44 protein-coding genes and 1 pseudogene are annotated in these 48,177 nt (G+C 66.3%); 26 read left to right on the top strand and 19 right to left on the bottom strand.

All coding sequences use genetic code 11. The features are described from left to right. From MBTS_RS14125 to MBTS_RS14115, 3 genes are all read right to left on the bottom strand, one after another. On the bottom strand, window positions 1-1,978 hold a 1,978-nt coding region (locus MBTS_RS14125; protein WP_192215897.1), incomplete at its 3' end, for a xanthine dehydrogenase family protein molybdopterin-binding subunit. After that, on the bottom strand, window positions 1,975-2,841 hold the full coding sequence (locus MBTS_RS14120; RefSeq protein WP_192215896.1) for an alpha/beta hydrolase: 867 nt from the start codon (window positions 2,839-2,841) through the stop codon (window positions 1,975-1,977). The genes MBTS_RS14125 and MBTS_RS14120, both read right to left, overlap by 4 nt. Window positions 2,842-2,867: 26 nt before the next feature. Further along, complete coding sequence (locus MBTS_RS14115; RefSeq protein ID WP_192215895.1) at window positions 2,868-4,142, bottom strand: amidohydrolase/deacetylase family metallohydrolase; 1,275 nt, start codon at window positions 4,140-4,142, stop codon at window positions 2,868-2,870. Between the two features lie 151 nt (window positions 4,143-4,293). Between MBTS_RS14115 and MBTS_RS14110 the strand changes: the two genes are divergently transcribed. Continuing rightward, window positions 4,294-4,815 carry a MarR family winged helix-turn-helix transcriptional regulator gene (locus MBTS_RS14110; RefSeq protein ID WP_056141927.1) on the top strand — a complete coding sequence of 174 codons (522 nt, stop codon included), beginning with the start codon at window positions 4,294-4,296 and terminating at the stop codon, window positions 4,813-4,815. Between the two features lie 730 nt (window positions 4,816-5,545). Here the strand turns inward: MBTS_RS14110 and MBTS_RS14105 are convergent. From MBTS_RS14105 to MBTS_RS14080, 6 genes are all read right to left on the bottom strand, one after another. After that, window positions 5,546-6,298 carry an amino acid ABC transporter ATP-binding protein gene (locus tag MBTS_RS14105; RefSeq protein WP_147831820.1) on the bottom strand — a complete coding sequence of 251 codons (753 nt, stop codon included), beginning with the start codon at window positions 6,296-6,298 and terminating at the stop codon, window positions 5,546-5,548. A 28-nt stretch (window positions 6,299-6,326) separates the two neighbouring features. After that, window positions 6,327-7,178, bottom strand: coding sequence for an amino acid ABC transporter permease (locus MBTS_RS14100; RefSeq protein WP_238254158.1), 852 nt, complete (start codon window positions 7,176-7,178; stop codon window positions 6,327-6,329). Beyond that, a complete protein-coding gene (locus tag MBTS_RS14095) occupies window positions 7,175-7,921 on the bottom strand; it encodes an amino acid ABC transporter permease (protein ID WP_056141920.1) in 747 nt (248 codons plus the stop codon). The genes MBTS_RS14100 and MBTS_RS14095 overlap by 4 nt, the downstream gene beginning before the upstream one ends. Before the next feature lie 117 nt (window positions 7,922-8,038). Continuing rightward, entirely contained in the window at window positions 8,039-8,869 is an 831-nt protein-coding gene (locus MBTS_RS14090) for a transporter substrate-binding domain-containing protein (RefSeq protein WP_147831822.1), read from the bottom strand. Between the two features lie 119 nt (window positions 8,870-8,988). Next, window positions 8,989-10,170 carry an N-methyl-L-tryptophan oxidase gene (solA, locus tag MBTS_RS14085; RefSeq protein ID WP_147831824.1) on the bottom strand — a complete coding sequence of 394 codons (1,182 nt, stop codon included), beginning with the start codon at window positions 10,168-10,170 and terminating at the stop codon, window positions 8,989-8,991. A 78-nt stretch (window positions 10,171-10,248) separates the two neighbouring features. Continuing rightward, a complete protein-coding gene (locus tag MBTS_RS14080) occupies window positions 10,249-10,794 on the bottom strand; it encodes a helix-turn-helix domain-containing protein (protein WP_238254157.1) in 546 nt (181 codons plus the stop codon). A gap of 328 nt (window positions 10,795-11,122) precedes the next feature. Between MBTS_RS14080 and MBTS_RS14075 the strand changes: the two genes are divergently transcribed. The 6 genes from MBTS_RS14075 (at window position 11,123) to MBTS_RS14050 (ending at window position 15,567) form a co-directional block, all read left to right on the top strand. After that, complete coding sequence (locus MBTS_RS14075; RefSeq protein WP_192215899.1) at window positions 11,123-12,430, top strand: MFS transporter; 1,308 nt, start codon at window positions 11,123-11,125, stop codon at window positions 12,428-12,430. Between the two features lie 125 nt (window positions 12,431-12,555). Beyond that, window positions 12,556-12,954, top strand: coding sequence for a Rid family detoxifying hydrolase (locus MBTS_RS14070; protein WP_056141905.1), 399 nt, complete (start codon window positions 12,556-12,558; stop codon window positions 12,952-12,954). Next, on the top strand, window positions 12,951-13,520 hold the full coding sequence (locus tag MBTS_RS14065) for an MOSC domain-containing protein (protein WP_082473062.1): 570 nt from the start codon (window positions 12,951-12,953) through the stop codon (window positions 13,518-13,520). The genes MBTS_RS14070 and MBTS_RS14065 overlap by 4 nt, the downstream gene beginning before the upstream one ends. Window positions 13,521-13,523: 3 nt before the next feature. Next, complete coding sequence (locus MBTS_RS14060) at window positions 13,524-14,471, top strand: PDR/VanB family oxidoreductase (RefSeq protein WP_147831826.1); 948 nt, start codon at window positions 13,524-13,526, stop codon at window positions 14,469-14,471. A gap of 502 nt (window positions 14,472-14,973) precedes the next feature. Next, window positions 14,974-15,249, top strand: coding sequence for a hypothetical protein (locus MBTS_RS14055; protein WP_147831828.1), 276 nt, complete (start codon window positions 14,974-14,976; stop codon window positions 15,247-15,249). Window positions 15,250-15,339: 90 nt separating this feature from the next. Further along, the gene (locus MBTS_RS14050; protein WP_056141900.1) at window positions 15,340-15,567 is read left to right on the top strand and encodes a hypothetical protein; all 228 of its coding nucleotides are present in this window, start codon (window positions 15,340-15,342) and stop codon (window positions 15,565-15,567) included. 182 nt (window positions 15,568-15,749) lie between these two features. Here MBTS_RS14050 and moaA read toward each other — a convergent pair whose 3' ends face one another. From moaA to MBTS_RS14030, 4 genes are read right to left on the bottom strand one after another with little or no spacing between them, the layout of a single operon-like run. Further along, a complete protein-coding gene (gene moaA, locus MBTS_RS14045) occupies window positions 15,750-16,769 on the bottom strand; it encodes a GTP 3',8-cyclase MoaA (RefSeq protein ID WP_147831830.1) in 1,020 nt (339 codons plus the stop codon). A 1-nt stretch (window position 16,770) separates the two neighbouring features. Beyond that, window positions 16,771-18,090, bottom strand: coding sequence for an FAD-dependent oxidoreductase (locus MBTS_RS14040; RefSeq protein ID WP_056141894.1), 1,320 nt, complete (start codon window positions 18,088-18,090; stop codon window positions 16,771-16,773). After that, the gene (locus MBTS_RS14035; RefSeq protein WP_056141891.1) at window positions 18,087-18,392 is read right to left on the bottom strand and encodes a ferredoxin family protein; all 306 of its coding nucleotides are present in this window, start codon (window positions 18,390-18,392) and stop codon (window positions 18,087-18,089) included. Before MBTS_RS14035 ends, MBTS_RS14040 begins: the two co-directional genes overlap by 4 nt. Window positions 18,393-18,437: 45 nt before the next feature. Next, the gene (locus MBTS_RS14030) at window positions 18,438-20,564 is read right to left on the bottom strand and encodes a molybdopterin-containing oxidoreductase family protein (RefSeq protein WP_192215894.1); all 2,127 of its coding nucleotides are present in this window, start codon (window positions 20,562-20,564) and stop codon (window positions 18,438-18,440) included. Between the two features lie 208 nt (window positions 20,565-20,772). Between MBTS_RS14030 and MBTS_RS14025 the strand changes: the two genes are divergently transcribed. Both MBTS_RS14025 and MBTS_RS14020 read left to right on the top strand, forming a co-directional pair. After that, window positions 20,773-21,657, top strand: coding sequence for a helix-turn-helix domain-containing protein (locus MBTS_RS14025; protein WP_192215893.1), 885 nt, complete (start codon window positions 20,773-20,775; stop codon window positions 21,655-21,657). Window positions 21,658-21,983: 326 nt separating this feature from the next. Then, window positions 21,984-22,871, top strand: a complete 888-nt coding sequence (locus tag MBTS_RS14020; protein ID WP_147831837.1) for a transporter — start codon at window positions 21,984-21,986, stop codon at window positions 22,869-22,871. Window positions 22,872-23,119: 248 nt separating this feature from the next. Here MBTS_RS14020 and MBTS_RS14015 read toward each other — a convergent pair whose 3' ends face one another. The 3 genes from MBTS_RS14015 to MBTS_RS14005 all read right to left on the bottom strand — a co-directional run bounded on the left by MBTS_RS14015 (window position 23,120) and on the right by MBTS_RS14005 (window position 26,313). Next, a complete protein-coding gene (locus MBTS_RS14015; RefSeq protein WP_238254156.1) occupies window positions 23,120-23,551 on the bottom strand; it encodes a transposase in 432 nt (143 codons plus the stop codon). Window positions 23,552-23,693: 142 nt separating this feature from the next. Then, window positions 23,694-23,996 (bottom strand): ATPase, T2SS/T4P/T4SS family, encoded by a 303-nt coding sequence (locus MBTS_RS14010; RefSeq protein ID WP_147831839.1) that lies wholly within the window; start codon window positions 23,994-23,996, stop codon window positions 23,694-23,696. Window positions 23,997-24,168: 172 nt separating this feature from the next. Beyond that, the gene (locus MBTS_RS14005) at window positions 24,169-26,313 is read right to left on the bottom strand and encodes an alpha/beta hydrolase (RefSeq protein ID WP_192215892.1); all 2,145 of its coding nucleotides are present in this window, start codon (window positions 26,311-26,313) and stop codon (window positions 24,169-24,171) included. A gap of 1,064 nt (window positions 26,314-27,377) precedes the next feature. Between MBTS_RS14005 and MBTS_RS14000 the strand changes: the two genes are divergently transcribed. The 3 genes from MBTS_RS14000 to MBTS_RS13990 all read left to right on the top strand — a co-directional run bounded on the left by MBTS_RS14000 (window position 27,378) and on the right by MBTS_RS13990 (window position 30,953). Next, a complete protein-coding gene (locus MBTS_RS14000) occupies window positions 27,378-29,546 on the top strand; it encodes a marine proteobacterial sortase target protein (protein WP_192215891.1) in 2,169 nt (722 codons plus the stop codon). Beyond that, complete coding sequence (locus MBTS_RS13995; protein WP_192215890.1) at window positions 29,534-30,109, top strand: class GN sortase; 576 nt, start codon at window positions 29,534-29,536, stop codon at window positions 30,107-30,109. Before MBTS_RS14000 ends, MBTS_RS13995 begins: the two co-directional genes overlap by 13 nt. A gap of 85 nt (window positions 30,110-30,194) precedes the next feature. Further along, complete coding sequence (locus MBTS_RS13990) at window positions 30,195-30,953, top strand: helix-turn-helix domain-containing protein (protein WP_192215889.1); 759 nt, start codon at window positions 30,195-30,197, stop codon at window positions 30,951-30,953. Between the two features lie 157 nt (window positions 30,954-31,110). Here the strand turns inward: MBTS_RS13990 and MBTS_RS13985 are convergent, their stop codons facing one another. After that, a complete protein-coding gene (locus MBTS_RS13985) occupies window positions 31,111-32,112 on the bottom strand; it encodes a helix-turn-helix domain-containing protein (RefSeq protein ID WP_018043821.1) in 1,002 nt (333 codons plus the stop codon). Window positions 32,113-32,681: 569 nt separating this feature from the next. Between MBTS_RS13985 and MBTS_RS13980 the strand changes: the two genes are divergently transcribed. Both MBTS_RS13980 and MBTS_RS13975 read left to right on the top strand, forming a co-directional pair. Next, window positions 32,682-36,653: a flagellin N-terminal helical domain-containing protein gene (locus MBTS_RS13980; RefSeq protein ID WP_192215888.1), complete on the top strand. Its 3,972-nt coding sequence runs from the start codon at window positions 32,682-32,684 to the stop codon at window positions 36,651-36,653. 93 nt (window positions 36,654-36,746) lie between these two features. After that, window positions 36,747-37,130: a flagellar biosynthesis repressor FlbT gene (locus MBTS_RS13975; RefSeq protein WP_056141859.1), complete on the top strand. Its 384-nt coding sequence runs from the start codon at window positions 36,747-36,749 to the stop codon at window positions 37,128-37,130. Window positions 37,131-37,151: 21 nt separating this feature from the next. Here the strand turns inward: MBTS_RS13975 and MBTS_RS13970 are convergent, their stop codons facing one another. Beyond that, complete coding sequence (locus tag MBTS_RS13970) at window positions 37,152-37,436, bottom strand: hypothetical protein (RefSeq protein WP_147833113.1); 285 nt, start codon at window positions 37,434-37,436, stop codon at window positions 37,152-37,154. Window positions 37,437-37,896: 460 nt separating this feature from the next. On the opposite strand from MBTS_RS13970, the gene MBTS_RS13965 reads away from it, so the two are divergent. The 3 genes from MBTS_RS13965 (at window position 37,897) to MBTS_RS13955 (ending at window position 39,748) form a co-directional block, all read left to right on the top strand. After that, window positions 37,897-38,349 carry a tellurite resistance TerB family protein gene (locus MBTS_RS13965; RefSeq protein WP_026175937.1) on the top strand — a complete coding sequence of 151 codons (453 nt, stop codon included), beginning with the start codon at window positions 37,897-37,899 and terminating at the stop codon, window positions 38,347-38,349. A gap of 517 nt (window positions 38,350-38,866) precedes the next feature. Further along, window positions 38,867-39,187, top strand: a complete 321-nt coding sequence (locus tag MBTS_RS13960; protein ID WP_018043815.1) for a hypothetical protein — start codon at window positions 38,867-38,869, stop codon at window positions 39,185-39,187. 96 nt (window positions 39,188-39,283) lie between these two features. Then, the gene (locus MBTS_RS13955; protein WP_187273481.1) at window positions 39,284-39,748 is read left to right on the top strand and encodes a hypothetical protein; all 465 of its coding nucleotides are present in this window, start codon (window positions 39,284-39,286) and stop codon (window positions 39,746-39,748) included. Window positions 39,749-39,911: 163 nt separating this feature from the next. Here MBTS_RS13955 and MBTS_RS13950 read toward each other — a convergent pair whose 3' ends face one another. After that, window positions 39,912-40,316, bottom strand: coding sequence for a hypothetical protein (locus tag MBTS_RS13950; protein WP_056141852.1), 405 nt, complete (start codon window positions 40,314-40,316; stop codon window positions 39,912-39,914). Between the two features lie 155 nt (window positions 40,317-40,471). On the opposite strand from MBTS_RS13950, the gene MBTS_RS13945 reads away from it, so the two are divergent. From MBTS_RS13945 to MBTS_RS23805, 9 genes and pseudogenes are all read left to right on the top strand, one after another. Continuing rightward, complete coding sequence (locus MBTS_RS13945) at window positions 40,472-40,759, top strand: MTH1187 family thiamine-binding protein (protein WP_018043812.1); 288 nt, start codon at window positions 40,472-40,474, stop codon at window positions 40,757-40,759. Window positions 40,760-40,825: 66 nt separating this feature from the next. Beyond that, window positions 40,826-41,755, top strand: a complete 930-nt coding sequence (locus MBTS_RS13940; protein WP_147833112.1) for an aldo/keto reductase — start codon at window positions 40,826-40,828, stop codon at window positions 41,753-41,755. After that, window positions 41,739-42,488, top strand: a complete 750-nt coding sequence (locus MBTS_RS13935) for an NADPH-dependent F420 reductase (RefSeq protein ID WP_192215887.1) — start codon at window positions 41,739-41,741, stop codon at window positions 42,486-42,488. Before MBTS_RS13940 ends, MBTS_RS13935 begins: the two co-directional genes overlap by 17 nt. After that, entirely contained in the window at window positions 42,485-43,870 is a 1,386-nt protein-coding gene (locus MBTS_RS13930; protein ID WP_373321322.1) for an NTP/NDP exchange transporter, read from the top strand. The genes MBTS_RS13935 and MBTS_RS13930 overlap by 4 nt, the downstream gene beginning before the upstream one ends. A gap of 22 nt (window positions 43,871-43,892) precedes the next feature. Beyond that, window positions 43,893-44,360, top strand: coding sequence for a low molecular weight protein-tyrosine-phosphatase (locus tag MBTS_RS13925; RefSeq protein WP_147833109.1), 468 nt, complete (start codon window positions 43,893-43,895; stop codon window positions 44,358-44,360). Beyond that, on the top strand, window positions 44,357-45,157 hold the full coding sequence (locus MBTS_RS13920; RefSeq protein ID WP_147833108.1) for a fructosamine kinase family protein: 801 nt from the start codon (window positions 44,357-44,359) through the stop codon (window positions 45,155-45,157). The genes MBTS_RS13925 and MBTS_RS13920 overlap by 4 nt, the downstream gene beginning before the upstream one ends. A gap of 192 nt (window positions 45,158-45,349) precedes the next feature. Further along, window positions 45,350-46,012 (top strand): protein-L-isoaspartate O-methyltransferase family protein, encoded by a 663-nt coding sequence (locus MBTS_RS13915; protein WP_147833107.1) that lies wholly within the window; start codon window positions 45,350-45,352, stop codon window positions 46,010-46,012. Window positions 46,013-46,303: 291 nt separating this feature from the next. Next, a complete protein-coding gene (locus tag MBTS_RS13910; protein ID WP_056141841.1) occupies window positions 46,304-47,698 on the top strand; it encodes a TolC family outer membrane protein in 1,395 nt (464 codons plus the stop codon). Window positions 47,699-47,833: 135 nt separating this feature from the next. Next, window positions 47,834-48,177: pseudogene (locus MBTS_RS23805) on the top strand (DUF2497 domain-containing protein); the annotation flags it as partial.

Here is a 48,177-nt window from a genome sequence, read left to right as displayed (position 1 = left end):
CGCCATCCTCGACGATGACGTAGTCGAGGATTTCCACCGCCCCTAAATCGGGGTCCACGGCGACGAGGGCCGCATGGGCGGCGTAGGAGAAGGTGCCGGAATCGCGTTGCGGCTTGTAACCGGCGGTGACTTCGAGGCCGCCCGGATCGACATCGAGGGCCAGATCCTGCGGGCGCCGGTACCAGGTGTGGGCGATCTGGGCGAGGCCGACATCGCCCGAGGGGCCGACGACGCGACCCGCCTCGAAGCGGCAGTCCGCCGGGTCGGCCTGGAGCAGGTGCGCCCCGATGCGGAGCGCCCGCAAGCTGAGCTCGCGGCAGGCCGACGCCACGGCGCCGCCCGCCATCACCATGACGCGCGATCCCCAGGAACCGGTGGAATACGGCGTCATCGCGGTGTCGCCATGGACGAGGCGCGTGCGAGCCACCGGCACGCCGAGGATTTCGTGCGCCACCTGCGCCAGGGTCGTCTCCAATCCCTGCCCGTGGGAATGGGCGCCGATCCGGAGTTCGAGGCCGCCATCGGGGGTGAGCCGCGCGCCGGCCTGCTCGTGGCCCGGCACCATGGGGATGCCCCAGCCGGAATAGACCGAGGTGCCGTGCGCCGCCTGCTCGCAATAGATCGAGAGTCCGAGGCCGATGCGGCGCCCGTCGGCCTCGGGTGTCCGCTGGCGCGCCCGAACGGCGTCGACGTCGATGGCGGCGAGGGCGCGTCTCAACGCCTGCGGGTAGTCGCCGCTGTCGAAATGCTTGGCGGTGATGTTGTCGAAGGGCATCTGCTCGGCCCGCACGAGGTTCTTCTCGCGCACCGTCCAGGATTCGATGCCCGCCTCGGCCGCCACCGCGTCGAGGATCAGTTCCAGGGCAAAGCACACGCCGGTCCGGGCGACCCCGCGATAGGGCAGGATCGGGCATTTGTTGGTGGCCACCGACCAGGTCCGGCAGCGATAGGCCGGGAAGTCGTAGGGGCCGGGCAGGATGCTGGCCACCTGCGCGGCCTCCAGGCAGGCGGAGAACGGGTAGGCCGAGTAGGCACCGGAATCGACCGTGGCCTCGCAATCGATGCCCCGGAGGGTGCCGTCCCGTTCCGCATAGGCGGTGATGCGGTAATGGTGCTCGCGGCAATTGGCGTTGGCGGTGAGGTGCTCGCGCCGGTCTTCCAGCCAGCGCACGGGGTGGCCGACGCGGAGCGCCAGCCAGGCGAGGCAGACATCCTCGGCGAGCAGGATCGCCTTGTAGCCGAAGCCGCCGCCCACATCGGGCGAGACGATGCGCAGGCGCCCCTGCTCGATCCCGAGACATTCGGAGAGGCCGTTGCGCACGATGTGCGGCATCTGGCTCGCCGTGTGGACCACGAGCTGGTCCATGCGGTGGTCGAGATGCACCACCGTGCCCCGCCCCTCGATGGGCGCCATGCACTGGCGTCCGGTGGAGATGGTGCGCGAGACCTTGATCGGAGCGTCGAGCGCCGAAGTGAAGTTCACGTCGACCAGGGTCTCAAGAAAAACGTTGTCGCCCCAATGCTCGTGGACCAGGGCGGAGCCGGGCTCGCGGGCGGCGAGCATGTCGTGCACGGCCGGAAGCTCCTCGAGGTCGAGGACGATGGCGGCAGCGATGTCTTCGGCTTGCGCCCGCGTCGGCGCGAGGCAGATCGCCAGCAATTCCCCGACCTGCCGGACCTTGTCCTTGGCCAGGACCGGCTGCTCGGAGACCTTGAAGCCGGCGAGCCCCGAGACGGCCCGGATCGGCTGCACGTCCGCGAGGTCGGCCGCCGTGAACACCTGCCCGCGAAACGCGTCAGGTACGTGGATCGCCCGGATGCGGGCATGCGCCAGGGGGCTGCGGACGAAGGCGACATCCTGCAGGCCGGGCAGGCGCAGATCGCCGACATAGTGTCCGCGCCCGCGCATCAGGCGGTCGTCTTCCTTGCGGGGCAGGCGGGCGCCGACGCCCTCGGTGAGGCCGTTCGCGTCGCTCATGCGTGTCTCCCCTCGATGAGGTCGATCGCGGCGCGCACCAGCACGCCGCCGGGACGACGCAGTTCGTTCAAGATCGAGAAGTGTTCGGCCCCCGCCACGGGGACGAGCGGCCCCGGCGCGTGGTGGGCGCTGCGCAGGGCATGGAAGTCACGGGCGTCGTGGACGAGGGCCGGGCGCTCGGCGCTGCCATAAGCAATGGCCAAGGGTTTCCCCATCACCGGCAGGCGCAGGGGTGAGAAGGCCGCGACCTCAGCGTCGGTGAGTGAGAGGGCATCGTTCAGGCCGGTGTCACGGATGGGCCCGAGTTCGTAGACGCCCGAAATCGCGAGCCCTGCCACAACGGCCGGATGATGGAGCTGCATCGCCGCGAGATGCGCCCCCGCCGACCAGCCGGCGATCACCAACGGACCGGCAACGCCGTGAGCCGGCCCGTGCTCTGCCAGCCAGTCGAGGCACAAGCCGATCTCCTCGACGATTTGCGTCAGGCTCGCTTCGGGGGCGAGGGTGTGGCCGGGCATCGCCACGGACCAGCCGGCAGCGGCGGGACCTTCGGCGAAGCAGGCGAACAGGTCAGGGGAATTGCGCTGCCAATAGCCGCCATGAATGAAGACGAGGCAGGGCGCCGCCGGGTTTGTCGCCGGATAGAGGTCGAGGGCCGTGCGCGGCTCGGGCGCATAGGGGATGTCGAGGGCGCCCGGATGCGCGGCGCGGTAGATTGCGGAGGCCGCGTTCCGCGCAGCGGCCTGGGCGGCGGCATCGGGCACCGCAGCGTTGTTGTCGTAGGCAGCGTCCCGCGCCGCCCGGTCGAGGCGGGACCAATCGCGCCGGGGGTCGGGCGGCAGCGGGGACGGATCGGCCCTCATGCGGTCGTCTCCTTCGAGTGCCAGGGTCAGGCCGCGATGGCGCTGGGCAGGATCGGCGAGTCGGCGTCGAAGCGGCGGCCGGCGCGCAGGCAGAAGGCCGGCTGCAGCAGGCGCTGGGCGATGACCTGCGTGTCCTCGTTGTCGCGCAACAGGAAGCGACCGCGATGGTCGTGCAGCACCGAGACGTCGGCGGCGAAGCCCGGCGTCAGGGCGCCGATCCGGTCGGACAGGCCCAGCATCTCGGCCGGATGCTTCGTCACCATGGGCACCACCTCTTCGAGGCTGAGGCCCAACGCCATCATCGAACTCATGGCCTGGGTCAGGCTGAAGCGGGCCTGGCCGAGGAAGGGGTGGTTCTCGTCGTCGTGGTGCTCCTCGGGCGTGCCCGCCGGTCGCGGCACCTCGGTGTTGTAGCCGTGCATGTCGGCGCCCAACGTGTAGGGCACGACGCCCGCCGGCAGGGAGGCGCGGGCCACCCGATATGAGAAGTGGCTGCCATGCCCGACATCGACCCGGAGGCCCGCATCCATTGCCGCCCGGATGATCGGGTGGACGACGCCCTCCTCGTTGATGAAGCCGCCCGGATGACGCGTGAACGGGTGGGCGAGGAAATCCCCGGGGCGCAGCAGCGGGATCACCCGCTCCATGATGGTGTTGGCGTCCTCGCCGTTGGCGCCGCTCTCGGGCAGGCCCCAGAGCTGGCCGAAATGCACGTAGAGGGGCAGGTCGGCCCGGCGGCTGATCTCGGCCGCCATCTCCATCACCTTGATGCCCCAGCGGGCGAAGCCCCCGATCTCGGCGTGCCCCTTGATGCCGCGCACGAGGTCGCGGTTCTCCACCGCCGACTTCACCGTGGCGTCGATGTCGACTCCGTCCGGGCTGTAGAGGTTCGGATAGAAGTGCCCTTCGAGGCCGCCGACCAGATAGGCGGAGAGGAACGCGTAGATCCGGGTCTCGGCCTTCTCGGAGACGAAGTGGCGAAAGCCCGGCAGGGTCATGCAGGAGGCGCCGCCCTGGTCGATGACCGTGGTCACCCCTGAGCGCACGCCGACCATGTCGGGCGGCAGTCCGAACCGGCCTGTGACGTATTGGTAGACGTGGCCGTGGGTGTCGATCATCCCCGGCAGGACCAGCTTGCCCTGGACGTTCACCACCTCGGTCGACGAGGAGGGGACGATGTGGTCCTCGACGGCGGCGATCCGCCCGTCACGGATGGCGACGTCCTTGATGCCGTCGATGCCGGAAACCGGGCAGATGACCCGTCCGCCGCGCAGCAGCATGTCGTAGCGACCAGCGTCCATTCCGTCTCCTCCATCGTCGCGTGTCGGCCTTCGCCTTGCCTCGCACGGACGTGACCAAGGAAATGCGAAGCATGCTTCGTATATCTGCCAATGCATGTTACGTGCCAGGAACGGTCCGGGCTTCGGATCGGGAGCGGGAGACGAGACGCGGATGAACGAAAGCGGGCTGGCTGAAGCGAATGCGGCGCCATCACCGGAGGCTCTTCAGCCCATCGGAACACCTTGGCTTTTGCCGGAGCGGCCGGGATTTCTCATCCGGCGCCTTCATCAGATTCACGTCAGCCTCTTTTCAGAGCGTTGTGGCGCTTTCCGTATCACTCCGCTGCAGTACAGCCTGCTCTCTTTACTGGCAGAATGCGGCGAAGCCGATCAGACAACCTTAGCCAATGCTGTGGCTCTCGACCGTACGACGACGACCGGCGCCATCAAACGTCTGGAAGCACGCGGATTCGTCGAACGCTCTGCTTCACCGACCGACCGGCGCTCTCAACGCTGCCGGTTGACTCAGGCCGGCCGCGTCTTGCTGAGCCGGATGGAGGCGGCCGCACGACAGGCGCACGACGCGACGCTCGAATCCCTCTCGGAAGACGAGCAAGCGACCCTGATCCGCCTGATGAAGAAGATCACTGCAGCCAACCAACAGCGTCGGGGCAAAGATGAGTTGCTGGGGTGATTGCCGTGCAACGTCCGCCGCATCCGTGTCTCGATGAAGCTCGCGACTGTGAACGCGCAGGCATCGTCGCGGGGCCGGGCAATCCCGTTCCCACGAGTGATCGACCCATTGTGGAGCCTTCAATCGGTCCGGTCGCGCTTCAGATGCCTATCGATGCCTTGAAGCGCCCAAGATATTGATTATCCACTCCTGTCTATTTATTCAGGCAGATCAAACCATAACACTGATTATTACCGATTGGTCGCCCTGCAGATCAGCGCAATGTTATTTTTTACTTGTCTCGGAAGGCAGTTATGTAGGGCGGTGATGTAGCGCGCGGGGTGGTCCGCGATGATCGTCTTTGCGGCCGAGCGGCTGACGGCGTGGGAGGGCTGCGCAAGGGGTGTGCCTTCCCGGCCTCCTGAAGCCGCAGCGCACGGCCGACCCCTCCGACAAGCTCAGGATGAGGAACACTGACGGCGGTGATCCAGAAGGCCTACATCCTGGGCATCTCGACCCGCTCCGCGGAGGATCTCGTGCAAGCTATGGGCTGGGTCAGGAACCTGATGAGTTGCTCGGGAGATAGACGAGGGATCGCGTCTGAGGCCGACCTTGTCGTCCGTGCCCAATATTGACGGGCTCCGCGCCGCGCCGGCTTCGTGCAACGCTCGGCAATGAAACGTTAAGCCCGCCGGGGTGTGCAGCCAAAGCCCCGACCTCGAAGCTCGTCTGAATAGGCTTGAATGGGTTTCTAGAGAACCTGGGACAGGAATCGCCGCGTGCGCGGATCGACGGCGGACGAGAACAAAGTCTCGGGCGGCCCGTGCTCGACGATGACACCGCGATCGGTGAAGTAGACGTGGTCGGCGACCTCGCGCGCGAAGTTCATCTCGTGGGTGACGAGGAGGCAGGTCATGCCCTCCTCGGCCAACTCGCGGATGGTGACCAGCACCTCCTTGACCGTCTCGGGATCGAGGGCGGCTGTGACCTCGTCAAACAGCATCACGTCCGGCCGCATCGCGAGCGAGCGGGCGATGGCCACGCGCTGCTGCTGCCCGCCCGACATCTCGCCGGGATAGGCCGCCTCCTTGCCGGCGAGCCGCACCTTGGCAAGGAGCGCCCGTGACCGGGCCTCGACCTCCCGCTTGTCCTGGCCCAGCACGTGGATGGGCGCCATCATGACGTTCTGCAGCGCCGTCTTGTGCGGAAACAGGTTATACTGCTGGAACACCATGCCGACCTTGCGCCGCAGGGCCAGCTTGTCGAGTTTCGGGTCGGCCACCTCGATCCCGTCGACCCGGATGGTGCCGGAGGTGACTGGAACGAGGGCGTTGATGCAGCGGATCAGCGTCGACTTGCCCGAGCCGGACGGCCCGATGATGCAGACGACCTCACCCCGACGCACGTCGAAGCTGATGCCCTTGAGTACCTCGGCTTCGCCGAAGGACTTGTGCACGTCGAGCAGCTGGATGATTGGCGCATTGGCGGTCGGAACCTTCAGCATCGGGGACGCACCATAGGGAACACTGGCCTCATGCCGTCTCGAAGCGCCGCTCCAGGCGCGCGGTCAGCCGGTCGATCGGATAGCAGTAGAGGAAGAAGCACAGCAGGGCGAAGCCGTAGAGGGGAGCGAACAGCTCCGGCCGGCCCCCTTCGGCGGCGTGAACCTGCGCCGTCAATGTCAGCATCTCGGTGACGCCGACGATGGAGGCCTGCACCGTCGCCATGGCGATCAGGGCGTAGACGTTCATCCAGGGCGGCAGCATGCGCTTGAGGCATTGAGGCAGGATGATCCGGAACAGCGTCTGCCGCCGGGTGAAGGCCAGGGATTCGGCCGCCTCCCACTGGGTGGCCGGCACCGAGCGCACGGCGCCGCGCACGATCTCGGCGACATTGGCCATCACCGGCAGCGCGAACCCCACCGTCCCCTTGACCCAGTCGGGCAGCGGCACGCGCAAGCCGAACACCGTGACCTGGAACGGCACGAGAAACATCACGAAGAACAGCAGCACCAGCCAGGGCACGTTGCGGAAGACCTGCGTCACGCCCCAGGCGATGCGGCGCAGGACCGGCCCCTCGCTCACCAGGGCGAGTCCCAGCCCGAGACCCGCCCCCGTGCCGAGGAGCATCGCCACGAGCGAGATCGCGACGTTGAAGGCAAAGCCCGTCAGCAGCAGCGGCGCCCAGCGCAGGACGACCTGGAGCGGCGACAGCACGGCGTCCGGCCCTTGCGCGAAGGCCGGCACCACGAGGACGAGGCCGGCGAGCCACGCCCCGAGGAGCCACGCTTGCGTCGGGCGGAGGGCGAACCGGGTCCGCGTGCGCGAGACCCGGAACGGCAGCAGGACCGGCAGGTCGCCGGCACTCGGTGGTGCCGCCCTCACCGGCTGTATCCCGGGATCCGGAGGGCCCGCTCCCAGCGATGCATGATCCAGACGAGGACGCCGACGAGGACCGCGTAGGTCGCCAGCAGTACGATCATCATCTCCAGCACGTTCTGCGATTCCGACCAGATCTGCTTCACTGCGTACAGCGTCTCGGGCACCGCAATGGCGTAGGCCAGGGTGGTGGTCTTCAGGAGGTTGATGAGGTTGTTGTTGAGTGCCGGCAGACAAACGCGGAGAGCGAGCGGCAGCACGATGTAGAGGTAGGCCTTCAGGCGGGTATAGCCGAGGGCCTCGGCCGCCTCGATGGTGGTACGCGGCACCGCCTCGATGCCGGACCGGAAGATCTCGACGTTGAAGGCTCCGGCGAACAGCGACAGCGAGACGATGGCCCATTGCACGTTGTCGAGGATCGGCACGCGCAGTCCGTCGGCGGTCTGGGCGGCCGGCAGCAGGGTGCCCAGACCGAAGTAGAAAAAGAAGATCTGCACCAACGGCGGCGTGTTGCGGAACACCACGACGAAGCCGTTCACGACTCCGCGCAGGAGCCGCGACGGGCCACCCTGGAGGAGTGCCCCAACGGCGCCGATGACGAGACTGGCCAGAATCGTCGTCACCGCCAGCAGCAGGGTCGTCTTCAGGCCGTTGACGTAGCGGTCCCAATCATAGGGGTCGTAGAAGACCGTGAAGTTGAAGCCCGTCGTGTCGTAAAGGGTCCGGAACCAGTTCGGAACGGCGTCCATCGTGCTCCTCAAGACGGCGAGTCGATCGGCCCTGCGCGGAATGCCTCACGAAACTCCCGACCGTGGCCGGTTTTCGCCCTGACCCCTACCGCGCGGCGGGAGTTTCGTGAGAGACACTCAGTTGGTCGCGTTCTTGTACTTCTCGTGCATCGCCTTCGAGTATTCCGTCGGCTCGATGCCCCACTTTTTCTCGCCCTCGACGATGAAACCGGATTTCATCCAGTCTTTGGTCGTGGCCTCCATCATCGTCTGCAGCGAACTGTTACCCGGCGCCACCGCCATCATCCAGGGGGCGTCGAAGATGCCCTTCAGCGGCAGGGCGTAATCCGCCTTCCAGTCGGCGTCGAGGAGCTTCCCCTGCAGCATGCTCTGATCGTAGACGTAGCCGAGGCAGTTGCCCTGCTTGAGGGCGAAGAGCGGCTTCTCCGAGCCGTCGAAAGCGACGATCTCGACACCGTAGGTACGGGCCACGTCCTTGTTGTACCAGGCGCCGGAGGTTGCGCAGAGGGGCTTGCCCTTCAGCTGCGCCCAGTCGGTGATGTTGGCCTTCTTGGGCAGCATCACGTTGACGAAGTCGGAATAATATTGCGGGTCGATGGCCTGCACGACGCGGCGGCGCTCCGGCTTGTCCGAGATCGTGGCGATGAGGAGGTCGACCTTGCCCTGCTGCAGGAACTCGATCCGGTTGGAGGAGACCACCGGCACGAGTTCGAGCTTCACGCCGAGGCGCTTGGCGACGTCGGCGGCGAGATCCGGTTCCAGCCCGATGATCGCTCCGCTCGGATCGCGGAAGCCGAAGGGACGGTAATCCGCCTTCACACCGACGATGAGCGTCCCACGCTGCTTGATCGCCTCGATTCCATCCGCGGCCGTGGCCAAGGAGGCTGAAAGCGATGTGGCCGCTGCAAGCAGACTGGAGCCGAGGAACGCTATTGTCGGCTTGCGCATGAAACGACACCTGTTTCTTGGGACATCCGGGGCGACCGGGTACGAGACCCGGGTACCACGATCCCTCGCCAGAGAGACTGCCTTGTCCGGTCCAAGCGGGTCAAGCAATCGGCAGGCCATCACTGTGGGGATCGGTCGAACCGCGCAAGCGAATACGGTTCGAGATCGATGCGCCCGCTCGCCCGAGACATCTCGTTTGCCACGGCCTCGCCGATCCCGGCCGAGTGCTTGAAGCCGTGCCCTGAGCAGGCGGAGACGACGAGGACCCGGTCCATCCGCGGGTGGCGGTCGATGATGAATCCGCGGTCGGGGGTCACGGTGTAGAGGCAGGCGGCGGCCTTGGTCACCCGCGCCGTCGCGCTGGCGAGCCGGCCCGCCACGTGGTGCCGATGCATCGCGGCGGATTCCTCGGGTCCCACGGCGCGGTCGAGGACATCGGCCCTCGTGGAGGTCTCGTACTGTTCGGTGGCGACCTTGACCTGGGCCTCGCCCGGCAGAGGCGGGAATCCGTAGAGGTAGTCCGTTTCACCGGATCCATGCATCCAGATGAAGACCGGCGCCTCGGGGCCATAGGCCGAGGCGTCATCGAGGGCGTACCAGTGCAGGAGCTGGCGGTTGACCGTGAGCAAGTCCGTGAAAGGCGAGCCCAGGAGGGGCGCGGTCCAGGCTCCCGCCGAGACGACCACCTGATCGGCCAGGACGACGCCACGGTCGGTCTCGATCCGGACTCCGCCCGGCTCTTTGAGGATCGACAGCACCGTCGTCCCGGTGCGGATGTCGGCGCCGAGCTCACCGGCGCGGCGCAGTTGCGCGGCGATGCAGCGTTCGGGGCGAACGTAACCGCCGCCAGGCTCGTAATAGGCCTTCTCGTCGCCGTTGAGATTCAGGAATTGCGGGAAGCGGCGCGCGATCTCGCCTGCGTCGAGGACCTCGTGCGGGATCGCGAAGGCCCGCGCGGCATCGATCGAACGCCCGACGAAATCCGGCTTGCCGTGATGGGAGGTGTCACCGCTGCCCGGCCCCAACACCAGGGCGCCGCAGGCGGTCAACAGTGTCTCCCCGGTCTCCGCCTCCAGAGCGCGCCAGATCCGGTGCGAAGCCAGGACGAAGGGGGCGTAGTCGCGGCCCTCGCCGACGGCCTGCCGGGTGATGCGGCTCTCGCCGTGACTCGACCCCAGGGCATGCGGCGGGGCGAAGCGATCGAGGCCGACCGCCTTCGCGCCCCGCAGCCCCAGTTGATAGAGGGCCGCGCTGCCCATGGCGCCAAGGCCGACGACGGCGATGTCAAAACGGTCTTCCATCGCAGGATGCGCTCCGGTTGATACTCAAGCCGATTCCCTGCAACGCAAGCGAAACCCCGATCTTCCGACGGAAGATCGCTACCGAGCGCGGGACGGATCGATCACCAGGATATACTCGCACGGATCCGTGCCGAGATTCGTGAAAGCGTGACCGGCATCGGCTTCGAAATACAGGCTGTCCCCCGTCTCCGCGATCACGGTCCGGTCACCGATCACGGCGCGCAGGCGGCCGCGCAGGATGTAGATGTATTCCGAGACGCCGGGGCGATGGGCCGTGAACTCGCCCGTGCTGCCACCGGGCGGCAGGGTGTTCAGGACCAGATCGATGCCTCGGCCCGGTAGGACCGGCGACAGGCAGCGACGCAGGAAGCCCGATTCTTCGTCCCGAAGGATGGGCTGGCGACGCGCCGGGATCAGCAGGACCTCGAGTTCGGTCGCTGGGGACATCAACCGCGAGAAGGTCACGCCGAGCGCCTCGGCCAGGCGGGAGAGCACAGCGGTTGAGGGCACCGCCTCGGCCCTCTCGATCTTCGAGATCATTGAGCGGCTCACGCCGGAGCGCGTCGCGAGCGCCTCCAGGGAAAGGTGGAGCTCCCTGCGGCGGCGACGGATCTCCTCGGACACATAGATCTGGGGACTCGTTTCTGCCGCTGTCTGAGCCGGGGCAACCATCTCCCTCACCGACATGCCGTCATCCACTCCCATCCTCCCGGTAGACCGGCAGTAGGGCCGTTCGGGTCAGCTTCGCCCCTGAATAGGGGATCGTCCCGACGTTTGCACGCGCCCCATCCCGCGACGTCCCGGCTTTCGCCGCACGGCCGGGCGCCGTCATGCGCGCCCGGGGCGCGCCAAACGATCGCTGCAGCATCTGGCATGGCGATTGCCTCCACATCAGTGGAATTTTCTCCAGTTCTGTGGAGGGTCGAAGGCCATGGCGAGTACGGCGATTGTGATGGAAACCGAAGGCGGTCTCGACCGGAACGAGGTGTCCCTCGCGGACCGACGGCAGATCGTCTGGTCGAGCGTGATCGGCACGACTGTCGAATGGTACGACTTCCTGATCTACGGCACGGCCAGTGCCCTCGTGTTCAGCAAGCTCTTCTTTCCGAGCATCGACCCCGTCGTCGGGACGATCGCCGCCTTCGGCTCTTACGCTGTCGGATTTCTGGCACGCCCCCTGGGCGGCATCGTCTTCGGCCATTTCGGCGACAAGATCGGCCGTAAGGCCATGCTGTCCCTCACGATCATGATCATGGGCCTCGGCACCTTCCTGATCGGCTGCCTGCCGACCTATGCGCAGATCGGCGTCTGGGCACCGATCCTGCTCGTCACCCTGCGGCTGGTCCAGGGCATCGGCATCGGCGGGGAATGGGGCGGCGCGGTCCTGATGGTGGTCGAGAGCGTACCGGCCCATCGGCGCGGCTTCTTCGGGAGCATCGTCCAGCTCGGCTATCCCCTGGGCGTCATCCTCTCCATCGGAGCCTTCGCCCTGACGGGTCTGATGCCCGAAGCCGAGTTCTTGGCCTGGGGCTGGCGCCTGCCGTTCCTCGCGAGCGCCTTCCTCGTCGGCGTCGGACTCTTCATCCGGCTTCGCCTGCACGAGACGCCCTCGTTCCAGCGTGTGAAAGAGCGCGCCGCCGTTGCCAAGATCCCGGTCGTCGAGATCCTCACCGAGCACCCTCGGACCTTCCTTAAGGCCGTCGGCCTGAAAGTGTCGGAGATCGCCTATGTCAGCATCGTCACGGTGTTCTCGATCTCCTACGTGACGGGGAAACTCGGCCTGCCGCGCAGCATCATCCTCAACGGCATCCTGGTCGCGGCGATCATCGAACTCTTCACGATTCCTGTCTTCGGATGGCTCTCGGACCGCTACGGCCGCCGCACCCTGTTCGTCGTCGCCTGCTTGTTTTCCATCGTCTTCGCCTTCCCGCTGTTCCAGCTTCTCGACACCCGCGATCCGACCATCATCACGCTGACCGTCGCGGTGGCGCTGAGCTTCGGCCAGGGCATCATGTTCGGGACGGGGGCGGCCTGGATGTCGGAGCTGTTCGATGCGCGCCTGCGCTACAGCGGCGCCTCGCTTGGCTTCCAAGTCGGAGCGGCCCTGAGCGGCGGCTTCACCCCGCTCATCGCCGCCGCCCTGCTGACCTGGAGCAGCGGCGCGACCTGGCCGATCTCGGTCTACCTGATCGTGCTGGCCTGCGTGACGCTGGTCGCCGCGTTCCTCTCACCCGAGACCGCGCGGCGGCAGATCGACTGAGCGACCGCCTCTTTGCGATGTTCGGAGTCGCGAACTGCGAAACGCCGCTCGCGGCTCCTTCACAGTGGATAATTATCTAGTATCGTAGACATGTTGTGGAGCCGCGCCGGCTTCGAGGAGGACGGATGAACAGGACGATCATCAAGACGGACAAGGCTGCTCCGGCCGCCGGTCCCTATGCCCAGGCCACACGCGTCGGCGATCTCGTCTTCGCCTCCGGGCAACTCCCGATCAACCCGGAGACGGGCGGGTTTCCCGACGGCATCGCGGCGCAGACCAGGGCCTCCCTGGCCAATCTCTCGGCGGTTCTGGAGGCGGGTGGCGCGAGCCTGGCGACGGTCGCCAAGACGACCGTGTTCCTCAAGGACATGAACGACTTCGCCGCCATGAACGCGGTCTATGCGGAGCACTTCCCCGGCGATGCCCCGGCACGCTCGACGATCGAGGTCGCCCGGTTGCCCCGCGATGCCATGGTCGAGATCGAAGCCATCGCCCTCGCGACACAGTCGGAGGCCACGCGATGACGGACGCATCAGCCCCCCGCATGGTCGAGGCATTCGCGCACCCGGCCGGTTCGATCGCTGTCGGCGTGCCGGGTGGAGCCGTGGGATGGCGGGGCAGCCTGCTCAACATCCATACCGCTTCGGCAGCGAGCTACGAGATGGAAGAGCGCGCCGAGGCCCGGTGCGTCGCCGGGCGCGGCATCGAGGGCGACCGCTACTATCTCGGTTCGGGCACCTATTCGCCCAAGCCCGACACCCGTGAGGTGACGCTGATCGAGCAGGAGGCGCTGGACGCGATCAACCGGAACGACCCGCCGCTACAAAGCGGTCCTCTGCACATCGCGCCGATCGACCACCGCCGCAACCTCACGGTTCGGGGCGTCCCACTGAACCACCTCGTGGGACGTCGCTTTCGCGTGGGCGAGGTGATCCTGCGCGGCGGACGGCTCAACTTTCCGTGCAAGTACCTCGAGGAACTCCTGGGCCAGCCGGTCTACCTGCCTCTCTACAACCGCTCGGGCCTCAATTGCGGGATCGAGCGCGGGGGGATCATCCGGGTCGGCGACACCATCGAGATGGCGGACTAGGTCGTGAGCGCACGCCTCGTCATGAAGATGCAGGTCGCAGCGGCTATGGCGACGACGCCCGACGTGCTGCATCTCACCCTGGTTCATCCGCGACGGCCGGAGCTCCCGTCCTGGACAGCCGGTGCCCACCTTGATCTTCGGCTGCCGGATGGACGCGTGCGCCAGTACTCGCTCTGCGGCGACCCTGCGGATCGCACGCGATACGAGATCGCGATCAAGCGCGAGGAGGCGGGACGCGGGGGTTCGACTTGGGTGCACGGCAACCTCAGCGTTGGCTCGGTCGCCGACGTCTCCGCGCCCCGCAACAACTTCCCCCTCGCACCCGACGGACGGCGCCATATTCTCGTGGCGGGTGGGATCGGCGTGACGCCGCTCCTCGCCATGGCACGCACGCTTGCGGCGGAAGGAGCGGACTTCGCGCTTCATGTCTGTGCGCGCTCCGCCACCCATGCGCCTCTCCTCGCGGACGTCCGCGCGATCTGCGGTGACCGACTGCAGGGCTGGTTCGCCGATGAAGGTCGACGCCTCGATCCGACGCATCTCTGCGACTTCACGGTGGACACGCACGTCTATGCCTGTGGCCCGCGGCGTCTCACCGACGCCGTCCAGTATGCCCTCGACGCTCAGGGCTGGCCGCCGGAGCAGGTCCATGTGGAGCACTTCGCCCCCCTCTCGGACGAAACCTTCAAGCCCGAGCCGTTCGAGGCGCGCATCGCATCCACAGGCACCCTGCTTCACGTGCCTGCAGACCGTTCGCTCCTCGACATCCTGCGCGAGCACGGCGTCTCTCAGCCCGCCTCGTGCGAACTCGGAGTCTGCGGCGCCTGCGAGTGCGGCTACCGCGATGGCACGGTGATCCATCGCGATACCGTGCTCTCGGTCGGGAAACGCAAGAACCGAATGACCCCGTGCGTCTCGCGCGCGGAAGGGAGCGTGATCCTCGATCTCTAAGCGATGGTGGGGAGGCGACTTTCGAACGCGATCAACCGCCTGGACCCAGCATGACCGAGATCGAGACCGATATCTTCCTGGCCGACCTGTATGCATTGGGGGAACGTCTGCTTCCGGGCAGGCGGCCAACTTCCACTTATGGCGCAAACCCGAAGCTCACGAGCTCCCTTCATTGGCGTACCGGGCCATGCACCTAAGGGCTCAGTCTACAGCGCCATCGACAGCATGCGGCGGTCCGCCACACCAAGAATCAACGCGGCGCTTTAAATTTCAGGCGGGCCAACGTGAATCCCCTCTGTCGGCTTTCCCGACCGCAGAGGATACTCGCAATGCCTTCGACATTCGCCCGCGCGGCGACTTCCCGCTGGGTTAAGCCCGCTCGCCGCCGTTTGCGGATATCGGTTTGGCAGCCATCGGGGCTCTACTCACGTCAAGCGCTTCCGCAGTTCTGAGACTCGAAGGTCGCTTACAGGGACGTGGCGACGGCCGCCTCGAACTCCAAGTGCTCGCCCTCGATAGAGATGACGAGAACAGCGCGTATCTGGTGATCGTGGATACTGCGATCCCGAACCAATGCATTGGCAAAATTCGCGGTACCGATAGGAAGCTGGACGCGAGCACTCTTCGTCTCAGGGTGAAGGCGGGCGAGCCCAACGAGGTCTGCGAGATCACGGTTCGCTACAACGGCGATCGCAGCCGCGTGCAGGTGACTTCGGAAAACTGCGACCACTTCCACGGACCGTCCTGTGACTTCGGCGGCACCCTCAAGCGGCGCTGAACGAGTAGCGATGGGGTCAACCCCCATCGACACCATCCGGCCAAGTAGCCCGGCAGCACGCCTCCCACCCCATCAGGAATCTGATCTCCCATGAAGCGGACGATGATCGCGCTCGCCCTTGCCATGCGGTCAGCCGAGGCAGCGCTAGCCAACCCACCCGTCGACGACGTGAACGCGGGGCATTGCCTCGAACTGAAGATCAACGGACAAGCCGCCTCCTGCAACAACGACCTCCGGCTCGTCGACGACGGCAAGACCGGCGTGAAGATGGTCGTCGGGTTCACGACGGCGCAGACGCCCGACATGAAGAACGGCTAGCCGTTGATCATGGCCGTATGCTTGGTTCGCCGCAGGTCCGCTGAGGGTGATTTGCCGCTGACGCGCTTCGATCTTTCGCAACGTTAATCTGCCGTAAAATCCTTAGATAATAAATTAGCGAAATATAGTCCAAAGCTAAAATCTCCACAACATGCTCATCAATAGTATAGACATGTCTAGCATCACCCGCCGGTCTCAGACATCTTTCTCGCGATTTGGGTGGCTGCGCCACGGCTCAAAACGAAATCGTGGCCTTTGGGCTTACGGCCGAGGGCCACGTCGATGATTCTCACGAGATCGTCGTCCGTGCCGCCGGTTCGCAGGAGTGTCCGCAGGTCCGTCGCGTCGTCCTGGCCCAGGCACGTGTGCAACGTGCCCGACGCCGTGATCCGTACCCTGTTGCAATCCGCACAAAAGTTGTGCGTGTGCGGGGTGATGAAACCGATCAGGCCGCCCGTCTCCGCGACACGCGCGTAGCGGGCCGGGCCGCCGCTTCGCATCGGGACGTCGATGAGCGTCCAGCGCTCCTCGATCCGCCGGCGCAAGGCGTCCAGGGGGAGGTACTGATCGAGGCGATCGATGCCGACATCACCGAGCGGCATGGTCTCGATGAGGCTCAGGGTCATGCTTCGGTCGTGGGCGAAGGCGACGAGCTCGTCGATCTCGCCCTCCGTCCCGTCCTTCAATGCGACCGCGTTGAGCTTGACCGCGAGCCCCGCCGCGCGGGCCGCGGCGATCCCCTCCAGCACCTTGGCGAGGGAACCGCCACGGGTCAGCATCCGGAAGCGCTCCGGGTCGAGGGTGTCGAGCGAGACGTTGATCCGGCGCACCCCCGTCCGGGCCAGATCATCGGCGAAGCGGGCGAGTTGCGTTCCGTTCGTCGTGAGGGTCAGTTCGCGCAGCGAGCCGTCCCGGAGCGGCTGCGAGAGTTCCTCGAACAGGCCGAGGATGCCGGGCCGCACCAGCGGCTCCCCCCCGGTGATGCGCAGCTTGTCGATGCCGCGGGCAATGAACAAACGCGCCAACCGAGCCAATTCGTCCAGGCTGAGGATGTCCCGTCGAGAGCGAAAGGTCATGTCCTCCGACATGCAGTAGACGCAGCGCAGGTCGCACCGGTCGGTGACCGAGAGACGCAGATAAGTCACGCGTCGTCCGAAGCTGTCGATGAGCCCGCAGGTCGAGGTCGCCGTCTGTGCTGCCATCTCAAGCCGCCACGCCCGCGACCGCGAGCATCTCTGCGCGCGTCACGAACTTCTCGCGGGGTTTTCCAGCCGCTCGGCCACGGGCGGCTTCGGCGGCTTCGATCCGGCGCCAGGCGGCATAATCGAGGGTGTGCCCGGTCCGCTTCGCGAGGCTGGCCACCAGGGCATCCGCGCTCCCGATCGGAGCCGGCAGAGACGCGAGGTCGGCGAGCAAGGCCGTGGCCGTCTCCACGCCACAGGCGCGATTCGTCCCGATCGTGCCGTGGGGGCCGCGCTTGCTCCAGCCGCAGGTGTAGAGACCGGGCACCGGCACGCCCTCCGCCTGAATCCGCCCACCGAGATTGGCGTGAATGCCCGCCCGCGCATCGTAGGGGACGCCCGGCACCGGCGCGGTCCGGCGCCCGATGCTGGAGATGACGAGGCCGCAATCGAGGTCGATCGTTCTGTCCGAGCCGGGCCGGCGCAGCTGCAGGCTTTGCACGTGGTCCTTGCCTGCCAGGCGGACGGGCTCCAGCCCGAAACGGATCAGACAACGCCGCCGCTTGCCCGTACCGCCCTGTGCGTCGGCGAAACCACGCAGGATCGGAGCGACGGCGCGTGCCTCCACGCCGGCGTCGATCGACGGCTCCGGAATGCCCTCGGGCAGATCATCGGGGTCGAGCCCCGTTTCGCAATCGAGCAGATCGCCGAACTCACCGAGTTCCTTGGGGGAGAAGCGTGCGCGCTCGACGCCGCCGCGCCCGACGATCTGAACCTCCCGGATCCGGCTCTCCGCCAAGGCGTTCAGCGCATGGGCCGCGATATCGGTATGGCGCAACTCGTCAGCGGTCTTGAGGAGGATGCGGGCCACGTCGAGCGCCACGTTGCCGTGTCCGATCACCACCGCCCGCTCCGCCGAGAGATCGAAGCTCAAGTGGGCCGCGTCGGGATGACCGTTGTACCAGCCGATGAACGCGCCCGCCTGATGGCTGCCGGCCAGATCCTCGCCGGGAATGCCCATTCGCCGGTCCAGGGAGGCGCCGTTCGCCAGGATGACGGCATGATAGCAGGCGCTGAGTTCGGCCACGCCGACATCGGCCCCGACCTCGACCCCGCCGATGAAGCGGAAGCCGGGGAGGCCGGCGATCCGGTCGAACACCGTGGTCACCTGCTTCAACTTCGGGTGGTCCGGCGCGACGCCGAACCTGACCAGCCCGAACGGAGCGGGCAGGCGCTCGAACATGTCCACTGCCACCGGCACGCCGGAGCGCAGGAGCGCTTCGGTCGCGTAGAAGCCGGCAGGACCGCTTCCGACCACTGCGATGCGGGCGAGCGCACTCATGAGGCCAGCCGCCTTGCCTGCTCGTCGGCGCCGGGCAACGGCGGAATCTTGGCGGCGATCACCGGGGTCTCGGCCGCCCGCAGGCGATTGATCTCGACCCAATCGGATTTGCCCGCCGGCATCTGCCAGGACGGGTGAATCGCGCCGACCGGGCAGATCGGCGCGCACCCGCCGCAATCGATGCAGTTCTCAGGGTCGATGTAGGTCATCTGCTCGTCGAGATGGAAGCATTCGACGGGGCAGACGGTGACGCATTCGGTGTAACGACACCCTCGACACGCATCGGTGACGACATAAGCCATGGACGTCTTACTCACTCTGGCATTGACGGGAGGCTGAGAGGGCCGTCAGGCGGCGGCTACGTCCACGAGCATGTCCGAGAAGGTCGGGGCACGGCCGAGATCGGCGAAGGCCGGGGGCGTCAGGGCGTGGACGGTCGGCCCGCGCTGGTTGGAGCGCTGCCAGAAGCCCGCCGGGGCAACGACCACCCCGCGCATCACGTCGGCCGACAGGGTGGCGAAGGCCTCGAAGGCGCCCCGTTCGTTGAACACGCGGATCGGCGTTCCCGCGCCGATGCCACGGGGCGCGGCATCCTCCGGGTGCAGGAGCACCGCCTGCTGCTCGCCCGCCTGCGCCACCTGAGCCGGAAGGTTGCCGTAGTTCGAGTTCATGAACGCGTGGCTTTTCGGCGAGATCAGGCTGAGGGGGAAGCGCTCGGCCAGCGCCGGCGCGGTGCGGCGGCTCTCGTTCGGTGGCAGATAGTGCGGCAGCGGATCGACCGGCTCACCCGCCTGATCGCCGCCATAGCCCTGGCGGAACAACGGCACTACGAAGTTTCCGCCTTCGGACAGACTCGACTTGAACTCGCACTTGCCGGAGGCGGTCGGGAAGTTGCCATCGCGATGGGGCGCCCAGGAATCGGCCGCGTCCATCGTCAGACGCATGTAGCCCTTCTGTTTCAGCTCATCGAGCGTGATCCCGGCGAGGACCGGGCTCGACCAATCCATCGAGGCTTCGATCATCTCGTCGTCCGACCGGAAGAAGAACGGATCGTCGATCCCGAGCGCCTTGGCGAGTCGGCGGAACAGTTCGGTGTTGGGCACAGCTTCGCCGAGTGGGGCGATGGCCTGGTTGTTGTAGGACAGATACAGGTGCCCCCAGGAGAACATGATGTCCTCCTGCTCGAGCTGGGTCGTGGCAGGCAGCACGATATCGGCGTAGCGCGCGGTGTCGGTGAGGAAATGCTCGCTGACCACCGTGAACAGGTCCTCGCGTGCGAGACCGCGCTCGATCGTCTGCTGCTGCGAGACCATCGCCATCGGGTTTGCGTTGTAGACGAACAGCGCGCGGATCGGCGGATCGAGGGGCATCTCGTCGGTGAGAGCCGGGCCGAGGCGCCAGGAATTGACGACCCGCATCGATTCCGGCTGGAGATCCGGCCGCATCAGGCCGGCCCAATTCACGGGGAAGGCCCAGATCGGCAATTGGAGCAGGCCGCCGCCGACATGCTTCCAGGCGCCGACCAGCGCCGGAAGGCAGGCGATCGCCCGGACGGTCTGGCCGCCGCCCGCATGGCGCTCGACCGCCACGCCGATCCGCACCACGGCCGCTGGCGTCGTGGCGTATTCGCGGGTGAGCTTCAGGATGTCCTCGACCGGGATACCGGTCTCGGCCGAGGCGAATTCCGGCGTGTAGGCTTCACACCGCACGGCGAGCTCGTCGAACCCGATCGTGTGTTTGTCGATGTAATCGCGGTCCGTGAGCCCTTCCTTGATGATGATGTGCATCATCGCCATCGCCAGGGCGCCATCGGTGCCGGGCCGGATCGGGATGTGCCAATCGGCGAGCCGCGCCGTGCGGGTGCGGACGGGATCGATGACGACGAGCTTGGCGCCGTTGCGCTTGGCCTGCTCGATGAACGGCCAGTGGTGCGAGTTGGTGCTGAGCGTGTTGCAGGCCCACAGGATGATGTATTTGGAGTGGACGAAACTCTCGGGGTCCACCCCCGGCGTATGCCCGATCGTCATCATGTAGGCGGTACAGGCCCCCGAATCGCAGAAGGTACGCTCGCAAACGGTGGCGCCGAGCTTGTTGAAGAGGGGATCGCCGACGTTGAGGCCGTTGATGATGCCCTGGGTGCCGAGATAGCTGTAGGGTAGGATCGCCTTGGCGCCGCTCTCGGCGATGATGGCCTTCCAACGGCCCGCGATCTCGTCCAGAGCCTCGTCCCAGGTGATGCACGCGAACTGGCCGCTTCCCTTCGGACCGACGCGCTTCAGCGGATAGAGCACGCGCTGGTCGCTATAAACCCGGTTCTGGTAATCGTTGACCTTCACGCAGAGGCGCCCCTTGGTGAAGGGATGATCCGGGTTGCCCCTGACAGCGATCGCCTTGCCGTCCTCCACCGTCGTGAGGATCGAGCAGGTATCGGGGCAATCGTGCGGGCATGCGCCGATGACGACTTCGCGAGCCATATCCACTCTCCGGTTGAGTAACTCTGGAACAGGAGGAGAGCGTGCCAATAAACGAGGCCGCGGGCATTATCGGGACCTGCGCCTTCGTATTCCTCGACTGCGGTCCTCAAGCCTGGCGGAACGGGTGGTCTTTCCAGACCTCAGGCTCAATGGCGCGGTTTGTGCACCGGTTGGAGCAATTCCAAGTGCTGACGCGAGAGAGGGAGCCATGCTGGGCCATTCGGTCGACAAGTACGTGACAGGCCGGTTGCTCGACACCTCCAACGATTTGCGCTGGTCGACTCTGCACGCCGAACGCTGGAGCCATATGCCCGGCGAGCTCCCGTCCCTCACCCCACGCGATACCGAAATTGCCGTCCAGTTGGGCGGTCGCACCTTCGTCGAACGCGTCGGGGACGGACGGCGTCAAAAGACTCACGGCCATCGCGGCACGATTTGGCTCTGCCCGGCCGGGATCGAGGAAAACTATATCAATATTGCCGATCCGATGGTCGATTGCCTGCATATGTTCATGCCGGCTCACCCCTTCGAGCAGACGATGCTGCGGGATCTCGACATAGACCCAGCCCGGTGTGAATTGCGCTACGATGTGATCCCGCAGGATCCTTTCATCGAATACGTTGCCTCTCGCGTCCTCGATGAAATGGAGCACGAAACCGCAGCCGGGCGTCTTCTCATCGAAACACTGGGAATCGCGCTGGCGGCCCATCTCGTGCATCGCTATTCGGCCGCGACCATCCGCATCCCGGAGAGCGGCGACAAGCCCCTCGATCGACGACGCCTGGAACGGGTCGAGAATTACATCACCGCTCACCTCTTCGAGGACTTTGCTGTCGCCGATCTGGCATCGGCCGCCTGCATGAGCGTGGCGCATTTCACCCGCAGTTTCCGCGCGGCGACGGGACGGACCCCATACGAGTATGTGAGTGGCCGCAGGCTCGAACGCGCCAAGCATCGGCTCATGACCGAGGATACACCGATCTCCGAGATCGCAGCGGCGATCGGCTTCTCGTCACAAGCGAATTTCACGCGCGCCTTTCGTAAGGCGATGGGCGTGACCCCAGCCCAGATGCGGGCGTCCGCGCAGAAATAGTCGCTGCGGTTTGCTCCGAAGAGACGTCTCCAGCCTCTGGAAATGGATGTGGTCCGCAAGACGACTGCAGATCAGAGGATCGATTGAGCGCTCTTCTTACTGCCCCGGCCATGACACGGAGCCTGGACGAGTTCCCGTCGGCCGGCCATCCCTTCGGATGGATCGAGACGATCAAATCGTTGCGAACGCCTGTTCCCCCTCGCCCGGCCGGCTTCAGCAGGAATCGAACAACGAAAGATGGTTGCGGATAAAGACCGCAGGCAGAAAATCCGGATGCTGACCCTGAAGAAAACCCCGACATTTGATCTGGGGTCGAGGGGTCTCTCATGAAATCAAGATTTGGCCTGAGCCTGATTTCGGCTGCTCTATCCGCATGCATGAACTTTAGTGTCGAGGCGCTCGAAGCGAATCCCGGCGATTACGAACAGTTCCCCTCCGGGGCGACAATCGGATTGCTGTATTATCAGCATGGCCGTGGAGACGAAGCCTACGCGCGGGGTGCCAAAACGACATCAGATGCGAAGCTCGAGACGAATGTTGGCATCATCCGTCTGTTGCATGTTTATGAAATCGCCCCGGGCGTGACGGTCGACCCGCAATTCCTCCTCCCGGTTGGGGCGATCTCGACCGGCGGCGTGCTGTCACCCCTTGGATCGCCGGGCGGCGTGGGCGATCTCATCATGGCCACCGCCTTCAAGTTCAAACTCAATACCGAATTCAACGATGTCTTCGCCATCACACCTTATCTCATCGCCCCGACGGGGACGTATGACGAGAACAAGGCGCTGAATTTTGGAACCAATCGCTGGCAGGGGGTCATTCAAGCGGCCTACGTCAAGCACTTCAATCCGGTTTGGTCGCTCGACCTGATCGGCGATGTCGCCTTTTACTCGGACAACACACGCTACAACCTCGGCGGCATCGGTCGGCTCTCGCAGGACCCTCAATTCGAATTGCAGGCCTATCTGCGATACAAGATCAATCCTGCCTTGGAAGTCGGCGGCGGCCTCGGCGGCAAGATCGGTGGCAACCAGTCCTTCGAGCAGACGTCACTGCGAAATTCACAGGCGACCCAATATGGCCGTCTCGCGGTCGCCTATTTTCCTGAGCCGACCCTTCAAATCCAGGCGATGATTGGCCAGGACTTCATTGTCGAAAATGGGACAAAGCAGTCGACATTCCTCCAGCTGCGGATTGCAAAGATTTTCCCGTAAAAATTTAGCCATAACAGAACGGCAGACATTCAACTTAGCTATGAACAAATCGTCGCTTCGGCGAAAAAGATTGCTCATGCCGCAGCATCCATCGGCGGCAAGACCGACACAATATCGGCTACGTCGCCGATATTGTCTTTCTGGACGTTGGTTTTTAGCAAATCCATCAAGCGCATATTCTGCCAGGTAGCGTTGATCCGGCGGAAAATATTCGAAAGACGTAAGCGCGCCCCCTGCAGAGCATAGTATTATCCACTAAGCAGCTTTAGGGTCTGGGCGAGCGTGGGCCGGCGCACGCCTTTCGTGCGTGGCCGTCCGATTGTGCCGGGCGGCCGCGGCGGGGCAGGATCGTAGAGGGCCGCGTCGAGCCGCAGGCGGGTGATGGCGGTGACGTGGCTGCGGCGCATCGCGTCGAGGAACCTGAGGGCCGAGAAGCCGCCGTCGCCCACCGGCACGAGGTCGCGCCCCGGCACCCAGCGGCGCGCCTGCAGGGCGAGTTGGCGACCGACCTCGAGCAGGGGCTTGTGCCGACGACCCTGCTGGCGGCAGGCACGCTCGGATGGCACCAGCGCGGTCAGGCCGAGGCCGAGGGCCTCGATGGCGGATCGACGGCCGGCGGCGATGTGGTTCGGGACGGCCGCGAACTCGACGCCGATCGTCTCGGCCTCCTCGTGGACCACGCGGTAACCGTACAGGATCCGGTCGGGGCGTCACGGCGTCAGGCGTTCCAGGCGGTGCGCCAGGATCGGGCCGAGATAGAGGCGCGCCGTGGCCGGAAGCTCGAGGCTGCGCCGCAGTACCGCCTCGGGCGGAAAGTAACGCTCAACTGCGGACCAGGACTCGGCGAGGAGGTCGGCGCGCGCGGCCGTGGAAGCCGCTGCCGCCGCAGGTGGGGCACCCCACCGCGCGGTGATAGTCGGTCCCTTCCGGCGCGGTCAGCCCGCGGGCGCGGCACAGGTCGCGCACCTCGGCGGTGCGCTCGGGAGCCGGCCGGCGGCACCGCTCGCACAGGCACCGGACGAGGACGCCGCGCAGGCTCGCGGCGATGAGGTAGGGCTCGACGCCCATATCGGCGAGGCGGACCACCGCGTCGGTGGCCGGGTTGGTGCGACTCAAAACCGGCAAGGTTCTCGCAACAAGGCAAGCAAACCTGCAGGCCACCATTCAGTCTTGCGGGTATATAATTTTGATAACCTAGAATTTTTCTCAAGTCTGCACAGCATTAAATCGAGGGCATTCACAATACCACATTGTGAATGCCCTCGATTTTGTCCTCAGTTAAGAAATATCTGACGACCTACTTTTTAAGCGGCCCGAACTTCCAAGGGGGAGCACTTGCCAGGAGAGAGAGCGAGACGTCAGCACCGGTCGGAAGCTCGTTGAATGTCGCCTCGGGGATGCTGATCGTCATCGTCTTGCCGTCAGGCCCGATCGTGCCGCCGGGGATGGTCTTGTTACCCACCTTGAACCGGGGAAAGGCGTTGGTAAAAGGAAATGGCCGCTTCGAAGTGACCACGATGTCGACCATCGGTGCACTGCGCGATGCCCCTGCGGAGGTCGCCCGAGCGGAAGAGGGCTTGCGCACGATCGTCATGGTGTTAGCGTCGGCCGCGGGATCGTGCGGAGGCATGGAGATCGCCTGAACTTTGGCGGCGGCCATCCAAGCCGTTGGGCTCTTTACCGAGCTCTGGGCAATGGCCTGTGCAGGCGCCGGATCGGATTTCAACAGCATCACGTCGCCAATATCCACGGTACCGATCTTTTGGTCATGGAAGGTAAAGCGTAGCGCCGTGATCTGACTCAGGTCTACCCCGCTCAGAGCCGACAGCGGAACCTGGACGGTGTACAGAATCGGGTGAAGAGTATCCGACATTCCGACCGGCCGGCTGATGCGCACGTCCCGGCTGGTGAGATATGTCCTCGAGGCCTGGCCGTTGCCGTCGAGAAGCCGCACGCCGTAAGCAAACTCTCCGTCGGCCGAAGCGGGGAAGTCGCAGATCTCGCCGAAGCAGCGCAACGTGGTGCGGAACGAGAGGGTCTTGAACGCCGACATGTCCTTGGCTGGGCTGAAATTCACCTGAAACATCTTACTCAGATTGGAATTTGCGGTCCACGACACGGTCGCGACCCGGGCTTCCGGCTCGTGCTCGAACCACCACTCGGTACTGCCAGGGCGCTGATGCACCACCTCAACACCTCTGGACGTGGTGGGGATGCCGGTGTCGCTCTTGCCGGTCTGCTGTGAGAACGTCTCGAGTTTCTGCACAGCGTCGCCCACCGGTGCCGGCAGGTAACCTCGATCGACATTGGTAATGTCGAGGAGGGGCGACGGCAGTGAGTTGGCCGGGTCGAACTGCGCTGCCAGCGACGGGTCCGCCTTGGCGCCGACCGTGGCGCGGAAGAAGGGGATCAAGGTCTGAACAGCCGTCAGTTGCTGCGGCTTGGAGCGACCGGCCGGCTGAAAGAGGGCGTCGGTGCCGGAACAGCCCGGCGAATCCGACGTCTGCCATTCGGTGTTGTAGGCGTTGTGGTTGGCGCCCCAAACATAGACGGTGCCGTGGAACGTCTTCGACGCGTCCGGCTTCCTGCTCAGGAAGGTGCGGTCGAAGACCTTCAAGCCCTGGAGGTTCAGAACGTCACCGTCACAGGCGGGCAGCAGGATCATGCTGTTGACCCCGTCTGCGTCGAGGACACGGTCAGTCTGACCATCGACAGGGCCGATCTCGAAGACCGACTTGATCGATAGGCCACGGATCAGAGCCGGGTAGGGACTGGCCGCGTCGCGAAACTGCTGGATCGCCGCGCGGGCCCCCTCGCCACCGCGGCTGTGCCCCATCAGGCCGACCTGCGACAGATCCATCGTTCCGAGCGGCTTGAACTTGAGCGTCTCCGGCACCGGGATCTTGCCGACCCCACTGTTCCAGTCGGACAAGAGCGCCAGATGACGCAAGATGAGCCGGCCGCGCATCAAGTTGAGTCCCCAATCCCCCTCGTCACCAATACCAGCAGTGATGCCGCGGTTCGCGTTGATGGAGACGACGATGTACCCCCACGAGGCGAGTTGCTTGGCCAGGTACTCGTAGCCAAGATGGTTCGGCACCACGACCTCGCCCGCCCCGCACTTGCCCGTATCCGTATAGGTAGCCCCGGAATCGACACGGACCTGGAGTTCCTTGTCGAATTTGCCGCAAGTGCCGTGGTTGCCGTGGAGGAATACCGCGACCGGGAGCGGTCCACCGGACAATTTCGTGGGCCTGTAGACCTCGGCCCAGAGATCGACCTTGCGGTCGGTGGCGACGAGCGGCTCGTCCCGACCGGCGAAACGGTACGACCCCGTAGTGACCGCGAAAGGACCGTCCTCAGCCTGGACGACCGTTGGAAGCGCGGTGCATACCGACGCAAGTGTAAAGACTGCGCATCGCAGCAAGGACTTCAACGACACAGGCTGGTCTCCAAACAACGAGAAAACTACAGAAACGACGAGCGGGACAGGCGGCGTTTATGCTTTATTTTTGAATGTTATACTTTGAGCATTTGAGCAGGTTTCTGCCGATGGCCCGCGTCAGTGGCCGCCGCGGCTGGCAGCGTTGCGGAAAGACTGCTTCGAAGCGCCGGCCAATATCTTGGATTGTCTGTTTCATGTGCGGATCCGATCTTCTTCAGACCCTGGCTGTTCTAGCCTTTCCACTGTCTCAAGCGTTCCTGCCGCCCGATTTATGGATAAAAAGGCTAAACACAAAAGTCTATAAAAGACACATTCGCGGTTAAATGATGTCCACACGGCCTATTGTTCGAACAAATGACTGGTTAATAATTTTTAGTTCGATTATTTTGCATAATTTCAAATTATACTGCAATAAACAGCAATACTCATTATTTGACGAATTTGATTAATTTGTGATGTGCTGCGAGCGCATTCGAAAGTTTCGATCCGCTCCTGTTTTACAAAACAGGTTGGAGCGGGGCTCTTATCGAAGATGTTGCCTGGTCCGAGCGCAGGAGTATGGGCCTGCGGGAGACGCCAGGTCTTCTTAAAGACGGGAATGGAGGCGGCATAAAACGGGTCAGAGCCACAAGGTCGGTCGGGGAGACGCTCTCTATCGCTGGACAACGGTGAACTCTACTATCGCGAGGCCGGCCTGCCGAAACGGAGCGGTCGCGTCCCGCCGCGCGGCATGCTCACCGGCCCCAAGTCAGAACTCGAAGGCCGGCGGGGATCTCACGGGTTTGGAGTTGGCTGTCGCAACTCGCCCCCCCCGGCAATCGCGGATGACCAGCCTTCCGCAACACGGCCGACTGCAGCGAGGTTCGGCTCTTCCCGAAGGCGGAACGGAACCGCGTTGTCCGCACGGGACCGGACACAAACCGGACAGATCCGCCTGCGCCGGGCTCAATCGTCCGGGTGCGGCCCGAGACTGGCCGAAGCGTCCCATGGCGAAGCTTCGATGCGCAGGTGATTCTTCGAAACGAGCCGGCCATCGAGCCGGGAGCCCGGAGATCAGACCCATGCTGCCCTCACTCGTCACCACGCGGTTCCGCCTGCCGGAAGGCGCCGGAATAGCCCGGCCCGTCTCGCCGCTCTTTCTGGCGCTTCTCGCGCTGCTCATCTCGATCTGCTCGGCCAGTGCCCTGCCGGCACCGTCGAGCGGCAGCCTGGTTCTGCGTGGGCCGGATGCCGCCTCGCCGGTCGAGGCGCCGCGTCTCAGCACCGATTTCAGCGTCACCGTCAGCGGCCCGACCGCCCGCACGGTGGTGACACAGGCCTTCCGCAACACCACCGGGTCCTGGGTGGAAGGCACCTACCTCTACCCGCTGCCGGAAGATTCGGCGGTCGATACGATGAAGCTCGTGATCGGCGACAAGGTGATCGTCGCCGAGATCCGCGAACGCGCGGCGGCCAAGCGCATCTATGAGGCGGCCAAGGCGGCCGGACAGAGCGCGGCCCTGACCGAGCAGGAGCGGCCGAACGTCTTCACCAACTCCGTCGCCAATATCGGACCGGGCGAGACCGTGCTGGTGCAGATCGAGTACCAGCAGACGGTGGCCATATCCGGGGGCACCCGCTCCCTGCGCCTGCCCCTGGTGGTGGCTCCTCGCTACAACCCGGCCCCGCCCGCAGTGGATCTCGTCTCGGCGCGCGATGAGACCGGTTCCGACCCGGTGCCCGATCGCGATCGGATCACCGCGCCCGTTCTCGACCCCTCCCTGGCCGCCCCGGTCAATCCCGTCGGTATCACGGTGCGGCTCCAGGCCGGCTTTCCGCTCGGCACGCTGAGAAGCGCCACCCACCCGCTCCATGTCGACGAGACCGGCCCGGATTCCCGGCGCGTGACCCTGGCCGACGGCGTCGTCCCCGCCGACCGCGATTTCGAACTCACCTGGGAACCCGTGCCGAGCATGGAGCCGCGCCTCGGATTGTTCCGGGAAACGGTGGCCGGGCGCACCTACCTCCTGGCCACCGTCACCCCACCGGACGCGAACGCGGCGCAGCGCCAGCCCCGTGACGTGGTCTTCGTCATCGACAATTCGGGCTCGATGTCCGGCGCATCGATGCGGCAGGCGAAGGCCGGGCTGCTCGCCGGCCTCGCCCGGCTCACGCCAAGCGATCGGTTCACCGTCATCCGCTTCGACGACAGCATGAGCCAGCTGTTTCCGGAGCCGGTCCCGGCGAATCCCGAGAATCTGCGGGCGGCCGAGAGCTTCGTCGCCGGACTGGAAGCGAGCGGCGGCACCGAGATGCTCGCCCCGCTCCGTGCGGCCCTCGCCGACAACCATCCGGAGGATCGGAGCCGCGTCCGCCAGATCGTCTTCCTCACGGATGGCGCCATCGGCGACGAGAACCGGATCTTCGCCGCGATCCATGACGGGCTCGGCCGGAGTCGGCTGTTCATGGTCGGTATCGGCTCGGCTCCGAACGGGCACCTGATGCGTCACGCCGCCGAGATCGGCCGGGGCAGCTACACCGCGATCCACACCGTCGATCAGGTCGCCGAGCGCACCCGCAGCCTCTATGCCAAGCTGGAGAACCCCGCCGTCACCGACCTTGCCGCGACGCTGTCGAATGGCGGTGACATCACCCCGAATCCGCTGCCCGACCTCTACCGTGGCGAGCCGGTGGTCCTCGCCGCCGAGATCGCCGACCCGACGGGCACGCTGACTCTGACGGGCCGCATGGGCGAAGCGCCGTGGCGGACCAGCGTGTCCCTGGCCGACGCGGCCGAGGGGACGGGCATCTCGAAGGTCTGGGCACGCTCCAAGATCTCCGAGGCCGAAACCGCCCGCGTCACCGGGCGCGTGATGCCGAACCAGGCCGATGCCACGATCCTGCAGCTCGCCCTGGCGCACAAGCTGATGACCCGGCTGACGAGCCTCGTCGCGGTCGACGCGACCCCGCGCCGGCCGACCGGTGCTCCCCTCGTGGCGACCGAACTGCCCCTGAACCTGCCGGCGGGCTGGGACTTCGCGAAAGTCTTCGGTGAGCGCGCCGCGCAGCCGCCGCGGGAGCGCCGCGCCGCTCTCATCCCGGCCCAGGCCACGGTTCCGGCCCCGGCACAGGCGGTCCCGCTGCCCCAGACCGGGGCGGGCACCCGGGCGCAGATCCTCTTGGGTCTCGTCCTGCTGCTCGGCGGATTGCTCACCCTTCGCCGGGTGCGGAGCGTCCGATGCGCCGCATGACCGGGGGGAGGGTGCTCGCCACCCTCCTCATCCTCGCGGGCCTCGGCGTCCTGGTCGGAGCCGCCTGGATTCCCGCCAAGGCCGCGCTCGCGCAGGTGCTCCTCGAGCGTGCCTTCGCCCGAAGCCTCGTCGAGGGCCGCCCGGTGCGGCCCTGGCCATCGGCCGATACCGAGCCGGTGGCACGACTCACGGTGGCGGGACAGAGCTTCGTCGCCCTGCGCGGCGGCAGCGGACAGGCCCTGGCCTTCGGCCCCGGCCATCTCGACGGGACGCCGGAGGCGGGCGAACCGGGCACCGCCATCTTCGCGGCTCATCGCGATACGCAATTCGCGGTGCTCGCAGCGGTGAAGCCGGGCGATGTCGTCTCGGTGACCCGGCGGGACGGACGCACCGTCCGTTTCCGGATCAGCGGCAGCCGGGTCGTGTCCTGGGACGCATCGGGGATCGATCCGGCCGCCCCGGGACGGAACATCGCCCTCGTGACCTGCTGGCCTCTGGATGGCCTGGTGCAGGGGCCGCTGCGCCTGGTCGTGGAGGCAGAGGCGGTGGACGACACGGAATGAACCACTCCTCTTACTGGGCCATGTCTTGCCAGCCTGTGCGGTTTCGTGCGGATCTCTGCGGAGACGAGCGACGAGCCGAGAGACCGTGCAAGAACCCGAAACCGAGCTGCCCGAGGGCCAGAGCCGCGCCATTGCCCAGGCCGTGCGCGAGGCGCTCGCCCGTCGCCGGATGTCCCGTCAAACGCTCGCCGATCTGGCGCGGATCAGCATTTCCACCCTGGAGAAGGCCCTGGCCGGCCGACGGCCCTTCACGCTCGCCACCACCATCCGCCTGGAGGAAGCGCTCGGCCAGCGCCTGCGCAACGGCACCGAGCCCGTCAGCGCAGCACCGGAGACGCGGCATGCTCCTTCCGAACTCGGCTCCTATTCCCGGGAATCCGCCGCCTGGCTCGAAGGGCGCTATCTGACGCTGCGGCCCTCCTTCGGCATGGCGGATGCGGTTTTCGCCTATCGCACCGAGATCGCGTGGGACGCGGCGAGCGCACGCCTTGCCTTCCGCGAGGCCGAGCGAAGCGATGCGCCTTTCGCCCAGACCGGCAGCGTCGCGGTGCCGAACCAATCGGGCATGATCTATCTCGTCACCAATTGGCAGGGACAGTGTCGCCTTGCCGTGCTCTGCCGGCCGACCATCCATGGCGAGATGTTCGGGCTGCTCACGACGCTGCATGCGGGACGCGGCACGCAACTCACCCCGGCCGCGGCTCCGCTCGCCCTCATCCCCGAAGCTTCGGCCGGCCCGGAACTCAGCTACGGACGCGTGACGTCCGGCATGCCGGCCTATGCCGATTACCGCCGCCAACTCGGACGGGTGTTCGAGGAGGGCTACGGGGTACTGTTCGGCTGAGCCGACTCAAATCGGACCGTGTCAAATCCGGCTACCCTCGAAGAGCCGGGGGTTGTGCGACGAGACCGTGCGGGCATTGCGCCAATGCCGGTCCAGGCCGCCGATCCGGGCTCCGGCCGAACGGACGGGTGACGTCTCTGCCGACCCCGCCCGGCGCTCAGGCGCTCAGGCTTCGCATCCAGCCGAGCAGCACCGGGGCGCTGTCGTGGCCGCGATGCGCGAGCGACCGCTCCGCCAGGGCCTCGCTCGGAAGGAATCCGAACCGCCTGCGAAAGGCGCGGCTGAAGGTCTTCTCGTCGGAGAAGCCCGTGGCGTAGGCGACCGACGAGATGCGCGGGCGCCCGCCCGCCGCGCCGAGGAGTTTCATGGCCCGCAGCAGGCGTCGCTCGCGGATGTGGCTGGCGACCCCATCCTCCTCCTCGAAGAGCCGGTAGAGGGTGGCCCGCGAGAGCCCGAACCGAAGGATCAGCGCGTCGATCCCGAGGGATTCCGAGGCCAGTTCCTGCTCGATGTACTGGCAGATGGCGACCTTGTTGAGCCGGTCGAGGGCCGGCGCTTGGTTCGCGTCGGGCTGGAAGCAGGCGGCGCAGAGATCGGCCGCCGCGCTCGACAGGTAGCGCAGCTGGTGCGCCTCGGTGGAGGCGGCACTGGCCACGAGGCCGGACAGGTAGGTGTAGGACAGGTTCCGCACGGGAGCCGAGCGGTAATCGAGGGGTTTCCCGTGCAGGCTCTCGATGGTGGCGATCTGGTCGCCGAGGAGCTTGCGCGGCAGCATCACGGTGGTGGCGGAGACCGGCCCGGCTTCGCTGACGATCGGCTGCGTGAGGTCGAAGACCACGAGCTGGGAGGCGTTGATCTCCACAGAGCGTCGGGCGGCGCCCACCCGGCTTTGGCCGGCGGTGTAGAACTGGATCAGGATGTGGTCGACGCCCTGCCGGGCGATGGTCCGGGCCGAGCGCTTCAGGCGCTGGGCCGGCGCGGTCACTGAGCCGACCAGGGCTTCCCCGAAATGATACGTGGTCAGGGAGATCGGGGAGGCCAGGTCGGCATCCGGCGCGAGCTCGGCCTCGAAGACCGGCGCGAGATGATTGCACCAGGACTGAGCCAGCAGAGCCGGATCGGTGGGAGCGATGAAACGGTCGCAGAGAATGTCCGTCACGGATCAGTGGCCTTCAATGCAACGCAGACCCATGGACGGCACCAAGCAGTACCGATCCAGAGATATTCGAGAATACCCATCCCAATGCGAACAAATGATCGAGATCATCATCGATCAACATGCGATATGCCATCGATCATGACGACCAGCCCTGTTAAGACGCTCAAAGCTTTGACTACTTAAGTGTTGATGTGCGGATTAATTAGCACACACTATCGATTTAATAATTGATTAATCAACGATTTTTTGGATCAAAGCGAATTATTTCTGCGACGATTAATCATCGTCGGCCGATGGAGTTGCGGTCTCCCGCCACGCTCATCTGAATTGGACCGGCGGCCAAGGCAAGCGGCACGCCCCGCCGGCGGGCTCGACTATGAGACGAAAACGACTATGTTTGAGACGCCAAGTAACTTAAAAGCATTTTGAGACAAAACATCACTTAGATGAGACGAAACGCCCCTCAACACAAGCACAGTCGAGATCCGCATTAAGGTCTCGATAAGTGGATCGACCCCTGTCTGGGGCGTCGCCAACAGGGCGATGTCTCGATCAACAGGATCCACTCGATGTCCGGCAGCATCACCCTCACATCCGCAACGCGCCAGAACCTGCTTTCGCTCCAGGACACGGCAAACCTGCTCTCGACCACCCAGAGCCGCCTCTCCACCGGCAAGAAGGTGAACTCGGCGCTGGACAACCCCACGAACTTCTTCACGGCGCAGAGCCTGTCGGCACGCTCCAGCGACATCAGCTCGCTGCTCGACGGCATCTCCAACGGCGTCCAGGCGATCCAGGCGGCGAGCCAGGGCATCACCTCGATCACCAAGCTCCTCGAAACCGCCAAGTCCACGGCCAGTCAGGCGCTCGCCGACAAGACCGGCGGCAGCAGCGGCATCAGCGGCGGCGCGAAGGAGCAGGCCGCCAAGGTGACGGCCACCTCGACCCTGGCCTCCCTCGGCACCACCGGCGCCACCGGCGAGACCACGTTCGACTTCTCCGGCCCGACCAAGGACGCCTCCCTCGAGATCACCCTGGGCGGCAACAAGTCGACCATCCGCATCGATTCGGCGACCCTGGCCTCGTCCGGCACCGACCTCTCCAAGGTCACGTCGGAGCAGCTCCTCACCGCCATCAACGGCCAGATCGCCAACAACAGCGCGCTGGCCGGCAAGGTCTCGGCCGGCACCAGCCCCGACGGCCGCATCACCTTCGCGACCACGACGACGGGCGCGGCCGCCAGCCTGACCGTGGCGGGCTCGGCCAATTCCACCATCGATATCGGCTACGGCAAGTCCACCACCACGCCGACCTCCGCCACCGTCACCGCCAATGCCGCCCTGGCCGTCGCCACGGATTTCTCCACCGGCAGCGCCTCCCTGGTGGTGAGCGACGGCAACACCTCGGTCCAGGTCAAGCTCGACAAGAACTCGGCCACCGACGAGCTCGGCGGCACCCTCGGCGCCTCGGCCTCGCGGGCCGATGTGGCGAAGGCCATCAACAAGCAGCTCAAGGATAGCGGCTCGACCGCGACGGTCGAACTGTCCAGCACCAACAGCCTCGTGTTCAAGTCGGCCGATGTCGGCCCCGACGCGCAGATCTCCGTGATCGGCGGCATCGACACCACGGGCGGCAACGGCGCGGCCGGCATCGGCTTCAGCACCTTCACCGCGAGCACGCCGGTCGCGGGCATTCCCGCGGCGGCGAGCACGCTCGCGACGACGGCACAGACCTATACGGCGCCGGCAACGGCGACGGGCGGCGCTGGGACCGCGGTTACCGTACCGGGTGCGGTCGGTACCGCCGGAACGTCGACCTCCAGCGTCACCGCGGGCGCCAACATCGACTTCACGGGCGGCAAGTCCGCCACGTTCGCCGTCGGCGATGGAACGACCACCGCCTCGGTCACCCTGAACGCCGCGAGCTTCGCCGGGGCGGCCGCCCCCGGCAATCCGACGCAGGCGGAGTTCCTCACCGCCCTCAACTCCCAGCTCGCCGGCACCGAAGTCACCGCTTCGTTCGTCTCCAACAAGCTGACCTTCACCAACGGCACGACCGGCGTCGGCAAGGACGCGACCGTCTCGGCGAGCTACGACACGGTCGGACTGGGCTTCCAGACCGGCGGGGCGACCACGCTGCCGCTCGACCTCACCACGGCTCCGGACCTGAGCGGCGGGCGGTCGAGCAGCTTCACCGTCAACGACGGCACCAAGACTACGACGATCAAGATCGACGCGACGAGCCTCGATAAGGCCGGTGCGGCCCTCGGCAACACGCCAGTCGCGGCAAAATACGTTGAGGCCATCAACCGTCAGCTCAAGACGGACGGTAACGAGACGACCGCGTCGCTCGACGTCAACGACAAGATCGTCCTCACGTCGAACGCCGTGGGCTTGGGTCGTGCCGCCCCCGTGGTGGCGCCTGTCACCGACGCAATCGGCCTGCTCGGTACTCCCGCTACCACAAAGTCGAGCGCCACGAGCAACTTCCCCGCCAACCTCGACTTCAGCAAGGGCCAGTCCGCCGCCTTCACGGTGGACGGAACGGCGATCACGCTCAACGCCGCGAGCCTCGACAAGAACAACGTGGCCCTGGGCACCAATCCCAGCCAGGACAAGGTTCTGGAGAGCATCAACAAGCAACTCGCCGCAGGCGGCGGAACGGCTAACGTGTCCGCTTACGTCGACGGAGGCAAGCTGAACTTCACCCGCCAGGGAACTGCGGCCGGCGCCGTGGCGGCTCCGGTGGTGACAGCGGTTTCGGACACCACCAGTGGCCTCGGCCTCGGCACCGCCAACACGCTGACGGCCACCAACGCGGCCACCACGCCGTCCGCCAGCACGGCAGCGAAGGTAACGGGTGCCGGTACGGCAGTGACCTTCCCGGTTGATTTGACGACCGCGTCGTCGAGCTTCTCGGTCGGTGACGGGACCACGACCGCCGCCATCACCATCGATACCAACAGCCTCAACAAGGCCGGTACCGCCATCGGCGACTCGGCGACGCAGTCCGAGTTGGAGGAGGCGATCCAGCGTCAGCTCGACTCGGCCGGCGTCAACGTCACTGCCGCCTACAACAACAACAAGCTGGAATTCACCTCGAAGGGCGTCGGCACCAGCGGCACCGTCACCCTGACACCGGGCACGGATGCGGCCGGCCTCAGCATCGGCGCGGCAGGCGTGACCAACCCGGCGCAGACCGCCACTGGCGTCCCGGCCGGTTCCATCGACCTGTCGGGCGGCAAGTCGAGCGCCTTCGCCATCAGCGACGGCACTACCAGCAAGAACGTCTCGATCTCGTCCACCAGCCTCGACAAGGCCGGCAACGCCATCGGCAACGCGGCGACGCAGGACAAGGTCGCCGAAGCCATCCAGGTCCAGCTCGACACCGCCGGCGTCAAGGCCACCGTCTCCTTCGTGGGCGACAAGCTCCAGGTGAAGTCGAACGCCGTCGGCACCGGCGCCGCCGCTCCGACCCTGACCGCGACCAGCGACACCGCCGGCCTCGGCCTCGGCACCACCACCACGGCCAGCAGCACCCCCGCCGCGGGCGGAGGCACCGCCGCCGCCGGCGTCACCGCCTCCGGCACCGAGGCGACAGACGGCTCGTCCAAGGCCTCCATCGTCGGCACCGAGCAGACCGCGACCAAGGATTTCAGCGGCACGAAGGACGCGTCCTTCACCCTGAAGCTCGGCAGCGGCCCGCTCAAGCTGATCACGCTCAACAACACCAACCTCGGCAGTTCGGCCGCCACCAGCCAGACCGCCATCGCCAAGGCCATCAACGACCAGATCAACGCCGATACCGGTCTCGCCGGTAAGGTCGAGGCGAGCTACGTCAACAGCAAGCTCGTCATCTCGACGAAGTCCTCCGGCTCCGACCAGAAGCTGACCATCCAGGCGGCCCAGGTCACGACCGGTGGTTCGGCCGGTGTCGATATCGGCTTCGGCGTCTCCGGATCGGGTGCCACCTCCCAGACGGCGTCGGGCACCGATGTGGGCGGCAGCAAGGGCACCAGTTCGGTGCGCTCGGCCCTGGCGCAGCAGTTCAACCTGATCCTCGAGAAGATCACCCAGCAGGCCCAGGATTCCGGTTATAACGGCGTCAACCTGCTGTTCCGCAACAGCAACAGCGCCGCCGACAACACCCTGCACATCGCCTTCAACGAGAAGAACACCTCGGCGCTCGACATCAAGGGCGTGAAGTTCGATGCCGCCGGCCTCGGCCTCGACGCCGTCGAGGGCGGGTTCCAGTCGGACACCGACATCAACGCCGCCATCGAGCAGCTGTCCGAAGCCACCACCCAGCTGCGGACCCAGTCCTCGACCTTCGGCGCCAACCTGTCGATCGTGCAGAACCGTCAGGACTTCTCGAAGAACCTGATCAACATCCTCGACACCGGCGCTGCCAACCTCGTGAACGCGGACCTCAACGAGGAAGCCGCCAACTCACAGGCCCTGTCGACCCGCAACTCGATCGCCACCTCGGCGCTCTCGCTCGCCAACCAGGCGCAGCAGGGCATCCTCCAGCTCCTCCGCTAAGCGCGCGCCAACACGCGGGGACCGGCCGTCGGGGCCGGCCCCCGCGCTATCCGACGATCAATTCAGGCCCGTTTCCAGAAGGGATTCACCACCATGGCCCTGCGCCTCGACCTCAAGCCCTACGAGGGCTTCCTCATCAACGGCGCGCTCATCCGCAACGGATCGCGGCGCTCCGACTTCCTCATCGAGACCCACTGCAAGTTCCTGCGCGAATCCGAGGTCATCAAGGAGAGCGAGGCCGACACGCCCGCGAAGATGCTCTGCGTCACCCTGCAGATGCTCTACCTCGCCGACGACCCGGCCGAGGCCGAGGACCTCTTCGCCCGCCAGGCCACAGAGATCATGAGGGCGAGCCCGGCGCTCGCCCCCCACCTTCTCGCGATCCACGATGCGATCGCGGACCGCCGCTACCATGGGGCGATCAAGCTGGGCCGCGCCCTCGTGACCGCCGAGCGAAGCTTCGCCGAGGCCGCGTGATCGACCAGGGCGCTCGTTCTCTCACGAGCGCGGCTTTGGAAGGCGTCGATGGGCAAGGATCGTGGGCCGGCGTCTCGGCTCGATGAGACCGAGGGGACCCGGCGGCCCCAGAAGCAACTCGTGCGGCGCCGGTCCTGCTTCGCGGGGTATCGCGACCTTCCACAATGCGTCGTCGCCCCTGTCCGTCGACGGGCGCCTATCGACTGTCCTGTGCTCGGGAAGAATCCACAGGATGCCGAAGGCGACGAGGGACGCGATGCCGATCAGGGTCGCATTCCAGTTCGGAGCTTCCTGGATCATCAGCACGACGAGGCCGCCTACGGCAACGGCCGCGGCGTACGCCCTATTCGTGTGCCGGTCCCAGGTCATCCCTCATGTGCTCCGGCATACATCGCCATCGAGTGAAGGCATTCCGTCAAATTTTTGTTGTCGCCGATTTGATCGATAACTTAGATCTATGATTCGAATACGTGATCCGGCTTTTGGAGAACGAGGTGGCATCGACACATAACGCCCCTGCCTCTGATCTTCGTCATGGACGTCTTGATCCAAACGAAGGGGCGCCCCGGACAGTTCCAGCCGTCATCGCCCTGTCGGCGAGGCCGCGCGGCGGGGCGATCCCGCCATGCCGTAAGTGCGCCGCTTACCGGCCGGGCCGAAGAAAGCGCGTGCGTTCGACGAAGGAAGTTTGCATACGACGCCGATGGGCAGGCTCGCGCGTTGCTGCTTCACGGCCCCTCGGCCGGACCGCTCCATGGAGTCCGTGATGGGCATCTTTCAGAACCTTCTCGAACACGTCACCGCCTATGTCGGTGACAAGACGCTCATGCAGGCGGCCGTGTCGGCGGCCTCGAACGTGATCGTGGCCGACAGCGAAGTGGACGAAGGGGAGGTCGAGGTCGCCCTCGCGGCCATGCGCGCCAATCCGATCATCGAGAAGGGCTACGACACGCTGATGCTGGAGGCGGAGCTGTTCGACGGCATCGCGCGGGCTCGGACCCGCGTCGGACGGGCGGACAATCTGAGCCGCGTGGCCGCCATCGCGGACCGCTCCCTCGAACAGCGGAACGGGGTGTTTCTGATCGCCGCCGATGCCGCCGACCATGAGGGAATCAGCGACGTCGAGCACCAGGCCCTCGAGGAGATCGCCGAAGCGCTTTCCGTCGACAAGGAGACATTACTCCGGCTGGCTCCCGTGAGGCCGTCCAACCCATCGTGACCCGGCCGACGCGCCGCGTCCGTCGGTCGCTCCGGCTCGACGCGACGGCTCCCCATCGCTCTCGCGTCGGTCGAGTGTGCTTCCGGGGCGACACCAAATGGTTAAAATCATATTAACCATTCATGACGACCCCACGTTAGAGATCCTTCGACTATAGAGCCGGCATTCAACCCCTGCCGGTCATCGCCATGATCCTCGCTTCCCGCAACATCGTCAACGAACACCGTGAAATCGCGGCCATCGCGATCACTTATGGAATCTTCCTGAGCGGGATCATGCTCCTCACCTGGACGATGGCCTGACGCAGCCTGCCGAGCGGCCCGAGGCCCGGTCCGGCCGCCCGTGCGGCGTTGACGGACGGCATCGCAATCCTCTGCGGCTGACGGCAACGGGCTGAGCATCCCCTGGACGGGGATGGCCGGACGATGTCGGGCGATATGGCGGGCCGAATGCCCGTCTCCGGCAAGGAACCGTTGCGCCTTCAAAGATGTTCGTCCATCCAAATCGGAGGACATGAATGTCTGACAGTGCCTTAGCCTCGGTCGTCGTCCCTTCTCTCCGGGCTGCCCGCTCGGCCAGGGAACGGCTGGCTCGCGCCGGATTCGCCCGCAACAGCATCGATATCGAACGCCACGATGACGCGTTCGAAGTCTCCATCAGCACGAAGGCGGAGAATCTGGATCGCGCTCAGAACATCCTTCTGGGCAACCCCGTCGTCGATGACCTTCGCGATGCCGGCTCGCGCGCGCTCGGCGCCTTCCACGACAATCGGCCCCTCGCGCTGGGCCTCGCGGCCCTGGCAGGCTTTGCCATCTTCCATGTTTCGAAGAAGCGGTGAAGCCGGCCAGCGAGCGAGAGGGATAGTCCTGCAACCACGGGGTAGCAGCCGCTTGCCGTTTTGCTCCGGCCCGCGACGACACTGAGACTGCCATCCATGAGCCATGAACCGATCCGCCGGTTTGTCATCGCGTGCCGCTTCGGCGTGGCGATGCTCGGCGGATCGTCCATGCCGATGACGGCTCCAGTTTTCGCTCAATCCCCGTCGCCGCCAGCCGCCGTGAACAACTGGGCGGACCTTCGCGCGACGCTCGCCTCCTGCTGGTCTGTCCCTCCGAATACCAGCGGATCACAGATCGCGTTCCTGTTCGGCATCAGCAAGAACGGTGAGTTGCGCGGTGCGCCTCTCGTCACGGCACGCCGCCTCGAAGGCGATCAGGAAGCCCGGAAACACTATGAGGAGTCCGCAAGGGACGCCGTGTCCCGATGCTTTCCCATCCCGGTGACCCCGTCCTTCGGCGCCATCCTGGGCGAGAGCCCCATCCGCCTGCGCTTCGTCAACACGCCGCCGACGGCCGCCTATCAGATCAACGGCAACATCACGATCTTCGCGCCGCCCTGATCGGCCGGGATCGCATGGGACGTCCGGGGCTGCCGACTTGGCGCCGTTCCGTCCGGCCTGGATGATCGGGCAGGGGCGTCAGCGCCGAGTCGACGCAAAAAAGGGCCGCCTCGCGGCGACCCCTTCCTTGCCGGATCCAGTCTCGGCCAAATCCAGTCCCGGCTCAGTAGCCGTAATAACCACCGTAGCCGTAACCATAGGCCGGCGCGGGGGCGTAACCGCCGTAATAGCCGACGGGGCGGCCATAACCGTAACCGTCATAGCCACCATTGTAGGCGCCGGCCGCGATGGCTCCGGCAGCCAGACCGGCAACGCCGAGACCGATGACGGCGCCCGGACCGATGCCGCGACGGCCATATCCGTAACCCCGGCCGTAGCCGCCGCCATAGCGACCGTAACCACCGCTGTAACGGCCATAGCCGCCGCGATGACCGTATCCACCGTGGCCGCCGAAGCCACCGTGGCCGTATCCGCCGCCATGGCCCCAGCCACGGGCTTCCGCAGGGGCTGCCGCCAGGAGGGCACCGAGGCTGACGGCCGCGGCCGATAGAAGTGCGAGCTTGCGCATTCGAAATGTCCTGTTGTGAGATATGTTCATCAACGGACCGGGCGCCGGGCCGTTCCCATCGTCCCCTGGGTGCTGGCGACGCAGGCCCATGAGCGGCCTACGAGATCACGGGGATCGGCCGTTCCGTTTCACCTGCATTCCCGAGGAGAACGTCCATGAAAGTCGTCGCGGATCTGTGCATCGTGCCCATGGGCGTCGGCCCCTCGGTCTCCTCCTACGTGAAGGAGATCAAGACCATCCTTGAGGCCAGCCACCTCAACGCCGAGATGCATGCCAACGGCACGAACATCGAGGGCGAGCTCGCCGACATCTGCCGGCTCATCGAACTCTGCGAGGAGAAGCTGAGCCAGCTCGGCGTTCAGCGGGTCTTCTTCACCATGGCCTTCTCGTCACGGCGGGACAAGGAGCAGTCCATGGCCGACAAGCTGACGGCCGTTTCCTGATCCGTTGGCACCTCGGCGGCGCAGCGGCGTTGATCCTGCCCGATCCCCGATGAGGACCGAGCCCGCATGCAGCCATCCCGACGTGCGTTCCTGGCCGGTGCCGGCCTCGCTCCCCTGATCGTGCCGCTGCTGCAGCGTGCCACATCCCCGGCCCATGCGGAGGAGGGCGGTCTGATCCGCCGCGCCATCCCGTCCTCCGGCGAGATGCTCCCCGCCATGGGGATCGGCACCTCGCGCCGCTACGAGGTCGAGCCGGTCCCCGAAAAAATCGCGCCCTTGCGCGAGGCGGTGCAGCGGTTCGTGGCGCTCGGCGGGTCGGTCATCGACACGGCGCCGAGCTACGGCACGGCCGAGGACGTCCTCGGCCAGATCCTGTCCCAGGACGGTCTGCGCGAGAAGGTGTTCCTCTGCAGCAAGGTCGGGGCACCGGGCCGCGAGGCCGGCGCGGCCGAGATCGCGCGCTCCTTCCGCCGCATGGCCACCGACAGGATCGACCTCGTCGCGGTCCACAACCTCAGCGACACGGCAACGAACCTCGCCACGTTGCGGGATCTGAAGGCCGAAAAGAAGATTCGCTACACCGGTGTCACGGTCTGGCGCGACAGCCAGTTCGCCGATCTCGAGGCGGTGATGCGGCGCGAGACGATGGATTTCATCCAGGTCAATTACGCCCTCGACGACCGCCGCGCCGCCGAGCGCATCCTGCCGCTGGCGAAAGAGCGCGGCATGGCCGTGATGGTGAACGTGCCCTTCGGGCGCGACCGCCTGTTCAAGGCCGTTCAGGGACGCGACCTGCCGCCCTGGACGGCCGAGTTCGACTGCGCGAGCTGGCCGCAATTCTTCCTGAAATACGTCCTCTCCCACGAGGCCGTCACCTGCCCGATCCCCGGCATGGCCAAGACGGCCTATGTCGAGGACAATCTCGGCGCGGCACGCGGCCGTTTGCCCGATGCCGCCCAGCGAACCCGAATGGAGGCCTATGTCGACGCGCTCTGATTTCTTCAACCGCCGTGCCGTCATCGTGCTGGCCGGTGGGCTCATCGCCGCTTCGGGCCTGCTGGCATCACCCTGTCCCGCCTCGGCCCAGGCCGCACCGCAGCCGGTCCGCATCGGCATCGTCGGGGCCGGCAATATCGGCGGCACCATCGGCGGCCTCTGGGCGAAGGCCGGGCACGAGGTGATGCTGTCGTCCCGTCACCCCGAGGAGCTGAAGGACCTCGTCGAGGCGCTCGGGCCGAAGGCGAGGGCGGGCAGCCCGGCCGAGGCCATCGCCTTCGGCGACGTCGTGCTCATCGCGGTGCCCTACAAGGCTTATCCGCAGCTGGCGCAGGACCATGGAGCCTCGCTCAAGAGCAAGGTGGTGATCGATGCCGGCAACGCGACCCCGGCCCGTGACGGAGAGGTCTATGGTGAGGTCCAGGCCGACGGCATCGCGGCGGTCTCGGCCAAATATCTGAACGGGGCGAAGGTCGTCCGGGCCTTCAACGCGGCCAATTACAAGGTCTTCGCCAAGAACGCCCATCGCCAAGGCGGACGCATGGCGATCCCCATCGCCGGCGACGATCCCGCGGCGCTCGCGATCGCTTCCCAACTCGTCAAGGATGCGGGCTTCGATCCGGTGGAGGTCGGGCCGCTCGCCAAGGCGGACAGCTTCGCCATGGGTTCCCCCGGCTTCGGCCTCGACCTGAACGCGGAGGAATCGCGGGCACGACTCGGGGTCACCCGTTGAGCGACGGGCCAGGGCCGGCGAAGCCGCTGACCGCCGGCAGCGGCGGCCCCGTCCCGCCCTGGCTGCGGCGGCTCATCGACGTACGGGCGGAGGAAATTCCGGCCCTTGCTTGGTCCTGGGCCTATATCTTCTCGATCCTGGCGGCCTACTACGTCCTCCGGCCGATCCGCGACCAGATGGGTGTCGCCAGCGGGATCGAGAACCTGCCCTGGCTGTTCACCGGCACCCTGGTCGGCATGCTGGCCCTCAACGTCCCCTTCGCCTGGCTGGTGAAGACCCTGCCGCGCGCTCGGTTCGTGCCGCTGACCTATCGGTTCTTCGCCGCCAACATCGTGCTGTTCGCCGGGGCGCTCTACCTCGCCGGGCCGGAGGGCGACGTCTGGATCGGCCGAGCCTTCTTCATCTGGCTCTCGATCTTCAACCTGTTCGTGGTCTCGGTGTTCTGGGCCACCATCGTGGATGTGTTCTCCACCGAGCAGGGCAAGCGCCTGTTCGGCTTCATCGCCGCCGGCGCGACCCTCGGGGCGATCGCCGGATCGGCGACGACGGCGATCCTCGCCCGAGACGTGCCGACCTGGGCGCTCCTCATCGGCGCGGCCCTGCTCCTGGAGGTGGCGGTGTTCAGCATGCGCGGTCTCGCGCGCCTGTCCGACCGCCTGAACCGGGCTCCCGTCACGGGCGACGCCGCCCCGTCGGAGGCCATCGGCGGCAGCGCCTTCGCGGGCATCACCCGCACGTTCCAATCGCCCTACCTGCTCAATATCGGGCTGTTCCTACTGCTGTTCTCGGTGACCTCGACCTTCCTGTATTTCGAGCAGGCGGGCATCGCCAAGCGCAGCTTCCCCGATCGCGGCTCGCAGACGGCCTTCTTCGCCAGCGTCGATCTGCTGGTGAATCTGCTCACCCTCGGCGTGCAGTTCTTCCTCACCGGCCGGATCGTGCGGCGCATCGGGGTCGGCCCCGCCCTCGCGCTCCTGCCGGCGGCCAGCATCCTCGGATTCGCGGCGCTCGCCGTCTCACCCACGATCACGGCCATCGTGGCGTTCCAGGTCTTCCGGCGAGCCGGCAACTTCGCCATCGCCCGGCCGATCCGCGAGGTGCTGTTCACGGTCGTGCCGCGTGAGGACCGCTACAAGGCGAAGAACTTCCTCGACACCGTGGTCTACCGGACCGGCGACCAGATCGGCGCGTGGTCCTTCCAGGGAATTGGAGCGCTGGGCCTCGGTTCGACGGCCGTGGCCATCGCAGCGGTTCCGCTCTCGGTCGCCTGGCTCCTGAACAGCCTTTGGCTCGGCCGTCGGCAGGAAGCGAGGCGGGTCGCGATAGAAGAAGCGGAAGACTCCGGCAAGGATCGGGCGACCGGGCCGTCGCGCGGCAACTGACATCGACATTCGAGGAGCCGTTATGTCCGCAGGCAAGCCAGCCATCCTGTTCGTGTGCCTGGGCAACATCTGCCGTTCGCCCCTGGCGGAGGCCGCGTTCCGCCTGGAGGCCGAGCGGGCGGGCCTCAATGTGGAGATCGATTCGGCCGGCACCGGCGGCTGGCATGCGGGCGAACCGCCCGACCGGCGCGCCCAGGCCGTCGCCCGGCGCAACGGCGTCGACATCTCCGGCTACCGTGCGCGTCAGGTCGAGCCGGCGGATTTTGCCCATTTCAGCCACATCGTCGCCCTCGACGGCGACAATCTCGCCGTGCTGCGCCGGCTTCGACTGCAGGAGGGTGCTGCGTTGTCGCTTCTCCTCGACCATGTGCCGGGGCGCCGGGGCGAGGCGGTCGCCGACCCCTATTACGGCGCGGATGCGGGGTTCGACGCCACCTGGGCCGACGTGACCCTGGCCGCCCGCCACCTCGTGCGCGCGCTCACGGCATGATGCCACTGGCAGAGCGCGGGGCGGCGCTGCTCGGGCGTCGCCTCGTGCGGGCCGAGCCCATGAGCGGCGGCGATCTCTCCAGCCTCGTGCGGATCGTGCTCGACGACGGCAGCGCGGCGATCGTCAAGGACGGACCCGATCCGCCGGCGGAGGCCGGGATGCTCCGCGCGATCCGCGCCGCCGGCATCCCCGCGCCGGAGGTGTTCGCGGCCGATCTTCGCACTCTCGTGATCGAGCCCCTGCCGGCCGGCGGCGGCAATGCGGATGCGGATCTCGGCCGCGTGTTGGCGCGCCTCCATGCCGTGACCGGCGACGATTACGGCTGGAACCGTGACTACGCTTTCGGGACGGTGCGAATCGCCAATCACGGAAGCGAGGATTGGCCCGACTTCTGGGCCGAGCGGCGCCTCCTCTGCCACGCGCCTCATCTCGACGCCGCGCTCCGGCGACGGATCGAGGCCCTGGCGGCCACACTCCCCGAGCGTCTTCCGGCCCGTCCCCGCCCGGCGCTGCTGCATGGCGACCTGTGGAGCGGCAACATCCTCACCGATGGCGGCCGCGTTTCCGGGCTCATCGACCCCGCCTGCTACCACGGCCATGCCGAGGTGGACCTCGCGATGCTGTCCCTGTTCGGCGCGCCCGGCCCCGCCTTCCGCGAGGCGTATGGCGAGGCCGAACCGGGCATGGCGGAGCGTAGGGCGATCTACCGGCTGTGGCCGGCGCTGGTGCATCTGCGCCTGTTCGGATCGGGCTACCGCTCCATGGTCGAGGCGCTGCTCGACGCCACCGGCTGCTGAAACCTCAGTGCGTCCCATCGGACCGGAAGCGCAGCGCATGTCGCGCGACACGAACCGCGCCTCGAACCTTGCGTTTTCAGGGCCGATCCCCGACAACCCGGCAAGCTTCGGCGCTGGTGTCCGGCCCCTTCCGAATGTCCGGATGAGGCGGAGGGGCGCCTACGGTCGATGCGGCGAGGGAAGACGAGACCCATGCTCGATTACGCGCAGGCGCGACGCCTTATGGTGGATTGTCAGTTGCGGACCTTCGACGTCAACGACATCCCGGTCCTCGACGCTTTCGAAGCCGTGCCGCGCGAGCGCTTCGTCCCGCAGGGCCGCGAGGACTTCGCCTATATCGACCAATCCCTGCGCATCACCGGGCAGGATCCGGCGACGGATCGCGTTATCCCGGCGCCGATGCTTCTCGCCCGCATGATTCAGGCGCTGCAGCTCGCACCGGGGAAGGTCGCCCTCGACGTCGCCACCGGCTACGGCTACGCCGCCGCCATCATGCGGCAGCTCGGGGTGCGGGTGGTCGCCCTCGAATCCGACGACGCCCTCGCCGCCGAGGCGGAGAGCCGCCTGTCGGCAACGGACGGAATCGAGATCGTTCGCGGCCCCCTGCCGGCGGGCGCGGCGAAGGCGGGACCGTTCGACGCCATCCTCGTCAATGGCCGCGTCGAGACGCGGCCCCAATCCCTCCTCGACCAGCTGAAGGATGGCGGACGCCTCGCCTGCGTGATGGGTCGCGACAAGGCCGCGAAGGCCACCCTGTTCATCCGGACCGGGGACGCGTTCGGGGCGCGTCCGCTCTTCGATGCGTCGCTGCCCGCCCTGTCGGCCTTCAGTCCGGAATCCAGCTTTTCCTTCTGAGCGGGTTCGGCAAAAGCGGTCGCCGGTTTCGCGTCTCGAAACCCGCGACTCTTCAAAGGCCTGAGCGAGGGTAAAGCGTTGGCCTGCCCATGCGAACCAGCGTGGCAGGGAGGACAGGTGTCGCTTTTATGCGGCACTGCGCCATCAATCTCCTACCTAATCCCTCTCCGCCGATGCCCTGAAGCACAACCTCCGCTAAGCTGACCTGTGAGGCGGGCAATCCGGATGGCACCCTAGGCGCTATGGCTGTGATGAACAGCCGACCGGTTCATCGAGAAACCGCAAGGGCAGATGGACGTGAGACAACGCAAACTTGCGAAAAGCTTCCGGCTACGGCTGGGTGGCTTCGCCGCGCTGACGCTCGCCGCCGCCTCTCCGGCCGTGGCCGAGACGCTGGATAGCGCGCTGGCCCGTGCCTATGGCGCCAACCCGGCGCTGAACGCTTCGCGGGCGGGACTGCGCGCAACCGACGAGAACGTCGCGCAGGCCAAGGCCGGCTACCGTCCCACCGTGAGCCTCGACGCCGATATCGGCCTCACCCAGAGCCAGGGCCGCGTGAGCGGCATCTCCCTCAACCAGGTGACGAAGCCCGGCGGCGCCGGGCTGACCATCAACCAGACCCTGTTCAACGGCTTCCAGACCGACAACCAGACCCGCCGCGCCGAATCGGACGTGCTCGGGACGCGCGAATCGCTGCGCTCCACCGAGATGACGACCCTGTTCAACGCCGCCCAGATCTACATGTCGGTCCTGAGCGACACGGCGACCCTGGAGCTTCGCCGCAACAACGTCGAGGTGCTCGAAGAGCAGCTGCGCCAGACCCGCGACCGCTTCAATGTCGGCGAGGTCACCCGGACCGACGTGGCCCAGGCCGAGGCCCGCCTCGCCGGCGCGCGCTCCGACGTCAGCGGCGCGGAGGCCAATCTGCGCGCCAGCATCGGCACCTATCGGCGCATCATCGGCGTCGAGCCGCGCCAGCTCGCGCCGGGACGGCCCCTCGACCGGTTCGTGCCGCCGAACCTCGACAGCGCCATCTCCATCGGCCTGAAGGAGCACCCGCAGATCCTGTCCTCGATGCACGCGGTGGACGTGGCCGAGGCGCAGGTGAAGATCTTCGAAGGCGCGCTCGCTCCGAGCGCCGCCCTCCAGGGCAGCGTCCAGCAACGCTACGACACGCAGTTCCCGGGCGATAACGGCGTGACCGCCTCCATCGTCGGCCGCATCTCGGTTCCGCTCTACGAGGGCGGCCAGACCTATTCGCAGATCCGTCAGGCCAAGGAGCTGGTCGGCCAGGCCCGCATCAACGTCGAGGACATCCGCGACCAGGTCCGTTCGGCCATCGTCACCGCCTGGGGCCGGCTGGAAGCGGCCAAGGCGCAGGTCATCGCCTCGCAGGCCCAGGTTCAGGCCAACGAAGTGGCGTTGAACGGCGTGCGCGAGGAAGCCCGCGTCGGCCAGCGTACCACCCTCGACGTCCTGAACGCCCAGCAGGAACTCCTGAACTCGCGCGTGAACCTCATCCTCGCCCAGCGCGACCGTGTGGTGAACTCCTATGGCGTGGTCCAGACCGTGGGCCGCCTGACCGTGCGCTTCACGTCGATCCCGGTGGTGGCCTACAGCCCGAAGGAGCATTTCGACCAGGTCAAGGACCTCTGGTACGGCGTGCGCACGCCCGACGGGCGCTGACGGTCGCGAGGAACCCGCGAGGCACCGGTGTTATCCTGTGCCTTGCGCCCGGCCGGTGCTTGTTTCCGGCACCCGTGGTGAAATACTCAGAGTGACCGAAATACTTCTTTAACCATGTGACCGAGCGTCGTCCGGATGAGTGCAGCGAGCCCCAAGGCGCCGGACAAGGCCCCGGAACCCTCCATGGAGGAGATCCTGGCGTCCATCCGCCGGATCATCGCCGACGACCAGAACGCCAAGGCGGAGGTTGTCGCGCCGGTACGCTCCCCTCCGCCGCTGCCGGAGAACGACGACGTGCTCGACCTCGCCGAGGTCGCACAGCCGCGCAAGCCCCAGCCCGCTCCCATCGAGGAACCGGAGATCGACTTCGCCGAGAGCGGCCAGATCGATTTCGATTCGATCTCCTTCGACGACGACGAGCCCGAACCGGAGCCCCTGCCGCCGCCACCGGTGGTGCGTCAGCCCGAGCCGGCCCGCGC

Source organism: Methylobacterium bullatum (assembly GCF_014845095.1).
Taxonomy (GTDB): Bacteria; Pseudomonadota; Alphaproteobacteria; order Rhizobiales; family Beijerinckiaceae; genus Methylobacterium; species Methylobacterium bullatum.
The sequence above is the reverse complement of the archived record's forward strand: the minus strand, read 5'-3'. Positions and strand labels throughout refer to the sequence as shown.

Bases quoted from the DNA above. Each gene is read 5' to 3' on its own strand.
- MBTS_RS13960 (WP_018043815.1), top strand. From the start codon at position 38,867: ATGTCTGACAGTGCCTTAGCCTCGGTCGTCGTCCCTTCTCTCCGGGCT.
- MBTS_RS14105 (WP_147831820.1), bottom strand. From the start codon at position 6,298: ATGCTGAAGGTTCCGACCGCCAATGCGCCAATCATCCAGCTGCTCGAC.
- MBTS_RS13920 (WP_147833108.1), top strand. From the start codon at position 44,357: ATGATGCCACTGGCAGAGCGCGGGGCGGCGCTGCTCGGGCGTCGCCTC.
- MBTS_RS13975 (WP_056141859.1), top strand. From the start codon at position 36,747: ATGGCCCTGCGCCTCGACCTCAAGCCCTACGAGGGCTTCCTCATCAAC.
- MBTS_RS13955 (WP_187273481.1), top strand. From the start codon at position 39,284: ATGAGCCATGAACCGATCCGCCGGTTTGTCATCGCGTGCCGCTTCGGC.
- MBTS_RS13925 (WP_147833109.1), top strand. From the start codon at position 43,893: ATGTCCGCAGGCAAGCCAGCCATCCTGTTCGTGTGCCTGGGCAACATC.
- MBTS_RS14035 (WP_056141891.1), bottom strand. From the start codon at position 18,392: ATGGCTTATGTCGTCACCGATGCGTGTCGAGGGTGTCGTTACACCGAA.
- MBTS_RS14120 (WP_192215896.1), bottom strand. From the start codon at position 2,841: ATGAGGGCCGATCCGTCCCCGCTGCCGCCCGACCCCCGGCGCGATTGG.
- MBTS_RS14030 (WP_192215894.1), bottom strand. From the start codon at position 20,564: ATGGCTCGCGAAGTCGTCATCGGCGCATGCCCGCACGATTGCCCCGAT.
- MBTS_RS14075 (WP_192215899.1), top strand. From the start codon at position 11,123: ATGGAAACCGAAGGCGGTCTCGACCGGAACGAGGTGTCCCTCGCGGAC.
- MBTS_RS13950 (WP_056141852.1), bottom strand. From the start codon at position 40,316: ATGCGCAAGCTCGCACTTCTATCGGCCGCGGCCGTCAGCCTCGGTGCC.
- MBTS_RS13945 (WP_018043812.1), top strand. From the start codon at position 40,472: ATGAAAGTCGTCGCGGATCTGTGCATCGTGCCCATGGGCGTCGGCCCC.
- MBTS_RS14115 (WP_192215895.1), bottom strand. From the start codon at position 4,142: ATGGACGCTGGTCGCTACGACATGCTGCTGCGCGGCGGACGGGTCATC.
- MBTS_RS14025 (WP_192215893.1), top strand. From the start codon at position 20,773: ATGCTGGGCCATTCGGTCGACAAGTACGTGACAGGCCGGTTGCTCGAC.
- MBTS_RS14095 (WP_056141920.1), bottom strand. From the start codon at position 7,921: ATGGACGCCGTTCCGAACTGGTTCCGGACCCTTTACGACACGACGGGC.
- MBTS_RS14065 (WP_082473062.1), top strand. From the start codon at position 12,951: ATGACGGACGCATCAGCCCCCCGCATGGTCGAGGCATTCGCGCACCCG.
- MBTS_RS13965 (WP_026175937.1), top strand. From the start codon at position 37,897: ATGGGCATCTTTCAGAACCTTCTCGAACACGTCACCGCCTATGTCGGT.
- moaA (WP_147831830.1), bottom strand. From the start codon at position 16,769: ATGGCAGCACAGACGGCGACCTCGACCTGCGGGCTCATCGACAGCTTC.
- MBTS_RS13980 (WP_192215888.1), top strand. From the start codon at position 32,682: ATGTCCGGCAGCATCACCCTCACATCCGCAACGCGCCAGAACCTGCTT.
- MBTS_RS14070 (WP_056141905.1), top strand. From the start codon at position 12,556: ATGAACAGGACGATCATCAAGACGGACAAGGCTGCTCCGGCCGCCGGT.
- MBTS_RS13915 (WP_147833107.1), top strand. From the start codon at position 45,350: ATGCTCGATTACGCGCAGGCGCGACGCCTTATGGTGGATTGTCAGTTG.
- MBTS_RS14000 (WP_192215891.1), top strand. From the start codon at position 27,378: ATGCTGCCCTCACTCGTCACCACGCGGTTCCGCCTGCCGGAAGGCGCC.
- MBTS_RS14020 (WP_147831837.1), top strand. From the start codon at position 21,984: ATGAAATCAAGATTTGGCCTGAGCCTGATTTCGGCTGCTCTATCCGCA.
- MBTS_RS13935 (WP_192215887.1), top strand. From the start codon at position 41,739: ATGTCGACGCGCTCTGATTTCTTCAACCGCCGTGCCGTCATCGTGCTG.
- MBTS_RS14090 (WP_147831822.1), bottom strand. From the start codon at position 8,869: ATGCGCAAGCCGACAATAGCGTTCCTCGGCTCCAGTCTGCTTGCAGCG.
- MBTS_RS13940 (WP_147833112.1), top strand. From the start codon at position 40,826: ATGCAGCCATCCCGACGTGCGTTCCTGGCCGGTGCCGGCCTCGCTCCC.
- solA (WP_147831824.1), bottom strand. From the start codon at position 10,170: ATGGAAGACCGTTTTGACATCGCCGTCGTCGGCCTTGGCGCCATGGGC.
- MBTS_RS13995 (WP_192215890.1), top strand. From the start codon at position 29,534: ATGCGCCGCATGACCGGGGGGAGGGTGCTCGCCACCCTCCTCATCCTC.
- MBTS_RS14040 (WP_056141894.1), bottom strand. From the start codon at position 18,090: ATGAGTGCGCTCGCCCGCATCGCAGTGGTCGGAAGCGGTCCTGCCGGC.
- MBTS_RS14110 (WP_056141927.1), top strand. From the start codon at position 4,294: ATGAACGAAAGCGGGCTGGCTGAAGCGAATGCGGCGCCATCACCGGAG.
- MBTS_RS13910 (WP_056141841.1), top strand. From the start codon at position 46,304: ATGGACGTGAGACAACGCAAACTTGCGAAAAGCTTCCGGCTACGGCTG.
- MBTS_RS14050 (WP_056141900.1), top strand. From the start codon at position 15,340: ATGAAGCGGACGATGATCGCGCTCGCCCTTGCCATGCGGTCAGCCGAG.